Origin of the sequence: Brachybacterium aquaticum (genome assembly GCF_014204755.1) — a bacterium.
Lineage (GTDB): Bacteria > Actinomycetota > Actinomycetes > Actinomycetales > Dermabacteraceae > Brachybacterium > Brachybacterium aquaticum.
The window spans coordinates 456,898-513,880 of sequence record NZ_JACHLZ010000001.1 but is presented as its reverse complement, the minus strand read 5'-3'; the positions used below and the strand labels follow the sequence as shown (position 1 = coordinate 513,880).

The following is a 56,983-nucleotide window of genomic DNA, read 5'->3' as shown; positions in this document are numbered from 1 at the left end:
CGGAGACCAGACCCAGGTCACGGTTCTCCTGGACCTGCGCGGCCTTGGCCTCGTACTTCGCGATGATCTCCGCCTTGCTGGGCGGGGTCACCACGTCGGACAGCGCGAAGGACGCGCCCGAGCGGGTGGACCACGAGAAGCCGTAGGCCTTCAGCGCGTCCAGGGACGCGGCCACCTGGCCCTTGTCGTAGCGCTCGGCGAGGGCGTTGACGATCACGCCCAGGCGCTTCTTGCCGACCTGGCCCTGCACGAACGGGAAGTCCTCCGGCAGGGTCTCGTTGAAGTACACCGCGCCCAGCGTGGTGTGCAGGATGACCGGGTCGCCCTCGGTCCAGCCCTCGGGGGCCTCCCAGTCGCTCGGCGGGACGATCTCCTCCGCCTCGAAGCGGATGTCCACCGAGGCGTTCAGGTGCAGCTCGCCCCGGTCATAGGCCATGATCGCCTCGGCCACGGAGGAGAAGGCGCGACCCACGCCGGGGACGTCCTCGCGCACCGTGGTGATGTGGTACAGACCGATGATCATGTCCTGGGCGGGCATGGTCACGGGACGGCCGTCGGAGGGCTTGAGGATGTTGTTCGAGGACAGCATCAGGATGCGGGCCTCGGCCTGCGCCTCCGCGGACAGCGGCAGGTGCACGGCCATCTGGTCACCGTCGAAGTCGGCGTTGAAGGCGGCGCACACCAGCGGGTGCAGGTGGATGGCCTTGCCCTCGACCAGCTGCGGCTCGAAGGCCTGGATGCCCAGGCGGTGCAGGGTCGGCGCACGGTTCAGCAGCACCGGGTGCTCGGTGATGACCTCCTCGAGCACGTCCCAGACCTCGGGGCGGGCGCGCTCGACCATGCGCTTGGCGGCCTTGACGTTCTGGGCGTGGCTGAGCTCGACCAGGCGCTTCATGACGAAGGGCTTGAACAGTTCCAGCGCCATGCCCTTGGGCAGACCGCACTGGTGCAGCTTGAGCTGCGGGCCGTTCACGATCACGGAGCGGGCGGAGTAGTCCACGCGCTTGCCCAGCAGGTTCTGGCGGAAGCGGCCCTGCTTGCCCTTGAGCATGTCGGAGAGCGACTTCAGCGGGCGGTTGCCCGGACCGGTGACCGGACGACCGCGGCGGCCGTTGTCGAACAGCGAGTCCACCGACTCCTGCAGCATGCGCTTCTCGTTGTTCACGATGATCTCGGGCGCACCGAGATCCAGCAGCCGCTTGAGGCGGTTGTTGCGGTTGATCACGCGGCGGTACAGGTCGTTGAGGTCGGAGGTCGCGAAGCGGCCGCCGTCCAGCTGCACCATCGGGCGCAGGTCCGGGGGGATCACCGGGACGGCGTCCAGGACCATGCCCACCGGGGAGTTGGTGGTGGTGAGGAAGGCGGAGACGACCTTGAGGCGCTTGAGCGCACGGGCCTTCTTCTGGCCCTTGCCGGTGGCGATGATCTCGCGCAGCGAGATCGCCTCGGCCTCGAGGTCGAAGTCGGCGAGGCGACGCTGGATCGCCTCGGCGCCCATGCCGCCCTCGAAGTAGGTGCCGTAGCGCAGCTTCATGGCGCGGTAGAGCTGCTCGTCGCCCTCGAGGTCGGCGACCTTCAGGCCCTTGAAGCGCTCCCACACGCGGGTGATGCGCTCGATCTCCGCGTCGTACTTCTTGCGGATCTGGGCCTGCTCGCGCTCGGAGGAGTCGCGGACCTTGCGCTTAGCGTCGGCCTTGGCACCCTCCTCCTCGAGCTGGGCGAGATCCTTCTCCGCGGAGACGGCGCGCTGGTTGATGGCGGCGTCGCGCTCGTTCCCCAGCTCCTTGACCTCGAGGTCGAAGCGGGCCTGGAGGTCGGGCATGTCGTCGTGGCGAGCCTGCTCGTCCACGTCGGTGATCATGTAGGCCGCGAAGTAGATGATCTTCTCGAGATCCTTCGGGGCCAGGTCCAGCAGGTAGCCGAGGCGGCTCGGCACGCCCTTGAAGTACCAGATGTGGGTGACGGGAGCGGCGAGCTCCACGTGGCCCATGCGCTCACGGCGCACGGAGGACTTGGTGACCTCCACGCCGCAGCGCTCGCAGACGATGCCCTTGAAGCGGACGCGCTTGTACTTGCCGCAGTAGCACTCCCAGTCCCGGGTGGGACCGAAGATGCGCTCGCAGAACAGGCCGTCCATCTCGGGCTTCAGGGTGCGGTAGTTGATGGTCTCGGGCTTCTTGACCTCGCCGTGGGACCAGCCGCGGATGTCATCGGCGGTCGCGAGGCCGATGCGCAGCTCATCGAAGGTGTTGACGTCGAGCACAGGTGTCCTTCTCTCGATCGGAAGTCGTGGTGTCTGAGGGAACGGGGGTCGAGGGCGGGGCGGGGAGGGAGAGGGCGGACGGTCCGTGCGCTGGTGCGCGCCGTCCGCCCCTCCGGGTTCCCCCGACCGTCAGACCTCTTCGATGGAGCCGACGCCCTCGTGGGGTCGGCGGGACAGGTCGATGCCGAGCTCCTCCGCCGCGCGGAAGACCTCCTCGTCGCTCTCCTGGACCTCCTGGGCGGTGCCGTCGCTGGACAGCACCTCCACGTTCAGGCAGAGCGACTGCATCTCCTTGAGCAGCACGCGGAAGGACTCCGGGATGCCGGGCTCGGGGATGTTCTCGCCCTTGACGATCGCCTCGTAGACCTTGACACGGCCCGAGATGTCGTCGGACTTGATGGTCAGCAGCTCCTGCAGGGCGTAGGCGGCGCCGTAGGCCTCCAGGGCCCACACCTCCATCTCGCCGAAGCGCTGGCCGCCGAACTGGGCCTTACCGCCCAGCGGCTGCTGCGTGATCATCGAGTACGGACCGGTCGAGCGGGCGTGCAGCTTGTCGTCCACGAGGTGGTGGAGCTTCAGCATGTACATGTAGCCCACGGAGATCGGGTCCGGGATCGGCTCGCCGGAGCGGCCGTCGAACAGGCGCGCCTTGCCGTTCTCCTTGATCATGCGCTCACCGTCGCGGTTGGGGCGGTGGTTCTTGATCAGGCCGGTGACCTCGTCGGCGGTGAGGCCGTCGAAGACCGGGACCGCGACGGGGGTGCCGGGCTCGCCGTGCATCGCCGACTCGGGCAGGTCCGCGAAGGTCGGGTCCTCGGTGTCGAGGTCCCAGCCGGACTTGGCGACCCAGCCGAGGTGGGTCTCCATGACCTGACCGATGTTCATACGGCCGGGCACGCCCATCGGGTTCAGGATGATGTCGACCGGGGTGCCGTCCTCCAGGAACGGCATGTCCTCGACCGGCAGGATCTTGGCGATGACGCCCTTGTTGCCGTGACGGCCGGCGAGCTTGTCGCCGTCGGTGATCTTGCGCTTCTGGGCCACGTACACGCGGACCATCTCGTTGACACCGGTGGGGAGGATGTCGCCGTCCTCGTCATCGGTGAACACGCGCACACCGATGACGGTGCCGGACTCGCCGTGGGGGACGCGCAGCGAGGTGTCGCGCACCTCGCGGGCCTTCTCGCCGAAGATGGCGCGCAGCAGGCGCTCCTCCGGGGTCAGCTCGGTCTCGCCCTTCGGGGTGACCTTGCCGACCAGGATGTCGCCCGGCTCGACCTCGGCGCCGATGCGGATGATGCCGCGCTCGTCGAGATCGGCCAGCACGTCGTCGCCGACGTTCGGGATGTCCCGGGTGATCTCCTCCTTGCCCAGCTTGGTGTCGCGGGCGTCGACCTCGTGCTCCTCGATGTGGATCGAGGTGAGGACGTCGTCCTGGACCATGCGCTGGGACAGGATGATGCCGTCCTCGTAGTTGTGGCCCTCCCACGACATGAACGCGACCAGCAGGTTCTTGCCGATGGACAGCTCGCCCTGGTCGGTCGAGGGACCGTCGGCCAGGATCGAGCCCGCCTCGACGCGGTCGCCCTCGTCGAAGAGCACGCGCTGGTTGTAGGAGTTGCCGGCGTTGGAGCGCTGGAACTTCCCGATCGGGTAGGTCTGACGGGTGCCGTCGTCGGCCATCACCACGATGAGGTCGGCGGACAGCTCCTCGATGACGCCGCCCTTCTGCGCGACGACCACGTCGCCGGCGTCGACCGCGGCGCGACGCTCCATGCCGGTGCCGACCAGCGGCATCTCCGACTTGAGCAGCGGCACGGCCTGGCGCTGCATGTTCGAGCCCATGAGCGCACGGTTGGCGTCGTCGTGCTCGAGGAAGGGGATCATCGCGGTCGCGACGGAGACCATCTGACGCGCGGAAACGTCCATGTAGTCGACCTCGGAGGCGTCGACCAGGTCCGGCTCACCGCCGGAGAGGCGCACCAGCACCTGCTCCTCGGCGAAGCGGCCGTCGTCGCCGATCTTCGCGTTCGCCTGGGCGATGATGTGACGATCCTCGTCATCCGCGGTGAGGTAGACGATCTCGTCGGTGACGAGGCCGTCGGTGACCTTGCGGTACGGGGTCTCCACGAAGCCGAACGGGTTGATGCGGGCGAAGGTCGCCAGCGAGCCGATCAGACCGATGTTCGGACCCTCGGGGGTCTCGATCGGGCACATGCGGCCGTAGTGGCTCGGGTGGACGTCGCGGACCTCCATGCCCGCGCGGTCGCGGGACAGGCCGCCCGGGCCCAGCGCCGACAGGCGGCGCTTGTGGGTCAGGCCCGACAGCGGGTTGTTCTGGTCCATGAACTGGGAGAGCTGCGAGGTGCCGAAGAACTCCTTGATCGCCGCCGTGACCGGGCGGATGTTGATCAGGGTCAGCGGGGTGATCGCCTCGACGTCCTGCGTGGTCATGCGCTCGCGGACGACGCGCTCCATGCGGGAGAGGCCCGTGCGGACCTGATTCTGGATCAGCTCGCCCACCGCGCGGATGCGACGGTTGCCGAAGTGATCGATGTCGTCAGTCTCGACGCGGACCTCGCGGCCGTCGACGCTGGTGTACTCGGTGACGCCGTCGTGCAGGGCCACGATGTACTTGATCGTCGCGACGATGTCCTGCAGGCGCAGCGTCGACTCGGAGAGGCTGCCCTCGAGGCCGAGCTTCTTGCCGATCTTGTAGCGGCCGACCTTCGCGAGGTCGTAGCGCTTGTTGTTGAAGTAGAGGTTGTTCAGCATCGCCTCGCCCGCATCGCGCGTGGGCGGCTCGCCCGGGCGCTGCTTGCGGTAGATGTCGATGAGGGCCTCGTCCTGCGAGGTGATGCGGTCCTTCTCCAGGGTGGAGCGCATGGACTCGAACTCGCCGAACTCCTCGAGGATGTCGCTGTGGGACATGCCGAGGGCCTGCAGCAGGGTCGTGACCGACTGCTTGCGCTTGCGGTCGATGCGCACGCCGACCTGATCGCGCTTGTCGACCTCGAACTCGAGCCAGGCACCGCGCGAGGGGATGACCTTGGCGGAGAAGATGTGCTTGTCCGAGGTCTTGTCGATGGACTCCTCGAAGTACACACCTGGGGAGCGGACGAGCTGCGAGACGACGACGCGCTCGGTGCCGTTGATGATGAAGGTGCCCTTGTCGGTCATGAGCGGGAACTCGCCCATGAAGACCGTCTGGGTCTTGATCTCACCGGTCTCGTTGTTCATGAACTCCGCGATGACGTACAGCGGAGCCGCGTAGGTGAGGTCCTTCTCCTTGCACTCGTCGACCGTGTACTTCGGGTCGTCGAAGGTGTGATCGCGGAACGACAGCGACATGTTGCCGGCGAAGTCCTCGATCGGGGAGATCTCCTCGAGGATGTCGGCGAGACCGGAGGTCTGCGGGACGTCCTCGCGGCCGGCGGCGGCGGCCTCGGCCGCACGCTCCTGCCAGCGCTCGTTGCCGAGCAGCCAGTCGAACGAGGTGGTCTGCAGACTCAGCAGATCCGGAACCTCGAGGGGGTCCCCCAGCTTCGCGAAGGTGACGCGAGGGGAGGCGGTACGAAGTGCGATGTCGGTGGTGCGATCGGTGCTCGAGGCAGCCAAAGGGGGGTCCTTCCACAGGCCGATGACGGAATCCCAGGCGCGGCGAACACCCGTCAGGGCGGTGGAGCTTGTGGTGTCGAGATCAGGCGACGACAGAACCCACGGGAGACGCACAGCGCAAGGACCGAGCATACACAAAGCCGCGGATGGACACAAGGGCCGTGAAGCACCTCTCCATCCACGTCGGCCGCTATATGCCTGGCGCGGGAGTTCTGTCGATGCTTCCTGCCCGTCTTGCTCGACCGTCCCGGCGGTGTCGTCACACCGGGCACGCGCGGCAGGAACAGCCCGTACGCGAAAGATGATGGACCGGATCGGCGCGCGAGTCAAGCAGGCGGGGTCCGGAGCGGTGTGTCGGCGGGTCGGCGACAGGGGATGCGCGGTCGGGTGTCATGGCTGGTCGGGCTCGGATTCGGCCGACGGGGCGTGCGGCCGACGGGGACGTGCGGCCGGCGGGCTCCGCGCCGTCGCCGGCCGCACCCGTCGGCCGCTCCCCCGCGCGCCCCGCGCACCCCCGGGCAACCCACGCGCTCCGGGCGACCCGCGCGCCCCGGGCATGCGGAAGGGCCGCCCCGCATGATGCGGGACGGCCCTTCAGGGGGCAGTGCGACTGCCGTCAGCGAGTGGGGCGCGCGCCGGAGCGAGCGCCGGTGATCACTTGACGGTGACGGTCGCGCCGGCCTCCTCGAGCTTCGCCTTGGCAGCCTCGGCGTCGTCCTTCTTGACACCCTCGAGGACGGGCTTGGGAGCCTCGTCGACCAGAGCCTTGGCCTCCTTGAGGCCGAGCGAGGTCAGGCCGCGCACCTCCTTGATGACGGCGATCTTCGCGGAGCCGGCGGACTCGAGGATGACGTCGAACTCATCCTTCTCCTCCTCGGCCGGGGCGTCGCCACCGGCAGCGGCGCCACCAGCGGCGGCGACGGCCACGGGGGCAGCGGCGGTGACCTCGAAGACCTCCTCGAACTGCTTCACGAACTCGGAGAGCTCGATGAGGGACATCTCCTTGAAAGCCTCGATGAGCTCGTCGTTGCTGAGCTTCGCCATGATGGCGTTCCTTCCTGTCGTCGGGACCTTGGGTCCCTGCGGTGTAGAGCGGCGCACATGCGCCAGGTCATGCGGTCCGGATGCTCGCTGGGGAGCGTCCGGGGGACAGCGCTGAGGCTGTGGTGCGGAAGCCGTGAGCCGGTCGGCTCAGGCGGCTTCCTGCTTGGCCCGCAGCGCGTCCACGGTGCGCGCTGCCTTGGACAGCGGCGCCGCAAACACTGCGGCGGCCTTGGACATCGACGCCTTCATGGCGCCGGCGGCCTTGGCCAGCAGGACCTCGCGGGACTCGAGGTCCGCGAGCTTCTGGACGTCCTCCTTCGAGAGCAGCTTGCCCTCGAAGTAGCCGGACTTGACCACGAGGTTCTCGTGGGTCTTGGCGAAGTCACGCAGAGCCTTGGCAGGCTCCACCGGCTCGCCCTTGATGAAGGCGATAGCGGTCGGCCCGCTGAGCGTGCCGTCGAACACGTCGATGCCGGCCTCGCGGGCGGCGATCTCCGTGAGCGTGTTCTTCACCACGGCGTAGGTCGTCTCGGCACCCAGTGCACGGCGGAGCTCCTTGAGCTCGCCCACGCTGAGTCCGCGATACTCGGTGACGACGGCGGCGTCGGAGTTGCGGAACAGCTCCGCGATCTCCGCGACGGCGTCCACCTTCTCGGGATTCGCCATGGCCCTCCTTCCAGAGGTCTCTCGCCGCCTGCCTGAACCACCCCGGACACAGGAAAGGCCTCGACACGCAGGTGTCGAGGCCAGGCGCACGATGTCGCCACGAGGGCGGATCCGTGCGGATCGCTTCAGGTCACCTGCGCAGGCCGCCCCTGGAGGGGGCGCTTCGGTCGCTCTCCGGGTGGAGGGCGACGACCGGCGGTCTTCGGTACGCACAACTCTAGACCAGCCTCCGCGGCGGCGCCATGCCGCGCTCGGCGGTCTCGGTCACATCGCGGGAGATCGGTTCGAGATGCTCCCGCCCTCAGGAGGCGAAGCCGTCCTGCGGCGTCCAGCACCACCGTTTCCCGAGCGGATCGGTGAAGGAGATCGCCGTCACGCCGTGGTTCTGACTGCGCATCAGCGGGTCGAGGCGCGCGGTCTCGTCGATCGGCTTGGGGAGCCCCCATGGGGTGGCCGCGGTTCCGCTCGTCACTCAGAACCGTCCCGGCGGCAGGGTTTCTATCGTGACCGTCCGACTGAACTTGTTGCCCACTGTCGAGATCTCGACGTCATGGAAGACCGAGCCGGGACCGATCTCGTTCGAGACGAGCAGTCCCCATTCCCCGGCATCGTTCTTCGCCCACCACGACTGCACGCTCCCGGCGAGCTGACGATGCTCCCGCTCCGCCTCACGCGATGCCCGCTGATTCTCCCGACGGTCGCGGGCCGCCTCGGCCTCCTCGACCCGTTGACGCTGCTCCTCGGCACGGCGGTCCCGGTCGGATTCTCGACTCTCCGCCGCCTGCGCTGCAGCGAGAGCTTCCTGACGCGTCCTCTCGGCGGTCCGGTTCGCCTCCCCTGCACGGCGGAGAGCGAAGATGCTGAGCAGGGTCCCGATCCCCGCGGCGATGGCCGCGATCCACTCAGCCCAGCTCCCAAGGTCAAGTCCCACGAAGGTCGTGTCGCGAATCTACGTGGTGCACCTAGCAAGCACATGAACTCAGGATGGCGGGAATATGTTGGACACGGGCCGTCGACGAGAGGCGCGATCCGCCCGCATCCCCTCACCGTCGCCCCGCACCCGAGATCGGGGGACCTCGGTCCTCCGGGCCTCCGCGCGCGGCCGACGGGGCGGCTGCGCCGCCTCCTCCCCCAGCGTCCAGTACATCTCCTAACTCGCAGATCAGCAAGGGGCACGAGGTCCCGCCCGCCGTGTCGACGCCCGCTCCCACGGTCGTCACGATATGCCTCGAAAGCACCCTGACCTGCAGGTTCGCCGCCGCGAGCAGGTGCTGGACGCCGTGATCCAGTCCACTTAATGTCGGGGTGACGGGATCGACCGGTCCCGCGGACAGGACAGGGACATGAGCACCACATCGACCCCCACGGAACCCACCACCGAGGACACCGTCGCCGCCATGATCGACGAGCTCGCCCAGCGCGGACGCCACGCGCTGGCCGCCTACGCCTCGTACACCCAGGAGCAGATCCGCTCCATCGTCCACGCCATGGCCCTCGCCGGCGTCGACCAGCACATGCCGCTCGCGCGGCTCGCGGTCGAGGAGACCGGACGCGGCCTCTTCGAGGACAAGTGCACGAAGAACCTCTTCGCCACCGAGTACGTCTGGAACTCGATGAAGGACGACCGCACCGTCGGCGTCATCTCCCAGGACACCCAGCGCGGCATCACCGAGATCGCCGAGCCCGTGGGCGTCGTCGCCGGGGTCACCCCCGTCACGAACCCCACCTCGACGGTCATGTTCAAAGCGCTCATCGCCGTGATGACCCGCAACCCGATCATCTTCGCCTTCCACCCGTCGGCCCAGCGCTGCTCGGCGGAGGCCGCCCGCGTGGTGCGGGACGCGGCCGTCGCCGCCGGCGCCCCCGCCGACTGCATCCAGTGGATCGAGGAGCCGTCGCTCGGCGCGACCACCGCGCTCTTGAACCACCCGAGCGTCGCGCTGACCCTCGCAACCGGTGGCGCAGGCATGGTGCGCGCCGCGTACTCCACCGGGAAGCCGGCCCTCGGCGTCGGCCCCGGCAACGTGCCCGTATATGTCGACCGCACCGCGCCGATCGCCCGCACCGTCAACGACCTGATCCTCTCCAAGACGTTCGACAACGGCATGATCTGCGCGTCCGAGCAGGCGATCTTCCTACACCGGGACGTGCGCACCGCGGTGCTCGACGAGTTCGCCGCCCAGGGCGCGCACCTCGTCACCGCCGCCCAGAAGAAGAAGCTGCAGGAGGTCATGGTCACCGAGGCGGGCATGATCGCGCCCGGCGTGGTCGGCATGGGCGCCGCCGCCATCGCGGAGCTGGCCGGCTTCACGATCCCCGACGGGACGACGCTGCTGCTCGTCCCGATCGACGGAGTCGGCGAGCAGGACCCCTTCTCCCGCGAGAAGCTCTGCCCCGTCCTCGCGGTCGCGACCGTGAAGGACCGGGCCGAGGGCCTCGACCGCTGTGAGGAGATGCTCGAGTTCGGCGGGCTCGGCCACACCGCGGTCCTCCACGCCACCGATCCGGAGCTGGAGCGCGAGTTCGGGCTGCGGATGAGGGCCTGCCGCATCATCGTCAACTCGCCGAGCGCCCTCGGCGGCATCGGCGACGTCTACAACGGGCTCCTGCCCTCGCTGACCCTCGGCTGCGGCAGCTACGGCCACAACTCGGTCTCGCACAACGTCGGCGCCGCCGACCTGCTGAACATCAAGCGCATCGCCGAGCGGAGGAACAACATGCAGTGGTTCAAGGTCCCGCCGAAGACCTACTTCGAGCGGTACTCGATCCAGTACCTCCAGGACATGACCGACATCTCGCGGGTGTTCGTGGTGACCGACCCGGGCATGGTGCAGTTCGGCTACGTCGACATCGTGCTGGACCAGCTGCGCCGGCGCGGCGACGTGGAGTGGACCGTGTTCTCCGACGTCGAGCCGAACCCCTCCTCGACCACCGTCTTCGAGGGCGCCCAGCAGATGGAGCGCTTCCGCCCGGACTGCATCATCGCCCTCGGCGGCGGCTCGGCGATGGATGCCGCGAAGGGCATGTGGCTGTTCTACGAGCACCCCGAGGCGAGCTACTTCGGGATGAAGCAGAAGTTCATGGACATCCGCAAGCGCACCTACCGCTTCCCCACGATGGGGGCGAAGGCGCAGCTGGTGGCGGTGCCGACCACCGCCGGCACCGGCTCCGAGTGCACGCCGTTCGCGGTGATCACCGACGCCGAGACGCACGTGAAGTACCCGCTCGCGGACTACGCGCTCACGCCGTCGGTCGCGATCGTCGACGCGCAGTTCGTGGACACGGTGCCGCGGCGCACCGCCGCCGACTCCGGCATGGACGCCCTCACCCACGCGATCGAGAGCTACGTGTCGACCATGGCCAGCGACTTCAGCCGCGGCCTGTCGGTGCAGGCGCTGCAGTTGCTGCTGGCCAACCTGCGGCCCGCCGTGCTCGAGGACGACCCGATCGCCAAGGAGCGGGTGCACAACGCCTCGGCCCTCGCCGGTATGGCGTTCGCCAACGCCTTCCTGGGGATCGTGCACTCGCTGTCGCACAAGTGCGGCGCCGAGTTCGGCCTCGCCCACGGGCGCACCAACGCGATCTTCCTGCCGCACGTGATCCGGTACAACGCGAGCCGTCCGGTGAAGCGCGCGATCTTCCCGAAGTACGAGTCGTTCCGGGCCGACCGCGACCTGGCGGACCTGGCGCGGGTGGCGGGGCTTCCGGCGTCGAGCACGGAGGAGGGCGTCGAGTCGCTCATCACCGCGGTGCGCGAACTCGCCGAGGACCTCGGGATCGAGCTCAGCCTCGAGGCGAACGGCGTGACGCGGGAGCACCTGGATCGCACCATCGACGATCTCGCCTACCGGGCCTACGAGGACCAGTGCACCCCGGCGAATCCCAAGCAGCCGCTGCTCAGCGAGCTGAAGGAGATCATCGAGGCGGCCTGGAAGGGCTGAGCGCTCCGCGCCTCCGACGGAATCGCCCGCTGTGCTGACATATCTGGACGCACAGCGAGCGATTCTGCGGTGGCGAGGCGGGGGGCGCGGTGGCGGGGCGGGGCGGTGCTGGGGCGGGGCGGTTCGGGGGCGGGGCCGGGGCGGTGGCTCGCGCGGTACCGCCTCGGGTGGGGTCTCCGGGCCGCCGGGCCCCTCAGCTCGCGGCGCCGGCGTCCCGCGCTGCGGTCCAGGCCGCCACGAGCTCGCCGACGCCCCCGTGCCGCTCCGTCCTCTCCCGCCGCGTCGCGCGCTCCACCACCGCGGCCAGGGCCGCGCCGCCGCAGAAGTCCGCGAGATCCTCGGTGAGCCCGGTGCCGAAGTGCCGCAGCAGCCGTCCGAGGGTGAACACCGTCGTGCGCGCGTCGAGGGGCGCGCCGGCGGTGAACTCCTCCGGGGCCATGAAGCGGGTCGAGCCGAACATCCTGCCCATGTCGTTGGTGGAGGGGCCGCGCCGATAGGTGTCGAGGTCGATCAGGGTGAGGCGAGCGGTGGCGGGGTCCACCATGAGGCAGCCGTCGTACAGGTCGCAGGCCACCCAGCCGGCCTCCTCCAGAGTGCGATGCGCGTCGAGCAGCTGATCCAGGACCGCGAGGCGGATCGCTGGCGGGGCGGTGGCGAAGCGGCGGTAGGAGGAGTCCGGGTCGTTCCGCCGAGCGGCGGGGACGCCGACGAGCTCCCCGGAGGCGCGGTCGTAGACGAGGACCGGGCCGGTGGAGAGCTCGATCACACTGCGGAGCCGTGCGAGGGCGGGGTGGTCGACGCTGCGCGCGATCTCGACCGCGTTGCGCAGCAGGTCTACCCGGGCGGACCGGTCCAGCACGGGTAGGGGCGCTCCGGGCGGGGGCTCCTCCTCCCCCGCCGACTTCACGAAGTAGTCGCCGGAGGGCGTCCTCACCAGCCAGGACACATTCCCGGAGTCCTGCGTGCGGTGGTCGAAGCGGGCCAGCACCTCCCCGGCAGAGCTCACGAGCTCCTCGGGCGCCAGGTCGCTGCGGGTCCGGGAGAGAAGATCGGTCACCCGGACACCGTAGGCGTCGCCGAGCCCGGGCGGGTCGGCCGACGGGGAAGGCGCTCCGGCGAGTTCGACCCGGGGTTCGCTCCCCGTCGCCTCGACTGGGGAGTTGATCGACCTCCCGTACCACCCCCACGGTGATCGGCGCGGGAGAGCAGGCGACTCCAGATCTCGGCCCGCCTCGCGTCGCCGAAAGGTCCCAGGACAAAAACCAGGACCAGGACCAGGACCAGGACAGCACGATGCCCCGCCCACCGCAGGGGTGGACGGGGCATCGTAGAGAGACCTCGCAGAACGTCGATCAGGCCCTACTGCACTGCCTGATCTCCTACCGCTCGTTCCTCGCAGAACGTCGATCAGGCCCTACTGCACTGCCTGATCTCCTACCGCTCGTTCCTCGCAGAACGTCGATCAGGCCTTACTGCACTGCCTGATCTCCTACCGCTCGTTCCTCGCAGAACGTCGATCAGGCCTCGTCGGTGTCCTCGAGGAGGTTGCGGGTGCGGTTCACATCGACCGGGATGCCGGGGCCCATGGTGGTGGACACGGTGATCTTGGTGATGTAGCGGCCCTTGGACGCAGACGGCTTGAGACGCAGGATCTCGTCGAGCGCCGCGACGTAGTTCTCGACCAGCTGCTGATCGGAGAACGACACCTTGCCCACGATGTAGTGGAGGTTCGCCGCACGGTCGGTGCGGAACTCGATCTTGCCGCCCTTGATGTCGGACACGGCCTTGGCGGTGTCCATGGTGACGGTGCCGGTCTTGGGGTTCGGCATGAGGCCGCGGGGGCCGAGCACGCGGCCCAGCTTGCCGACCTTGCCCATCAGGTTCGGGGTGGCCACGGCCGCGTCGAAGTCGGTCCAGCCGCCGGCGACCTTCTCGATCAGCTCGTCGTCGCCGACCTCGTCGGCGCCGGCCTCACGGGCGGCCTCGGCCTGCGCACCGGTCGCGAAGACGATGACGCGGGCGGTCTTGCCGGTGCCGTTGGGCAGGTTGACGGTGCCGCGCACCATCTGATCCGCCTTGCGGGGATCGACGCCCAGGCGCATCGACACCTCGACGGAGGCGTCGAACTTGGCCGGGGAGCTCTTCTGGGCCAGACGCAGCGCGTCCAGCGGGGAGTAGGTGCGACCCTCTTCGATCAGCGCCGCGCCGTTCCGGTATGCCTTGCTACGGAATGCCATCGTTATCAGCCCTCCACCGTGATGCCCATGGAACGAGCGGTGCCCTCGACGATCTTCGCCGCGGCCTCGATGTCGTTCGCGTTCAGATCAGGCATCTTGGTCTCCGCGATCTCGCGGACCTGCGCCTGGGTGATCTTGCCGACCTTGTCGGTGTGCGGGGTCGCGGAGCCCTTCTGGAGGCCCGCGGCCTTCTTGATGAGCTCAGCGGCCGGCGGGGTCTTCGTGATGAAGGTGAACGAGCGATCCTCGTAGACCGTGATCTCGACCGGGATGATGTTGCCACGCTGATCGGCGGTGCGATCGTTGTAGGCCTTCACGAACTCCATCATGTTCACGCCGGCAGCGCCGAGCGCGGGACCCACGGGCGGCGCAGGGGTGGCCTGGCCGGCCTGGATCTGGAGCTTGATGATGCTCGCGATCTTCTTCTTGGGAGCCATTGCTCTTCCTTACTGTGGTGTGGTCCGGGCGGAGCTCATCATGCGCTCCTCCCACTGCCGGGCCCCTTCCGCGAACGGACGAGGCCCGAGGTGCGACGTTACCTGCACGCCGCCGCGGCGTCGACCCTGATCACGCGTGATCTCGGTCGTACTCCCCTGCTGGGGAGAGCGTCCGGCCGGGGCCGGGCGCGCCGCGAAGTCGGGGTGACTCAGATCTTGGCGACCTGGTCGAAGGCGAGCTCCACCGGGGTCTCGCGACCGAAGATCGACACCAGCACCTGCAGCTTCTGCGCCTCGGTGTGGATCTCGGAGATCGTGGCCGGCATCGTCTCGAAAGGACCGTCCATGACGGTGACGGACTCGCCGACGTGGAAGTCGGGCATCTTCTGCGCGGCCGCGGGCTTGGAGGCCGCGGCGGTGCCACTGGCGGAGCGCTTCTTCTCGGGGAGGCCGACGGACGGCTCGAGCATCGAGTAGATCTCGTCGAAGGTCAGCGGGGTCGGGTTGGTCGCGTCGCCCACGAACCCGGTCACGCCGGGGGTGTCGCGCACGACGCGCCAGGACTCGGTGGTCAGGTCCATGCGCACCAGCACGTAGCCGGGGATGCGCACGCGGCGGACGATCTTCTTCTGGCCGTTCTTGACCTCGGTCGCGTCCTCCATGGGGACCTGGACCTCGAAGATGTAGTCCTCCATGTCCTGGGTCTCGGTGCGCGTGGCGAGCTGGGTCTTCACGCGGTTCTCGTGACCGGAGTAGGAGTGGATGACGTACCACTCGCCGGGGGCGGAGCGCAGGTGCATCTTCAGCTGCAGCAGCGGGTCCTCGTCCTCGTCGTCCTCCGCCGCGGCGGTCTCCTCGACGGAGCCCTCCTCGGTGGCATCCACGAGCACGCCGTCCTCGTCGGCCGCGAGCTCCTCGCCCTCGGAGTCCTCCTCCGCAGAATCCTCGTCGGAGGCGAAGTCCTCATCCGCAGAGTCCTCGTCGGCCGCATCCTCCGCGGCGTCGGCCTCGACGTCCGCGTCCACCTCGACGTCCGCGTCCTCCGCGACGTCCTGATCCTGCTCCGTCACCTGCTCGGCGGGGGCCGAGGCGGAGAAGGAGAGGGTGTCGTCGACGTCGTCGTAGGACTCGTCGGGGGTAGAGGTCGTCTCGCTCATCGGCGGGAACCTGCCTTCCTGGCGGCGGGGAACTGAACGGTCACGGGGCGGTGCGGGGCGCGGAGCCTGCGCCTGCTCACACGTCCGGGGTGGTGAAGGCGATCCTGGACAGCCAGCTGAACGCGGCGTCGAGACCGAAGATCAGCAGGATCATGAAGGCGACGAACAGCAGGACCGTGATCGAGTAGAGGATCAGCTCCCGGCGGGTCGGGACGACGACCTTGCGCAGCTCCGCGATGACCTGGCGGATGAACAGCCCGATGGCCACGAACGGGTTCTTCGACCCGGAGCCCTTCGCGTCACCGGTGGCCGGTGTCGACGGGGCGTTCTGGCTGGAGTTCACGTCAGGGCTGTCCGATCTGATCGAGGTCATCCGCATCCGGCCGGGTTTCCCCGGCCGGACCGGCAGGGCAGACAGGGCTCGAACCTGCAACCTGCGGTTTTGGAGACCGCTGCGCTACCAATTGCGCCACTGCCCTTCACGGGGGATGCCCCGTGAGGTCTTGCATCGAGGCCCGCGGATCCGTCCTGGGACGTGTCCGATCCGGCCTGCGCGCTTTCGACCAGCGTCCAGCATACAAGCCCCCGGGACCTGGTGCGAATCGGCGGGCCCAGATCACATCCGTCGGCCCGCATCCGTCGGCCGACGGGCCCGGGCGAGCCCGGGCGCCCGGCCGCGCCGCGTCCGCGTGTCCGAGGGAGGAGCGTCCTGGCGAGGGGCCGCGCGCTCTGCCACGATAGGCGGGTGACCACCGACGACGCCCGCACCCCCGCCACCCGCTCCCGCATCTCCCAGCGCATCGGCGCGATCGAGCCCTCGGCGACCCTCGCCGTGGACGCGACCGCCAAGGCGCTCAAGGCCGCCGGCCGGCCCGTGATCGGCTTCGGCGCCGGTGAGCCCGACTTCCCCACCCCCGCGCACATCGTGGACGCCGCGGTCGAGGCCGCGAAGGATCCGAAGAACCACCGCTATTCCGCGACGCCGGGCCTGCCCGAGCTGCGCGAGGCGCTGGCCGCGTCCGTCGGCGCGACCACGGGCCTTCCGATCGCGCCGAGCCAGGTGCTGGTCACCAACGGCGGCAAGCAGGCGGTCTTCCAGGCCTTCGCCACGGTGCTCGACCCGGGCGACGAGGTGCTGCTGCCCGCCCCGTACTGGACCACCTACCCCGAGGCGATCCGCCAGACCGGCGCGAAGGAGGTGCCCGTCCTCGCCGGCGCCAACCAGGGCTACGTCCCCACGGTCGAGCAGCTCGAGGCCGCCCGCACCGAGGCCACCCGTGCCCTCGTGCTGTGCTCCCCCTCCAACCCGACCGGCGCGGTGCTCACCCCCGAGCAGGTCACCGAGATCGGCCGCTGGGCGCTCGAGCACGGCCTGTGGGTCATCACCGACGAGATCTACCAGGCCCTCACCTACGAGGACATGCCCTTCACCTCCGTGCTGAAGGCCGTCCCCGAGCTCGCCGACACCACGATCCTGCTCGGCGGGGTCGCGAAGTCCTTCGCGATGACCGGTTGGCGGGTGGGCTGGATGGTCGGTCCGGCCGACATCATCAAGGCCGCCACGAACCTCCAGTCCCACCTCACCTCGCACGTCAACAACATCGCCCAGCGCGCGGCGCTCGCGGCCCTCACGGGCCCGACGGAGCCGGTCGAGGAGATGCGCGTCGCCTTCGACCGCCGCCGCAAGCTGATCGTCGAGAAGCTCTCCGAGGTGCCCGGCTTCGTGGTCCCGAACCCGACCGGCGCGTTCTACGTGTTCCCGGACGTCTCCGGGGCGCTCGGCCGCGAGATCCGCGGGAAGAAGGTCACCACCTCCACCGAGCTCGCGACCGTGATCCTCGAGGAGGCCGAGGTCGCAGCGGTGCCGGGCGAGGCCTTCGGCGCCCCGGGCTACCTGCGCTTCTCCTACGCGCTCGGGGACGAGGACATCGTCGAGGGCATCGCCCGGGTGGCCGCGCTCCTGGCGGAATGAGCCCCTCCCCCGCCGGGCCGGGCGCGCAACACGCTGCCGCCGGGTCCGGCGCGCCCGCCGCGCCGGAGGCGACGTCGGGCCGGGACCTGCGCCTGCTGCCCAAGGCGCATCTGCACCTGCACTTCACGGGGTCCATGCGCCCGGAGACGCTGTGGGCGCTCGCGGAAGAGCGGCGGATGCGCCTGCCCCGCTCGCTCACGGACGACGTCGCCCTGCAGGTCGAGCCGACCCGGCGCGGCTGGTTCCGCTTCCAGCGGCAGTACGACACGGCCCGCGCCGTGGTCGACTCCGAGGCGGCGATGCGGCGGATCCTCCACGAGGCGGTGGAGGACGACGCGGCCGAGGGCTCGGGCCGGCTCGAGCTGCAGGTGGATCCCACCAGCTACGCCCCGTTCTTGGGCGGGCTGACCCCAGCGATCGAGATCGTGCTGGACCAGGCGCGGCGCTCGGAGGCGGAGACCGGGGTGAGCGTCGGCATCGTCATCGCCGCCTCCCGCACCCGGCATCCGATGGATGCGCGGACCCTCGCCCGTCTCGCGGCGCTGCATGCCGGGGTGGTGGTCGGCTTCGGGCTGTCCAACGACGAGCGGCGCGGGGTCACCGGCGAGTTCGCCGGCGCGTTCCGGATCGCCCGCTCGGCGGGGCTGCTGTCCGTCCCCCACGGCGGGGAGCTGCTGGGCCCCTCCCACGTGCGGGACGTCGTCGAGTCGCTGCACCCGGACCGGCTCGGTCACGGGGTGCGCGCCGCCGAGGACCCGGAGCTGCTGGCCCGGGTGGTGGACGCCGGGATCGGCTTCGAGCTGTGCCCGGCCTCGAACGCGTCCCTCGGCGTGGTCGAGCGGGCCGAGGACGTGCCGCTCGCGCGGATGCTCGCCGCGGGGGCGCAGATCGCGCTCGGGGCCGACGACCCGCTGCTCTTCGGCAGCCGGCTGCTCGACCAGTACGAGACCGCGCGCCGGATGGGCCTTGACGACCGGGCGCTGGCCGGTCTCGCGGCGTCCTCCATCCGCCTGTCCGCGGCGCCGAAGGACGTGCGCCGCCGGCTGCTGGCGGGGGTGGAGGACTGGCTCAGCGGTCCTGTCCCGCACCCTCCGACGGCAGGGCCAGGAAGAACTGCGGGGCGCTGAAGCCGGCCTCGGCGAACGCGGCGGCGATCTGCTCGGCGACCTGCGCGGCGGCGTCCGCCTCGACCAGGGCGATGGTGGAGCCGCCGAAGCCGCCGCCGGTCATGCGGGCGCCGTGGGCGCCGGCCGCGCGGGCGGTGTCCACCGCGAGGTCGAGCTGCGGGACCGTGACCTCGTAGTCGCCTCGCAGCGAGTCGTGGGAGGCGTTCAGCAGCGCGCCGATCTCGGAGACGTGGGCGCGGACGGTGCCGGAGGCGAGCAGCGCGTCGACGTCGCGGACCCGCTGGATCTCGGTGATGACGTGGCGGGCGCGACGGCGCACCACCTCGTCGTCGATCCGGCCCAGCAGCTCGTCCAGCTGCGACGGGTCGGCGTCGCGCAGGGTCGGCACGCCGAGCGCCTCGGCGGCGCGCTCGCTGTCCGCACGGCGGGCGGTGTACTCGCCGTCCACGTGGGAGTGCTCGGCGCGGGTGTCGGTGATCAGCAGCGCGAGGCCCTGGGAGGCGAGGTCCCACGGCACCGCGCGGGTGGAGAAGTCGCGACAGTCCAGGAACAGGGCGTGGCCCTCGCGGGAGAGGACCGAGGCGGACTGGTCCAGGCCCCCGGTGGAGGCGCCGGCGAAGTCGGTCTCGGCGGTGATCGCGGCGCGCACCCGGTCCAGCGGCGTGGTGCCGAGGGTCAGCAGCGCCTCGATCGCCTCGGCGGCGGCGCACTCGAGCGCGGCGGAGGAGGACAGGCCAGCGCCGAGCGGCACCTGCCCGTCGATCATGATGTCCATGCCCTGGGTGACGGCGCCGGAGATGAAGGGGCGCAGCGCCCACAGGACGCCGGCGACGTAGGCGGGCCAGCCCTCGACGGCGCCGGGCTCGAGCGCGGAGGCATCGAGGTCCAGCACGAGGTCGTCCTGGGCGGAGCGCAGGCGCAGCCGGGAGGTGGGGGTGCGGGCCGCGGCCGCGAAGCAGCGGTGCGAGATCGCCATGGGCAGGCAGAGCCCGTCCTGGTAGTCCACGTGCTCGCCGATGATGTTGACCCGGCCGGGCGCGGACCACACCCCGTCGGGCGCGTACCCGAAGGACTCCTCGAACAGCTGGGCGGCGCGCTCGGCGGCCGCGGAGCGCTCCGGAGCGGCGGAGAGCAGCGGGGTGGTGTCGGCGGCAGGGGTCATCGGGGCGGTCCTTCCGGAACGGGTGGCCGGGCGCGGCACGGGGTCGCGATGCTCGGCGAGGCGACGCAGAGTCTAACCGTCGATCCGACAAGAGGGTCCAGCGGGGACCACGGGATGGTCCCCGCGCCCCTCCCTCAGGGCCGGACGGCCCGTCCTCAGGGCCTTACGGCCAGGCAGGCGGCCGACGGGGCCGGGATCGGCTCCCCCGCGACCTCCAGCTCGTCGCCGCGGCGGAGCAGCACGTCGATCCGGTCACCCTCCTGTGACGCGACGAGCACGAGGTCGCCGAGCGGGGTGCCGTCGAGCTGGGTGAAGTGGCGGGGATGCGCGCCGACCTCGACCTCGGAGACCAGCAGGGGCCGCATCGGGGTCAGCGACAGCAGGGAGATGGTGTCCGGTCCGCGGTTGGCGACCAGGAGCACGGACTCGTCGGCCGAGAGCTCGAGGTGGCTGACAGCGTTCTCGCCGTCCCGGCCGCTGGCGGGGACCATGGAGCGCACGCTCCAGCGGCGCGGCGCCGCGGGCATCACCGCGGGGGCGGAGCGGCTGGTGGTCTCCTCGGCGACGCGGACGGCGGTGGCGACCATGCCGGAGAGCTCGCAGGAGATGTGCAGCTGCTCGGACTCGTGGTCGGCGGCGAGGTGGCGGGGGCCGGTGCCGCGGCTGAACACGATCTCGCCGTCGAGGTCGATCATCCCGCCGACGCCCTGGCGGTACAGCAGCACCCGGTCCAGGCCCAGGTCCGGGACGGCGAGCGCCTCCGCGCCGGGCAGGGCGACGATCTGGTGCGGGTGGGGGTCCCTGGCGGCGGCGCCCTCGAACAGCTCGTGGTGGTCGTCCACGTCGATCTGCTCGGCGGGCAGCCCGTCCTCGTCCAGGCGCAGCGTCGCCACGGAGCCGGAGCCGTACTGGGCGACCAGCAGCGTGCCGGGGTCGCGGCCGTAGGCGAGGTGGCAGCCTCCGGAGCCGGTGATCTCGAGGTCGGCGACGACGTCGGCCGACGAGCCGTCGGGGGCGACGCGGAGGGTGACCACCCGCGTGGGGTCGGTCTCGAGCACGGCGTGCAGGAGCGCGCCGTCCGGGCTCCACAGCACGAACGACGGGTCGGGCAGGTCCGCCGTGGCGAGGCGCTCCACTGCGAGGCCGTCGCCGGAGGGAGCGAGGCGCAGCAGCTCGATCCCGGGGCCGCGTCCGGAGCCGCTGCGGGAGTAGCCGCCGACGGCGAGCAGTGCGGGATCGGTCATGGGGTCTCCTCGTCCGTGGGTCGCCGCCGAGGACCGTCCTCGAGGTCCGGCGGCGGCTCGAGGTCATCGAGCAGGGACGGATCCTCGAACATGGCCGGGGACAGCGCTGTCATCTCACCGGTCATCGTAGACGCCTCGATGACCGGAGCGCCGTGACGTCGCCGCATCGAGCGCGAGCCGAGGGAGAGTCGGCGACGGCGCAGGGTGGTGAACGGCGAGGAGATCGCCGGGGTGTAGGCGATGCCGCTGCGGCGGAAGTAGGGCATGATCCGCGCGGCGAGCAACTGGCCGAGCACGACGCCGGCCGCGATCGACACCGCGACCTCGCCCGCGCCGAGCAGCTCGGCGACGCCGACCTGGAGGTCGTCCCCGAGGCCCAGCAGGCCGCGGTAGATGCGGCTGCCCGGCACCAGCGGGATCACCCCGGCCATGACGAAGACGAGGGAGGGGGCGCGGACCCGGTCGGCGAGCGCGGTGGCAATCAGGCCCGAGGCGAAGGCGGAGACGCCCACGGCCACGGGCCGGTCCAGGCCCACCCCGGCCAGGAGGTGGGCGACCAGGCCCGAGCCCGCGGCGACCAGGGACGCGGTGAGCAGCAGCCGGGCCGGGGTCTGGGTGCCGACCCCGTAGCCGAGCCCCATCCCGAGGCCGGAGATGATCACGACGACCACGGTGGTGAGGGTCAGCGGCATCGCGGCGGTGACGGAGATGTCCGCCCCGATCGCGACGGCGAGCATCAGCCCGGCCCGCACCCCGGCGACGATGCCGACGGTGAGCATGAGCGTCTCGAGGATCCGCCCGGCGGCGGTGACGTACCAGCCGGTGACCGCGTCCTGCACGGCGCTGATGGAGCTCAACCCCGCCAGCTGCACGATGATGCAGGAGACCACCACGATGGAGGAGTTCACCGACGGGTCGATGAGGGCGACGAGCACGGCGACGCCGACGGCGACGAAACCGCCGAGGAATTGGCTGTAGAACAGGGGGATGTTCCAGCGGGCCAGCAGCTCGCCGGCGGCGATCAGCAGTCCGGCGGCGAGGGTCGCGGCGAGCACCACCAGACTGCCGGCGCCGAAGCCGAGCGCGGCCGCCCCGCCCATCACCGCGAAGCCCGCGACCACGAGCGCGAGGCGGTACAGCGGCGGGCGCTGCGGGATCGCGGAGGCGCGGCGACGGGCCTCGTCCAGCGACAGCTCACCGGCGAGGTACTGGTGGGAGATGTCCTCGAAGGCGGCGAGACGGTCGAAGTCCTGCACGCGGGCGCTCGCGGAGCGGACCCTGGTGAAGGGCATCGCGGACTCGTCGGCGAGGTAGGAGATCGTGACCTCGTTGAAGGTGACCTGCACCGAGACGTTGCGCAGACCCGAGGAGCTGGTCACACGCAGCACGGTGGCGGTGACCTCGGACGCGGCGGCGCCGTTGGTGAGCAGGCCCTCCCCGATCCTCATCGCGAGGTCGAACACGGCATGGAGCCGGGCGGAGTCGGTGGGCACGGACCGATCGTGCCACACCCGCAGGGACCACTGGGAACCGGGACGGCAGAGCGGAACCGGGAAGGCGGGGCGGAACCGAGGGGCCCGTGCCGCCCCTCCGCGTCAGAGGTTCGGGGAGGTGGACAGCACGCCGATGGCGATCGAGAGCAGCAGCAGGAACGCGACGTCGAGCCCTCGGGAGCGGACCGCGAGCGCGCCCACCACCCGCACCGGCAGGAAGGCCCGTGCGGCGGCGAGGACCAGCAGCAGCGCGGCCAGGAGCCGGCCGGCGAGCGGGGCGGAGTGCAGCACCCCGATCGGCACGATCACGGCGAGGGCGAGCAGGGCGAGGGTCAGCACCGCCTGCCGTCGCAGGGCGGCGCCGAGGCTGTGGGGATCCCTGGGCTCGCGCACCCCGACATCGTACGGGCCCCGTCCCGGGCTACCCTGGCAGGGGCCGGCAGAGCCGTCGGCCATCGCGATCACTGGAGGAGACCCCTCGATGACCAGCCCCGGTACGACATCGCACAGCACCCGCCGCGAGCACGACCTGCTCGGCGACCGCGATGTCCCCGCCGACGCCTACTACGGCATCCAGACCCTGCGCGCGCAGGAGAACTTCCACATCACCGGTGTGCCGCTGCAGCACTTCCCCCGCATGATCGAGGCGCTGGCCCTGGTCAAGCAGGCCGCGGCCCGGGCGAACAACCGCCTGGGCGCGCTCGACGACGAGCGCGCGGCCGCGATCGAGCAGGCCTGCCAGGAGATCGTGGGCGGCGCGCTCCACGAGCACTTCGTGGTGGACATGATCCAGGGCGGCGCCGGCACGAGCACGAACATGAACGCCAACGAGGTGATCGCCAACCGTGCGCTGGAGATCCTCGGCCACGCCAAGGGCGAGTACGAGCACCTCCACCCCAACAACCACGTCAACCTCGGCCAGTCCACCAACGACGTGTACCCCACCGCGGTGCGGCTGACGATGCTGCTGTCCTTCCCGGCGCTCGCCGAGGCGATGGACCACCTGATCACCACGCTGCGCGCGAAGCGCGAGGAGTTCTCCTCGATCCTGAAGATGGGCCGCACCCAGATGCAGGACGCGGTGCCGATGACGGTGGGCCAGGAGTTCCACGGCTGGGCGACCACCATCGAGGAGGACGTCCAGCGCCTCACCCGCACCGCGACCCTGTTCCAGGAGATCAATCTCGGCGCGACCGCGATCGGCACCGGCATCACCTCCGATCCCCGCTACGCGAAGATGGCCACCGCCGATCTCGCGGAGCTGACGGGGATCGACTTCGTGGTCGCCGCGGACCTGGTGGAGGCGACCAGCGACACCGGTGCCTTCGTCACCTTCTCCGGGATCCTCAAGCGCATCGCGGTGAAGATCTCCAAGATCTGCAACGACCTGCGCCTGCTGAGCTCGGGGCCGCGCGCCGGCTTCCACGAGCTGAACCTGCCGGCCGTGCAGCCGGGCTCCTCGATCATGCCCGGCAAGGTGAACCCGGTGATCCCCGAGGTCGTCAACCAGGTCGCCTACGAGGTGATCGGCAACGACCTCACGGTGACCTTCGCGGCGGAGGGCGGGCAGCTGCAGCTGAACGCCTTCGAGCCGGTGATCTGCTTCAACATCCTGGAGTCCACCCGGATCATGACCCGGGCGATGAACACCCTGGCCGACCGCTGCATCGCGGGGATCACGGTGAACGAGGACGTGCTGGAGGGCTACCTGCGCTCCTCGATCGGGATCGTCACGGCGCTCGTGCCGGTGATCGGCTACGCCGCGGCGACCGAGGTGGCCGAGACGGCGCTGGAGACCGGCCGCCCGGTCGCGGACCTCGTGCTCGAGCGGGGGCTGCTGGACGAGAAGCGCCTGGCGACCCTCCTCTCCCCCGAGTCGATGACCCGCCCGGTGCGCCCCACCGCGACCGGCACCATCCCGGTGGTCGATCCGTCGGCCGACGGCGCTGGGACAGGCATCGGGACCGGCGTCGCCCGCGACTCGGGCGAGGTCGCCCCGCCCGTGCAGGAGAAGCAGGACTTCTGAGCCCGCTCCCCCGGGACACGACGACGCCCCTGCGGCCACCTGTGCGGTGGCGGCAGGGGCGTCGCGTGTGAGGGCTGCTCGCGCGGCCCGCCGGCCGGGGCTCTCAGGCGGCCGACGGGATCACTCGTCGGCCGCCTCCTGCTTGCCGCGCATGACGAGCTTCGGGTCCGGGGTGCCCACGATCTCGTGGTCCTTGTCCTCGTACTCGAACTGGGAGAGGAAGTAGCGCATCGCGTTCAGGCGGGCGCGCTTCTTGTCGTTGGAGCGGATGATCGTCCACGGCGCGTACTTCTTGTCCGTGCGGCGGAACATCTCCTCCTTCGCCTCGGTGTAGGCCTCCCAGCGGTCCAGGGACTCCAGGTCCATCGGGGAGAGCTTCCAGCGGCGCACCGGGTCGAGCTGGCGGATCGCGAAGCGGGTGCGCTGCTCCTTCTGGGAGACGGAGAACCAGAACTTGGTGACGTGGATGCCGGAGTCCACGAGCATGCGCTCGAAGTAGGGCACCTGGTTCATGAAGGTCTCGTACTGCTCCGGGGTCGCGAAGCCCATGACCCGCTCGACGCCGGCGCGGTTGTACCAGGAGCGGTCGAAGAGCACCATCTCGCCCTCGGTGGGCAGGTGCTGGATGTAGCGCTGGAAGTACCACTGGCCGCGCTCGCGGTCGCTGGGCTTGTTCAGCGCGACGGTGCGGGCGGTGCGGGGGTTGAGGTGCTCGGTGAAGCGCTTGATGGTGCCGCCCTTGCCGGCCGCGTCGCGCCCCTCGAAGATGATGATCGCCTTCTGATCGTTGTCCTCGAGCCAGTACTGGAACTTCAGCAGCTCCACCTGCAGCTGGTACTTCTGCAGCTCGTACTCGTCCCGGTCCATGCGGGTGTCGTACGGGTACCCCTCCTGCCAGGTGTAGACGGGGTTGCCCTGGGGATCGATGAGGTCAGGGTCGGGGGTGTGCCCGTCCTGGACCGAATACCCCTCCTCGCGCAGGTGCTCGATGTACTCGCGCAGGGACTGGTTGTCAGGGATCTTCACGGCCGCTCCTTGGACACACGCTGATGTATGGCACCAACTCTAGAGGTCCCGGGTGTACCCGAGGTGAACTCCGGTCCGTCCGGGGACCGACCGGTAGCGCCGCGGAGGCGCGTCGGCCGGTCCCGGGAAGGACCGTGCAGTGGTGCAGGTCAGTGCGCGAAGTGGCGGGTGCCGGTGAGGTACATGGTCACTCCGGCCGCACGGCAGGCCTCGATGACCTCCTCGTCGCGGATGGACCCGCCGGGCTGGACGATGGCGCGCACGCCGGCGTCGAGCAGGATCCGGGCGCCGTCGGCGAAGGGGAAGAACGCGTCCGACGCGGCGACCGCGCCACGGGCGCGCTCGGGGGCCTCCCCGCCCTCGGCGTGCTCGCCGAGCGAGTTGGCGCGGGAGACGGCCAGGCGGCAGGAGTCCAGGCGGTTGACCTGGCCCATGCCGATGCCGACGGCAGCGCCGTCCTTGGCCAGCAGGATGGCGTTGGACTTCACCGCGCGCACGGAGCGCCAGGCGAACTCGAGCTCGGCGAGGGTGGCCTCGTCGGCCGGCTCGCCCGCGGCGAGGGTCCAGCCGGCCGGGGAGTCGCCGTCGGCGTCGATGGCGTCGACGTCCTGGATGAGCATGCCGCCCCAGATCTCGCGCATCTCGATGTCGCGGGTGTACTCCCCCGCGATCTGCAGGATCCGCAGGTTCTTCTTGGTGCGCAGCACCTCGAGGGCGTCGTCCTCGTAGCCGGGGGCGAGGATCACCTCGGTGAACACGGGCTTGACCTGCTGGGCCATCGCGAGGGTGACGGTGCGGTTGGTGGCGATGACGCCGCCGTAGGCGGAGACGGGGTCGGTGCCGTGGGCGCGGGCGTGGGCGAGCGCGATGTCCTCCCCCTCGCCGGCGACCGCGATGCCGCAGGGGTTGTTGTGCTTGACCACGGCGACCGCGGGCAGGGCGTGGTCGTAGGCGGCGCGCACGGCGGCGTCGGCGTCGACGTAGTTGTTGTAGCTCATGGCCTTGCCGCCGAGCTGCTCGGCGCCGGCGATGCCGGGGGCGTCGGGGTCGGTGACGGCCAGGCGCGCCCGCTGGTGGGGGTTCTCGCCGTAGCGGAGGGTGGCGGTGATTCCCATCGTGGCGGCGTCCTCGTCGGACAGGTCCAGGATGGTGGGCGCCGCGCCGTCGTGCTCGGCCTCGAGCAGCTCCTCCACGGCCTCCTCGTCGCCGAGCTGGCCGAGCATCCAGTCGCTGATCGCCTCGTCGTACTCGGCGGTGCGGGTGAAGGCGATGGTCGCCAGCTCCTGCCGCTCGGCGAGGGTGAAGCCGCCCTTGCCGGCCGCGTCGGCGGCGATCGGGTAGCCCTCGGGGTCCACGACCACGGCGACGGAGGCGAAGTTCTTCGCGGCGCCGCGCACCATGGTGGGGCCGCCCACGTCGATCTTCTCGATGATCTCGTCGAAGGTGCCGCCGGCGGCGACGGTCTCGGCGAAGGGGTAGAGGTTCACGACCACGAGGTCGAAGGGCGCGATGCCGTGGCTCGCGAGCTGGTCGCGGTGGGACTCCAGGCGCTGGTCGGCGAGGATGCCGCCGTGGATGCGCGGGTGGAGGGTCTTGACGCGGCCGTCGAGCATCTCGGGGAAGTCGGTGACGGACTCGACCTCGGTGACCGGGATCCCGGCCTCGCGGATCGTGCTGCCGGTGGAGCCGGTGGAGACGATCTCCACGCCGTTGTCGGCGAGGGCGCGGGCGAGGTCGACGATGCCGGTCTTGTCGAAGACGGAGAGGAGGGCTCGGTGGAGGGGACGGCGTTCTGCGGTGGTCACGTGGCGTGCTCCTGATCGGTTCCGATGGTGCGGATCTGCTGTGGCGGGCACCCAGGCGGACGATGCCCACTCCGTCACTCCCCGGTGGTCGCCCACCTTCGCCAGTCGTGTGCCTCCACTGTAGCCGCGCCCCGGGGCCGCGGCACCCGTCAGGAGCGGGAGGTGAGACGGCGCACGACGTCGACCAGCAGCGGCTGCTCGGCGAGCTTGATCCGCTCGTGCAGCGTCTCCTCGGTGTCGCCGTCCAGGACCTCGACGGGGACCTGGGCGAGGATCCGCCCGGTGTCCACGCCCGCGTCGACGTCGATGACGGTGGCACCGGTGATCTTCACGCCGTGCGCGAGGGCATCGCGCACCCCGTGCGCGCCGGGGAAGGAGGGCAGCAGGGCGGGGTGGGTGTTGACGATCCGGCCGCCGAAGGCGTCCAGCAGCGGCGCGCCGATGAGCTTCATGAAACCGGCGAGCACCACCAGCTCGGGCTCGAAGCGGCCGACGGCATCTGCGAGCGCCCGGTCCCAGGAGGCGCGGTCGGGGTGGTCGGCCAGGGACACGACCTCGGTGGGGATCCCTGCCTTCCGGGCGTGGTCGAGGCCGGGGGCCTCGCGGTCGGCGAGCACGCCGACGACCTCGTAGGGGGCGTCGGGCTCGGAGGCGGCGGCCAGCAGGGCGGCGAGGTTGGAGCCGGTGCCGGAGATCAGGACGACGACGGGGGTGCGGTTCACCCGGTCAGGGTAGTCGGCGCGAGCGCGCACCCGACGCGAACGGGCACAATGGTCCCGATGAACAGCGATCCCGGCAACCGCCAGCGCGACGACGCCCCGCCCGGCCGGCGCCAGCGCCGCCTCGTGGGCGCACTGACGCTCACCCTGCTCGCCTCCTGGCTGCTGATGCTCTCGCCGCTGCCCTACTCCCTGCTGGCGGGCCTGACGGGACTCGCGGCGCTGGTGCTGCTGATCCCGCTGATCGTCCAGGCCGTCAAGGACCGCCGCTGGTCGATGGTGGTGATCGGCGCGCTGATGGGCATCCCCGCGACGCTGATGATCGTCGCCGGCGCCGTGCTGAGCGGGCTGTTCTACGGCCCGCTGCACGAGCTGGAGCAATGCCGCGCCACCGCGATCACCGAGCAGGCCCGGGTGAAGTGCGAGGCCGAGGCACAGGGCTCGATGGTGGACTGGGTCAGCGGCCTTCTGGGCGGCTGACGGAGTCCTCGTCGACCTCGTGATCGTCGTCGCGGACGGCTGAGTCCTCGACGTCCTCGACGAGCGGCTCCCCGGCCGACGGTGCTGCCGCAGGGTCCTCCGCGATCGTCCACACGTCCGCGTCCTCGGGGTCCCGCTCCACGGCAGGCGCGACGGGCTCCTCGACCACCGCGTCGTCCTCGTCCCCCGCGTCGTCCTCGTCCGCCGCGATCTCCTCCGACCACTCGGGACCGCCCACGACGGTCCCTTCGAGGACCGTCGCGTCCTCGTCGTGGTCGGCGGACAGGACCTCGTCGGCCGGCTCCTCGTCGGCCGAGGCGCTCGCCGCCGAGGCGCTCAGCTCCTCCTTCGCGCCGGTCCTCTCCCCCGCGTCGCCGCTCCGCTCGGTGCGCTCGGCAGCCTCGACCCGCTCCCGCAGGCCCGCGACGGCGCCCTGCACCCAGGGGATGAGCCCGGTGGCGAACACGCCGGCGACGAGCGCGGTGGCGCCGACCACCACGCTCAGCAACGGCAGCAGGAGGGTGCCCATCTGGGGGCCGAGGTGGACGAGCCGGCCCTCGCCGATCCCGCCGGTGGCGAGCCCCGCCAGCAGCAGCACGGCGACGACCACGGTGACGGGGTAGCCGATCCAGGCGGTGAGGCGGTCGCGCAGGTCGAGGTCGGCGACGTCCCGCATCAGCGCGTAGGCGCCGACGCCGACGGCGACGGCGGGCACAAGGATCAGCAGCCAGGCCCAGGGGGAGAACTCGCCGGGCTGGGGCAGCGCGCCGAGGATCGGCAGGGCGGGCAGCACGCCGGTGGCGGAGCCGTCCAGGGAGATGCCGGTGGAGGTGCCCACGCCCACGGTCCCGCCGAGCAGCACGACCATCGCCCACACCGCCAGCAGCGGCAGCAGGGCCAGGTGCAGCAGGGTGAGCACGATGCCGCCGACCACGCCGGGGTCGAGCTGGTCGAACAGCGCCGACTGGGCGGGCAGGGTGAGGGCGAGCATCACGACCAGCAGCGCCATGCCGGCACCGGCCAGCCCCAGCACCGCGATCAGGGCGGAGCGGGCGATGTCGCCGTAGGGGGCGGGCAGCAGCTCGAGCACGCGCACGCCGGGGACGTCGGCCGTGGGCTCGCGGCGCAGGGACCACAGGATCCCGAGCAGCCCGCCGAGCACGGCGACCATCGCACCGGAGACGACCGCGGAGGTGACCACGGGGGACGCGTCGTTGCTGCGCCCGATCGCGGCGAGCACCGCCACCCCGATCGGGTACATCGCGCCGTAGGCGCCGAGGGCCGCGCCCGCATCGCGCAGCGCCCCGACCCGCAGCGCCCCGTCCTCGCGCACCAGGTGCAGGCGTCGGCCGGCGCGGCGCATGGCCAGGGCGGACATCACGACCAGCAGCAGCTGCAGGCCGAGCGGCGTGAGGGTCACGGCCCCGTCGATCACGCCGGTGCTCAGCACGATCCCGCCGCCGTGCCCGAGGACCAGCAGGTTCAGGGCGATGAGGATCGCGTCCAGCGCGGTGGCGGTCGAGGCGGTGCCGGCGACCTGGGCCGCAAGCGCGGGCACCACGACGACGGCGAGCGCGACGCCGAGCGTGCCGAGCGCGGCGAGCACCCCGCGCGCCAGGGGCGTGGCGATGCTGTCGACGTCGTTGCTCACGCACTGCTCCTCGGGTGGGGAAGATCGGGGGACGGTCCGGCGCGGGGCCCGGCGGTCCGGTCCCCCGAGGTCGGGCCGCCGGACCATGGTCGCACCTTAGGCTGGACCGACCGGGCATCTGCGGACGGGACGCGGGTCACGGCGGCGAGAGGGAGGGGTGCCGCATAATGGCCCGGATGTCCGCTCCCTCCCGCTCCCGCTCCGCCGTGTCCTCCGCTCCCTCGGAGGCGGTGACGCCGCACGTGCGCACGGTGCGGATCGAGGAGCCGGTGGACCTGCTCGGACACATTCCCGCCGACGTCTCCGCGGCCTGGCTGCGCCACGGTCAGGGCATGGTCGCCCTCGGGCGCGCCTGGGAGGTGCGCACCGATGGTCCGGGGCGCTTCGCCGACGCGAGCGCCGCCTTCCGCGCCCTCGCCGCCCGTGCCCGCATCGACGACGAGGTGCGGGTGCGCACGAGCGGCCTGGTGGCGCTGGGCACCTTCTCCTACGCCGACGACTCCCCGCGCGCCTCGACGCTGATGGTCCCCTCGGCGCTGCTGGGCGTGCACGACGGCGAGGCGTTCCTCACCGTGGTCGGGATCGACGAGGACCCGGCGCTGCCCATCTCGTGGCGGGACCTGTTCCCCTCCTCCCCCGTCGGCGGCGCGGCCGAGGCGCAGCTGGAGCTCGAGCCGGACCACACCCCGGACGAGTACCAGGCGCTGGTGCAGGAGGCGGTCGCCGAGATCCGCGCGGGCGCGGCGGAGAAGGTGGTGCTCTCGGAGCGGACCACGGTCACCGCCCCCGCACCCCTGTCCCCGGCGCTGCTGCTGACGCGCCTGGCCCGCAGCTACCCGAGCACCTGGGTGTACCACCTCGAGGACGTGGTGGGCGCGAGCCCGGAGATGCTCGCCCAGACCGAGGACGGCCGCGTGTTCTCCCGTGTGCTGGCCGGGTCGCGTCCGGTCGCCGACGACGGAGAGCTGGACGAGGCGGATCGCCGCGCCTTCCGCGCCGACGCCAAGGAGCGCTCCGAGCACGCCTTCGCGGTGGACTCGGTGGTGGAGCGCCTCGCCGATCTCGCCGCCGAGCTGGAGGTCTCCCCCGAGCCGTTCGTGCTGCGCCTGCCGGGCCTGGAGCACCTCGCCTCCGACATCTCCGCCCGTCTGAAGGGCGGTGCGACGAGCCTCGACGTCGCCTCGCGGCTGCATCCGTCGGCCGCCGTGTCCGGCACCCCGCGCGAGGCGGCGAACGAGATCATCGCCCGGCTCGAGCCCCGCGACCGCGGCGGCTACGCCTCCCCCGTGGGGTGGATGGACGCCGACGGCGACGGGCAGTGGGCGATCGCCCTGCGGATGGCGCACCTGACCGGCGAGCGCACCGCGGTGATGCAGGCCGGCGGCGGGCTCGTCGCGGCCTCGGACCCGGTCTCCGAGCACACCGAGGCGCTCGCGAAGTGCCGCCCCATGCTGCGCACCCTGCGCGGCGGCACCTGAGGGACGGGCCCTCAGGCGCCTGCGTCAGAGGTCCCAGCTCACTCGGGACGGGTGCCGAGCGTGATCTCGATCTGCTGGGTCGAGCCGCCGCGCACCACCTCGAGGGTGTGCGTGGAGCCGACCTCCATGCCGCGCACCATGCCGGTCAGCGCGCCGGCGCCGCCGACGGGGGTGTCGTCGATGCCGGTGATGAGGTCGCCCTCGGCGAGGCCGGCGTCGGCGGCGGGGCTGCTCGGCTCGACGGCGAGGACCTGCGCGCCGCGGTAGCCGGTCGAGCCGTCCGAGGCGGTGCCGTCGGTGGTGGTCACGCCGAGGAAGGCGTGCTCGGCGCTGCCGTTCTCGATGAGCTGCTGGGCGATCATCGTGGCGGTGTTCGCGGGGATCGCGAAGCCGAGCCCGATGGAGCCTGCCTGGCCCGATTCGTTGGGGATCGAGGCGATGGCGGTGTTGATGCCGATCACCTGACCGGCAGCGTCCACGAGCGCGCCGCCGGAGTTGCCGGGGTTGATGGCGGCATCGGTCTGGATCGCGGAGGTGTAGGTGGTGTCGGACCCGTCGGACGACTCGCCGGAGGCGGAGACGGGACGGTCCACGGCCGAGACGATGCCGGTGGTGACCGTGTTCTCCAGTCCGAGCGGGGTGCCGAGCGCCATCACGGGCTGGCCGACGGTGACGGTGGTGGAGTCCGCGAAGGTGGCGGGCTGGAGGTCGTCCGGCGGGGTGGTCAGTCGGATCACGGCGATGTCGGTGGAGGGGTCGGTGCCCACCACGCTCGCCTCGTAGCTGAGGCCGTCGGAGGTGGTGACCTGGACGGTCTGCGCGCCGGAGACGACGTGGTTGTTGGTGAGGATGTTGCCGGCCTCGTCCATGACCACGCCCGTGCCCTGACTGGTGCCGGAGCCGGTGGAGACGAGGATCGACACCGAGCTCGGCGAGACGTTCTCCGCGATCGTCGCCCAGTCCGGGGTGTCCGAGGTGATCGCGGAGGCGGGCGCGGCGGAGCCCGAGTCGGAGCTCTGCGCGCTCGAGGCGGTCTGCGGCTCCTGGAGCTGGTCGTAGGCGACGACGCCGCCGAGGGTGAGGCCGCTGGAGAGCATCATGCCCGCGAGCACCATCACCGCGGTCCCGCCCCAGCCCGGTCCGCGGCGGGTGCGGGGCTCGGTGGCGGCGGCGGTGCCGTAGGCGGACTCCGGGCCGTGAGCGGACTCGGCGCCGTAGGCCGAGCCGGTGCCGTAGCCGGGATCCGTCCCGTAGGCAGGATCCGTCCCGTAGGCAGGGTCCGTCCCGTAGACCGGCGCGGTACCGTACCAGCCGGTCTGCGCCTGAGCGGCGGGCTGCGCCTGCTGCCCGGTGCCGGGCAGGGAGCCGTTGGCGGGCGCCGAAGCGTTCACGGACGCGGCACTGTTGGTGGGGCCGGCGCTGTTGGTGGGGCCGGCGCTGTGGGTGGGGGCGGCGGTGTTCGCCGACGGTCCGGCGGGGGTCGTGCCGTACCAGCCTTGCTGCGTGCTCAGCTGCTCCGTGCTCAGCTGCTCAGCGCTCAGCTGCTCGGTGGGGGCGTCCTGCGCCGGGAGCGCCGGGGACTGCTGCGGGTCGGGACCAATGCCGTAGGGCTGCCGGCCCTGCGGCTGCGGCGCGTGCTGCTCGTTCATGGCGGTATGTCACCACCCCTGCTCAAGAGAAGTTCGTGATCCTGCTGTGCGTGGCCTGTGCGACCAGCACCCGGAGCCCGCCGGCGGGCTCGGCGAGCGCGGCGGGGAGGTCCTCGGGGGACAGGACGCGTGCGTCGGCGCCGAGCGCGGCGGCGGCCGCGGCGATGTCCGCACCGTGCGGGGTGGTGAAGAAGCGGCGCAGCAGTGCGGGCGCGGCGGCGGCGTGCTCGAGCCCGGAGAAGATCCGGCCCCCGCCGTCGTCGACCACGACCACGTCGAGGTCCGGCCGCTCCTCCTCGGGGCCGATGAGCAGACCGGTGAGATCGTGGAGGGCGGTGAGGTCCCCGACCAGCAGTCGCACCCGCCCCACGGGCGGGGGTGCGTCATCGCCGCGGGTCCCGCCGGCGCCGGGGGTCCCGTCGGCCGACGGGCGCTGCGCGCCGAGCGCGATGCCGCCGGCGAGCGCGGTCGTGCCGTCGATCCCGGCGAGGCCGCGGTTGGCGATCACGCGGGCGTCGGTGGGGCCGGCGAGCTGCTCGAGGTCGCGCACGAGGCTCGAGGAGCCGAGCACGAGCGTGTCCCCCGCCTGCCCCGCCTCCCACACCGCGAGCGCCGCACGCTGCTGCCAGGCGAGCTCGGCGGGGGCGGCGTCGGCCGCGGCGGCGCGCCAGGCGGCGAGCCGCTCCTCGCGCCGGGCGGTGGTGTCGGGGGAGCTGAGGTCTGCGACAGGAACGTCACCAGGGGCCCCCTCCTCGACCCCGCGCGCGGCCGGGACGACGAGTCGGGCGCGGCGGGCGACGTCCGGCCAGTCCAGCTGGGTGTCCACGACGATCACCTCGACGTCGGCGGCACCGAGCAGCGCACCCACCACGGGACGGGAGAGCGTGGGGTGGCCGAGCACGATCGCGCGGTCCGGACGCAGCGGGTGCTCCGGATCGGCCATGACCCGGGCGAGCAGCGCGGGGTAGCCGGGCACGAGGGTCTCCCCCGCCCGGGCGCCGGAGCTGGGCTCGGCCAGGAGCGGCAGGCGGTGCCGGGCGGCGAGCTCCGCGGCGGCGGGGCCCGCGCCGTCGCCCGCGACGACCACGGTCCGGTCCCCGACGGGGACGGGCTGCGGGTCCGGGGCGGGAGCGGGGATCCGGCGGCTGACGAGGAGCCGGGGGCGCTCGCCGCCCTCCTCCGTCGCCGAGCCCGGCCGGGGCACGAGCGGGTCGCGGAAGGAGACGTTCAGGTGCACGGGGCCGGGGTGCTCCCCGGTCGCGGCGGCCCACGCGCGCGCGGCGGTGGAGACGGCGGTGCGCAGCTCGACCTCGGTGGCACCGGTCGCGGTCGGGGCAGGCAGGTCCACGGCGAAGCGGGTCAGGGAGCCGAACATGCCGGTCTGGCGGGTGGTCTGGTTCGCGCCGACCTCGCGGAGCTCGGCGGGCCGGTCCGCGGTGAGCACCAGCAGCGGGATCCGCGAGTGGTGCGCCTCCATCACGGCGGCGTGCAGGTGGGCGGTCGCGGTGCCGGAGGTGGTCACGACCGCCGCGGGATGCGCGGGGTCGTGCCGGGACAGTCCGAGCGCGGTGAACGCGGCGGCGCGCTCGTCGATGCGCACGTGGGCGCGCAGGCGAGGGGCGGGCCCGTCGGCCGCGATGTCGGTGACCGCTCCCCCGTCGGCCGCCCCCTTCCCAGCCGATCCCCCGTCGGCCGCGCGCGCGAGGGCGTCGAGCGCGTAGACGAGCGGCGCCGAGCGGGAGCCGGGCGCGAGCACGACCTCGCGCAGCCCGAGCGCGGCGAGCGCTCCCCACATCGCCGTCGACTGGTCCACAGCCCCGGAGCCGCTGGGCACTGGGGCGCTCAGCGCGAGGAGCGGCAGGACGGCGGGCGCGAGAACGGCGTGGGCGGAAGGAGCGGCGTGATCAACGGGGTCGGGCACCCCGACAGCGTAGTGCGGACCCGCCGGAACCACCCCGCCGCACGCTCACAGCTGCGCGGCGCAGGCGGCAAGGCGCTCCTCCCAGCGGGCGGTGAGCTCGGCGCCTGCGGCGTGACGGGCGAGCAGCTCCTCGTCGGGCACGGGCCGCTGCGCAGGAATGGTCCCGCCCTCGGCGCGCAGCGGGGCGGCGACCAGGTCGCCGGTGAGCAGCGTCGCGGTCGCGAGACCGCAGGCGTGGGGCAGCTCGGGCAGGGCGGCGGCGAGCGCGAGCCCGGCCGACAATCCCACGCTGCTCTCGAGCGCGGAGGACACCACGACCGGCAGCCCGGCCTGGTCGGCGAGCTCGAGGCAGCGCCGCACCCCGCCGAGCGGCTGCACCTTCATCACCAGCAGGTCCGCCGCCTCCGCGCGGGCGACGCGGAGGGGATCCTCGGCGCGCCGCACGGACTCGTCGGCCGCGATGGGGATGTCGAGCCAGCGCCGCAGCGCCGCGAGGTCCTCGAGCGCGGCGCAGGGCTGCTCGGCGTACTCGAGCCCGCCCGCGGCGCGGTCCAGGACCGGCAGCGCCTCGAGCGCCTCGTCGAGGGTCCAGGCGGCGTTGGCGTCCACGCGGATCCGCGCGTCCGGACCCATGGCGTCGCGCACGGCCTCGAGCCGCTCCGCGTCGGCGTCGAGGGTGGAGCCGGGGTCGGCGACCTTCACCTTGGCGGTGCGGGCGCCGCCCACCCCCGCGAGGCGGTGGGCGAGAGGCGCGGGGACGACGGGGATCGTGGCGTTGACCTCGATCAGCTCGCGCCGTGCGGCGGGCCGCGGGGCGGTCGCGTCCTCGAGGGCGGCGCGCAGCCAGGCCGCGGACTCGGGCGCGTCGTAGTCCCAGAAGGGCGAGAACTCGGCCCAGCCGGTCGGGCCGTGCAGCAGCATGCCGTCGCGCTCGGTGATCCGGCGGAACCTCGTGGTCATGGGGATCGTCCACACGGCCGCGCGATCGATGCCGCGCTCGAGCAGGGGGGTGGGTATGCGCATCCCTCGAGGCTAGCGCGCCCGCCGGAGCGCTCCTCGCGCCGCTGCGCGGACTACCCTCGTCATCATGACCACCGCGCCCGACCCGCTGCCCCGTCAGGTCTCCGACACCTTCGATCCGCTGCGCTGGCGGGCGGTGCCCGCCGCCGAGCACGGCGGGGAGGAGTTCACCGACATCACCTATCACCGGGCGGTGGAGCGGATCGAGTCGGCCGACGGGGAGCTGACCGCGCGGGACCTGCCCACGGTCCGCATCGCGTTCGACCGGCCCGAGGTGCGCAACGCCTTCCGCCCCCGAACGGTCGACGAGCTGTACCGGGCGCTGGACCATGCCCGGCTCGACAGCGGGGTGGGCGTGATCCTCCTGACCGGCAACGGCCCCTCCCCCAAGGACGGCGGCCACTCCTTCTGCTCCGGCGGCGACCAGCGCATCCGCGGCCGCTCCGGCTACGAGTACGACGACGCCGAAGAGCTCCAGGACACCGCGAGCGTGCGACAGCGCTCCGCCGGGCGCCTGCACATCCTCGAGGTGCAGCGCCTCATGCGCACCATGGGCAAGGTCGTGATCGCGCTGGTCAACGGCTGGGCCGCCGGTGGCGGGCACTCCCTGCACGTGGTCGCGGACCTCACGATCGCCTCCCGCGAGCACGCCCGCTTCAAGCAGACCGACGCGAACGTGGGCTCCTTCGACGGCGGCTACGGCTCCGCGTACCTCGCCAAGCAGGTGGGTCAGAAGCGGGCGCGGGAGATCTTCTTCCTCGCCGAGGAGTACTCCGCCCAGGACGCCTACGACTGGGGCGCGGTCAACCGAGTCGTGGACCACGCGCGGATCGAGGAAGAGGCGCTCGCGATGGCCGCGACCATCGCCACCAAGTCCCCGCAGGCGATCCGGATGCTGAAGTTCGCCTTCAACCTCGCCGACGACGGGCTCATGGGCCAGCAGGTCTTCGCCGGAGAGGCGACGCGCCTGGCATACATGACCGACGAGGCCGCCGAGGGCCGCGACGCCTTCCTCGAGAAGCGCGACCCCGACTGGTCCGCGTTCCCCCACCCGCAGTGAGCACGCAGAGCGACGGCACGGCCCCCAAGATTCCCTCCGAGGAGGGGCTTCCCTGGCTGCACCCGGACCCCTACGACGCCTCGGCCGCCTCGCTCGCCGCGCACTCCCACGCCGTCGGCGAGATGATGGCGGGCCGGGCCCGCCTGTGGCTGGGCCCCTTCGACCCGCCCGCCTCCCTGCCCGCCGGGCTCCAGGACACCGCGCTCGTGGTCCCGACCTCCGGCTCGACCGGCACGGCCAAGGCCGTCGCCCAGCCGCTGGCCTCGCTCGTCGCCTCCCAGGATGCGACGGCGGCGCTCTTCGCGGCCGACGGGACCGCCCCGGGCACGGGCGGCCACGGCTTCTGGCTGCCCCTCCTGCCGCCCACGCACATCGCCGGGATCCAGGTCCTCGCCCGCGCCCATCGCACCGCGCAGGTGCTGGGCCTGCCCGCCCCCGCTCTGCCCGATCCGCTGCCGGACCTGCGCGGCCACTTCGATTCCGCCGCATTCGTCGAACTCGCCGAGCCCGCCCTCGCCCAGGCGGAGCAGGCCGGTCTGCCGGCGCTCACCTCGCTCGTGCCCACGCAGCTGACCCGCATCGTCACCGGCGCCACCGGGGCCGACGCCCGCGCCCGCGCGGTGCTGCGCCGCTTCGCCGCGGTGCTCGTGGGCGGCGCGGCCACCTCCCCGGACGTCCTCGCCCGGGCGCGGGGCCAGCGCATCGCGGTGCGCACCACCTACGGCTCGTCTGAGACCGCGGGCGGCTGCGTCTACGACCGCACGCCCCTGCCCGGGGTGCGCCTGCGGATCGAGGACCCCGATGCGAGCGGGGCCGGACGGCTCCTCATCGCCTCGCCCACCCTCGCGCTCGGCTATCTCACGGCCGACGGGGGCGTGGACGACTCGGCGTTCTCGACGGTCGGCGCCCCCGAGCGCGAGCTGCGCACCTCGGACCTCGCCGAGCTCGACGAGGACGGCGCCCTGCGGATCCTCGGCCGGGCCGACGACGTCATCATCACCGGCGGTCGCAAGGTCCTCCCCCAGGACGTGGAGCGCGCGATCGACCGCTCCCTCATGCTGCGCGGCATGATCCGCTCGGCCGTGGTGGTGGGGGTCGCCGATCCCGAATGGGGTCAGCGTCTCGAGGCGCTCGTGACCCTCGAGCCGGGCAGCGGCCCGGCCGTCGGCCCCGAGGAGGCCACGGCGCTGGTCCGCTCGGCGCTGCGGACCACCGAGGTGCCCGCGCATCAGATCCCCAAGCGTGTGCACGTCGTCGAGGAGCTGCCGCTGCGCGGGATCGGCAAGATCGACCGCGCCGCCGCCCGCGAGCTCGCCGAGCGCCTGACCGCCGGACCGTGGTGACCACCTCCACGTGAGGCGTGCCCCGGCCGGGGCCGTCGGCGCGCCGCTGCGGCGTATCCTCGATGAGGCCGTCGACCGGCGGCCGCGATGTCCTCGAGGAGCATGATGGCCAGCTGGTCCCAGTGGGTGCAGGGCGCCCGTCCCCGCACCCTTCCGGCGGCCCTCGCCCCGGTTGCCGCCGGCACCGGCGCGGCGGTGTGGCAGCTGGAGAGCCTCACCGGCGCGGTCGACTGGGGACTGGTGATCCCGCGGGCGCTGCTGGCGCTCGGCGTCTCCTTCTCCCTCCAGGTCGGCGTGAACTACGCCAACGACTACTCCGACGGGATCCGCGGCACCGACGACGACCGCGTGGGCCCCTTCCGCCTCACCGGCTCCGGCGCCGCCTCACCCGCCACCGTCAAGCGCGCCGCGATCGCGTCCCTCGCCCTCGGCGGATTGTTCGGCCTGGTCCTCATCGCCGTCGCCCAGATGTGGTGGGCGCTCGTGATCGGCGCCGCCGCGATCGCCGCGGCGTGGTTCTACACCGGCGGGAAGAAGCCCTACGGCTACCTGGGCCTCGGCGAGGTGTTCGTCTTCCTGTTCTTCGGGCTCGTCGCGGTCAACGGCACCGCCTACGCGATCACCAAGCAGCCCACCTGGGTGGCGCTGCTCGGCTCGATCGCGATCGGCCTGCTCGCCGTCGCGCTCATGCTCACCAACAACCTGCGCGACATCCCCACCGACGAGATCGCCGGCAAGAGGACCCTCGCCGTCCGCCTCGGACAGCGCGGCACGCGGTGGCTGTACACCGCCACGGTGCTGGCGCCCTTCGTGCTCATGGTCCCGGTGATCATCGAGCACCGGCCCGCGGCGCTGGTGCTGCTGGCGCTGCCGCTCGCGATCCCCCCCGTGCGCGCGGTCCTCGGCGACGCGCGCGGCCGGGACCTGATCCCGGTGCTCGGCGCGACCGGTCGCCTGGAGCTGGTCTACTCGCTCCTGCTGCTCATCGGTCTGATCCTCTGACCGACCCGTCGGCCTCGACGGCGCCGTCGGCGCGCTGCTCGTCGACGGTCGCGTCCGTCTCGGGGTCGCCGAGCTCGGGCAGGTCGGCCGGTCCTGCGGCGGCGTCGTCCTCGTCGGCCGACGACTGCGCCGGCTTCCCGTTCCCCGCGCCGTCCCCGTCGTCCGCGAAGAGCGAGTCCTCGTACTCGGCGTCCTCGTCGACCACGGGGCCGCGCTTGGCGACGCGGCGCTCGTGCGCGTCCTTCCAGCGCATCGCCGCGGCATCGCGCAGACGGTCCAGGAACAGGATCGAGATCAGCATCGCGATCAGCGCCGCGAGCACGCCCGCGAGCATCACGCCGATGTCCAGCAGGGTGAGCAGCCACCAGATGGCGATCCACAGGCCCAGGCGGACGACGGCGTAGAGCAGGAACGGACGCATGGAGCCAGAGTATGCCGCGCGCCCGGGAGGACCCTGGTGCGGACGGCCGACGGGGGCGAGGATCACGCCGCACCGCGCGCGCGACGCCCCCCTGGTCACGGCCCCGTCACGGCCTTCCCCTCCGCCCATCCCCTGCCCAGCCTGGGCCCCTACACTTGCTCCATGGCCCGCGGCATCCTCGCAGTTCTCTCGATCGCCCTGACGGTCTTCGCACTCGCCGACTGCGTGCAGACCAAGGACGACAAGGTCCGCGGCGTGCCGAAATGGGCATGGATCGTCCTGATCGTGCTCCTGCCCTGGGTCGGGCCGATCACCTGGCTGTTCGTGGGCAAGGACCGCTCCTGGGGTGCCGGCGGCGGGCAGCCGCGGCGCAAGGGACCGATCGCCCCCGACGAGGACCCCGACTTCCTGCGCAAGCTCGACGAGGACATCCGTCGCGAGCGCCGCGAGCGCGAGCGGGGACAGCAGTCCCCCGGCTCGGCCGACGGCAGCGCCCCGGAGGACCGCCGCGGGAACCCCGGCGAGGCGGACGGCGGTGAGGCGGACCGCGGTGACGCCACCGGCGACGGGGATCCCACGACCGGCCGCGACGACCGCAGCCTCTGAGCCGCAGCTCCGCAACCCAGCACCTCCGCACACCTGACCAGCGGGCCCCGGCACCACAGGCCGCCACCGCACGGCAGGCCACTGCGCAGAACCGCAGGCCACTCCCGCCGCAGCGGGCCGCCACGCACAGCAGAACGGGAGTTGTGTACGAATCCCTTCCACTTTCGTGGAAGCTTCTCGTACACGACTCCCGTTGCGCGTCTGCGGTGGGCCGGACGGAGCTCCGGGCCCGGGACTCCTCAGTGCCCGGGACTCCTCAGGGCCGCTGGCTCAGCCGAGTCCGGAGTAGGAGTGCAGGCCGTTGATGACCGTGTTGACGATCGTGTAGTTGAAGACCACGGCCACGAAGCCGGCCAGGGCCAGACCCGCGGCGCGGCTGCCGCGGAAGCGGGCGGTGGCGCGGGCGTGGAGGTAGGCGGCGTAGACGATCCAGATGATGAAGGTCCACACCTCCTTGGGGTCCCAGCCCCAGAAGCGGCCCCAGGCCTCGCGGGCCCAGATCGCACCGAAGATGAGCGTGAAGGTCCAGCACACGAAGGCGACGGAGTGGATGCGGAAGCTCAGCGCCTCGAGCACGGTCGAGGAGGGCAGGCGGTCCAGCACATGGCCGAAGCGGCCCCAGTGCTCGGGGAACTCCTCCTCGGCGGCGCGCTCGGCGAGCACGCGCTCGTGACGGGCCTGGAGCAGCTGGAGGCTCGCCACGACCGCGCCGAGGATCGACAGGGCGGTGGCGAGGATGGCCACGCCGATGTGGATGTAGATCCAGTGGGAGTTCTGCAGGCTCGGGGTCAGCTCGGCCGCAGGCACGATCCACAGCGTCTGGGCGAGCAGCAGCACGAGCAGCACGGGGCCGACCACGAAGGTGCCCAGCGCCCGCAGCTCGGTGCGCTTGATGCTGAACACCAGGAAGACGACCATCACCACGGCGGTGGAGGTGGTGGCGAACTCGTACATGTTCGCCCACGGCACGCGCTGGGTGGCGAGCGCGCGGGTGACCACGCCGATCACGTGCAGGACCGTCGCGGCGGAGGCGAGGATGTAGGCGTAGCGCTGGGCGGTCATGGTGCCCGACGCGGCGCTGCCGGTCGTGCTGCCGCGTGCTGCCCCGTCGGCCGTCTCGCGCAGGTCCGACCCGGCCCCGTCGGCCGCGAGGACCGACCCGGAGCCGCCCGCGCCGCCGGCGCCGACAGGGACAGCCTCGGGCACGCGCGCGCCCGCCGGGGCGGAGAGCTCGGCCCGATCGCGACGGGCCAGGCGCTCGTCGCCGCGGCGCTGGGAGGAGGAGGCGAGATCGGCGCCGAAGCCGATCAGGGCCAGGACGTAGAGCACGATCGTCACCACGAGGGCGAGGTTCGAGATCTCCGCCAGCTGCTGGTTGATCACTGGGCACTTCCTTCGGGGGTGTTCTCGTCCGCGGCGTCGGCCGCGGCACGGTCCGGGCGCGTGCGCCGGGACCCATCCTGCGCCCCGGAGAGCCGGGACGCCAGAGCCTTCACATCGTCCGCGAGGGCGGGGTCGTCGCTGCGGGCAAGACCGGCGACCTCGATCTCAGCACCGTTCGCGGTGGGGCGCACCCGCACCCACACGCGCCGGCGGGGCACGAACAGCGACAGGATCAGACCGCCCACGGCGACCAGGGCGCTGACCAGGATGCCGCGCTCGAAGGGGTTGTGGGCGACGTCGAAGGCGGCGTAGCGCCGCAGCCCGTCGAAGCTGACGGTGGTGCCGTCGGCGAGCGTGTACTCCTGACCAGGGTAGAGCCGGATCAGCACCGGGTTCCCGTCCTCGCCCGCGACGGCGGTGAGGGAGGAGATGTCGACCTCGTAGGCGTTCTGCGGGATCCCGGAGTCCAGGCCGAGGTCGCCCTGGTAGACGGTCAGGGCCAGCTGCGGGTCCAGCGCATCGGGGTAGAGCGAGCGCGGACCCTGGTCGTCGATGGTGCCGGTGGGCAGGAAGAAGCCGACCACCGCGAGCTGCTCGGGGCGGGCGTCGGGCGCCTTCAGCACCACCTGCGAGGTGTAGTTCGTGTCGCCCATCGGCACGGTGATCAGCGGCCCCTCGGCCACGACCGTGCCCTCGGGGTCGGTGACCGTGATCTCGGGGGCGTAGCCGTTGCCGAGCAGGTACATCGAGGCGCCGTCGACGTGCAGGGGCTTGTTGACCTGGACGGTGCGGGTCTCCTGCTCCTGCCCCGGGGTGGTGATCTGGACGTCGGCCTCGAAGGAGCGCGGCTCGCCGAGGTTCCCGGCCTCCTCCGGGCCCACGTAGGTGGCGCGGAAGTCCTCGAGGGTGAAGCGGAAGTCGGGCAGGTCGCTCTCGTCGAACCATGCCCCGGACTCGAAGGAGTCGTACTGGGTGAGCGAGTTGGAGAAGCCGCCGCCCTCGACGACCGTGATCTGGCCGCGGTAGCTGGTCAGGGTGCCGCCCGCGATGCACACCAGCACTCCCACCAGCGCGATGTGGAAGGCGAGGTTCCCGGTCTCGCGCAGCAGCCCGCGCTCGGCGCTGACGGAGCGGGAGCCGTTCTCCTCGCGCACCTCGGTGCGGTAGCGGGAGCGGCGCAGGGCGCGGTGGGCGGTCTCGAGCAGCGCGTCCGCGTCGGCGCCCGCGACCTCGAGGCGGGTGTGCCCGGTGAAGCGGGAGAGCCGCGCGGGGGTGCGGGGCGGCTTCGCGCGCAGCTGCTTCAGGTGCACGAGCACGCGCGGGACGATGCAGCCGATCAGGGAGATGAACAGCAGCAGGTAGATCGCGGAGAACCACGGCGAGGAGAAGACCTCGAACATGCCCAGCGCATCCAGGAACTCGCCCCAGCGCCCGTTCTCCTCGAGGAACTGGTCGGTCAGCGCCGGGTTCACGCTGCGCTGCGGGTACAGCGAGCCGGGGATCGCGGCGACGGCGAGCAGCATCAGCAGGATCAGCGCGGTCTGCATGCTGGTCAGCTGGCGCCACAGGAACAGCAGCGTGCCGCGCAGGCCGAGGGACGGCACGGAGACGGGCTCGTCGTTCAGCTCGCGCTTGGAGGACCAGGACCCGGTCGCCGCCTCGGGCGCGGGGGCCTCGGGGGCGTCGTTCTCAGGCACGTCGGTGCCGGGGGACTTCTGCACGTTCATCACACCACCGGCTCGAAGGTCGCGATCAGGCCCTGCAGCTCGCTCATCCACGCCGACCACACCCCGGTCATGAGCAGCACGCCGATGGCGATCAGCAGCGCCCCGGAGAGCAGGCCGATGGTGCGGCGGTGCTTCGCGAGCTTCTTGGACACCCCGAGCGCGCGCTGGAAGAGCAGCGCGAACAGCACGAAGGGAATGCCGAGGCCGAGGGAGTACGCGAGCGCCAGGATGCCGCCGCGCACGGCCGCGCCGTCCCCGCCGCCGTCCAGGGACAGCGCCACGATCGCCGCGTAGGTCGGGCCGATGCAGGGGGTCCAGCTCAGCCCGAAGATCAGTCCCATCAGCGGCGCACCGAGCAGTCCGGCGTCCGGCTTCTTCGAGGAGACCGGACGGGTGGCGGACAGCCCCGGGAAGACGCCCATGAACAGCAGGCCCATGAGGATCACGATCGCGCCGGCGACGCGGTTGATCCACACCGAGTACTCCTGCAGCAGGTAGCCGAGCGCACCGGCGAAGCCGCCGAGCACCATGAACACGATCGCGAACCCGGCCACGAACAGCAGGGACCCGGCGAGCATCCGGCCGGTCGCGGGGCGCGCACCCTTCGCCCGTCGGCCCGTGCCTCCCCTGCCCGCAGCCGGGGCGGGGCCCACGCCCTGACCGGCCAGGCCCGAGACGTACCCGAGATAGCCGGGCACCACGGGCAGCACGCAGGGCGAGAGGAAGGCGACCAGTCCTGCGGCGGCCGCGACGGCGATCGCCAGGAGCAGCGAGCCGGACAGCGCGGTCGCCTGGAAGGCGGCCCCGATATCGCCGAGGTTCATTCGGCGACCACCGCGTCGATCATGGCGCGCAGCACCGAGGGGTCCGCGGCGCCGGAGATGCGGGCGGCGACCCGGCCCTCCTTGTCCAGCACGAGGGTGGAGGGGACGGCGTTGGGGGCGACCTGGCCGCGCAGGGCGTACATGATCTGCGCGTCGGTGTCGGGCACCGAGGGATAGGTGATGCCGTAGTTCTCCTCGAACGCCTTCGCGGGCCCGGCGGTGTCGCGCACGTTCACGCCGAGGAAGGACACGCCCTGGTCGGCGTACTCCTCGTGGATCGCCTGCAGGTCCGGGGCCTCCTTGCGGCACGGCGGGCAGGAGGCGTACCAGACGTTGAGCACCATGACCTCGCCGCGGGTGGTGGCCAGGTCGACCGGCTCGTCGTCGAAGGTGGTGCCGATGAACTCGATCGCGGCGTCGCGGTCGGCGGCGGGGATCTCCACGGAGACGCCGTCGCCGGAGACATAGCCGGCATCGCCCGAGGCGTAGCGGTCGGTGGTGTCGGTGCCGCAGGCGGCCAGCAGCAGCGCGAGCGGCACTCCCCCGGCGGCGGCGAGCACGCCGCGGCGGCTGGGGGCGGAATCCTGCATGGTCCTGCGCGTGCTCACGTGAGCTTCCCTCCGGTGGCATCGACGGCGCCCTCGTAGAGCGCGGCGGCCGGCTCGGCGTAGCCGACGTCGGTCAGGTGCGGGCCGACGAAGCGCAGGCTCGTCACCGAGCACAGCCCGCACTGCCGGCGCCTGGGGTCGTGGAACAGGGGCTTGCCTTCGGCGCTTCGGCGGGTCACCCAGATCGGCAGCTGGTGCAGCACCAGCACGGCCTCGCGGCCCTCCGCGGCGGCGCGGGCGTCGTGCACGGCGGCGACGACGCGGGCGACCTGTTCGCGGTAGGGCTCGCCCCAGGAGGGGCGGAAGGGGTTGAGGAACCAGCGCCAGTTGCGCGGATCGGTGAGCTTCGCGTCGCCATGGCCCATGCGCTGGCCCTCGAAGCGGTTGCCCGACTCGATGAGGCGCTGGTCGGAGGTGACCTCGAGGTCGTGGGCGGCGGCGATCGGGGCGGCGGTCTGCTGGGCGCGCAGCAGCGGGGAGGCGCGCACCAGGGCGATGTCGGCGCCGGCGAGGTGCTCGCCGACCTTCTGCGCCATCTGCTCCCCGCGCGCGCTCAGGCGGTACCCGGGCAGGCGTCCGTACAGGATGCGCTCCGGGTTGTGCACCTCGCCGTGACGGACGAGGTGGACCGTGGTGCTGGTCATGGCAGGGATCCTCTTTCGCTCTCGCACGCCCGCGCATTAGCCCCGGCGCCGTGGCGCCGCGGGCCCGCAGCGAGCCGCCTCACGGTACCAACCCAAGCTTCGGATCAACGGGGAGCGGCTGCCTCCGCGTGAGGTGCCGGACATCCGATGGTGACGGGGGCGTCCTCGCCGAGCGTCTTGCCGAGGATCCGGCCGAGCTCGAGCAGGTCGTCGTGGCCGATCACGTCCAGCAGCTGCTCGCGCACGGAGCGCACGTGGGTGGGGGCGGCCTTCTCCAGCAGCGCCTGCCCGGCGGCGGTCAGCTGGGCCTGGCGCCCGCGCCCGTCGGCCGCGCAGCGAATCCGCTCGACCAGACCCCGCTTCTCCATGCGGGAGATGGTGTGGGTCAGGCGGGAGCGGGAGTGGACGACCTTGTCGGCCAGCTCGGACATGCGCAGGAAGCCGCCCTCGGCCTCTGCCAGGCGCACCAGGATCTCGTACTCGCCGAGGGCCAGGTCGATCTCGGGATCGGACTGCAGCGCCTCGCTGAAGCGGTCGTTCAGCATGGTCGTCGCGTACAGGAAGATCCGCCACGCCTCCTGCTCGCGGCCGGTGAGCCACAGCTCCTCCGGGGTGGAGGCCCGGTCGTCGTCGGGTGCGGCCGGGCTGTTCGCCGGGGCGTCCACCGTCGCCTCGGCACTTGACTTCGTGTCGTGCATCACGTTTTCCTCTTTCGGGGGGTCTGCTCCTTGCCATCCTCCCCCAGATTGGTTTAGATTTCAACCAAGACCTCGGCGGCCGGGAGACCGGCACCGCAGACCACCGGAAGCACCTCGACAAGGAGATTCTCCATGAACGACCTCACCCCCGGCACCTGGACCCTCGACGCCTCCCACACCTCCGCGTCCTTCACCGTGCGTCACGCCGGCATCTCCAAGGCCCGCGGCCAGTTCACCGATGTCGACGGCGAACTCATCGTCGGCGAGGGCGGCCAGGATCTCGCCTTCAACGCGACCCTGAAGACCGAGTCGGTCAACACCGCCAACGCCGACCGCGACGGCCACCTCAAGAGCGCCGACTTCTTCGACGTCGAGACCTTCCCGACCATCACCTTCCGCTCCACCGAGGTCAAGGGCGACAAGCTCATCGGCGACCTCACCATCCGCGACATCACCAAGCCGGTCGAGCTGGACTTCACCTACGAGGGCGCTGCGACCGACCCCTTCGGCACCTACCGCGCGGGCTTCACCGGCGAGACCAAGATCTCCCGCAAGGAGTTCGGCCTGACCTGGAACGCCGCCCTCGAGGCCGGTGGCGTGCTCGTCTCCGACGACGTCAAGATCTCCATCGAGGCCGAGTTCGTCGCGCCGACCGCCGCCTGATCTCCTGCTTCTCCCCTCGCGGCGCACGCGCCGCACGGGTCCGACGGGCCGTCCGCTTCCAGCGGGCGGCCCGTCCGCGTTCCCGTCGGCCGACGTTCCCGTCGGCCGCACCCCTCCGCGATCGATAAGGTCTGCCCCATGAGCACGCAGCACATCCCCTCCCCCGCGGACCCCGACGCCCGGGTCCTCTACCTCACCCGCACCGGGTGCCACCTGTGCGACGAGGCGCTGCCGGTGGTGCGGGCCGAGGCGGACCGCGTCGGCTCCACGGTCGAGGTGCGCGACATCGACGCCGACGAGCGCCTGCGCGCGGACTGGGACACCGACGTGCCGGTGATCATCGTGGACGGCAAGGTCCACGCGAAAAACCGCGTGGACGCCGCCGCGTTGCGCGCCGCGCTCGCGAAGCGCCCGTGGTGGCGCCGACTCACCGGCCGCGCCTGAGGCCCACGCGCAGCCGCCCTTCCGCACCCCCGGGCACGGCCCGGAGATGACGCCCGGACATGACGGAGCCCCGATCGCGATGCGATCGGGGCCCCGGAGGTCAGCGGGCCGGTGCCATCGGGGGACGGGGGCCCGCGCCGCTCACTTCTTGTTGCGGCGCTGGTGACGCGTCTTGCGAAGCAGCTTGCGGTGCTTCTTCTTGGACATGCGCTTGCGTCGCTTCTTGACGACAGAACCCATAGGTAGCCTCTGTTCTGCAGGACATGCCTGCGGTGTGATGCTGCGGATCGGAGATGCGCGGCCGGTCAGCGGATTCGGCAGGATCAGCCGGATTCCCCGAGCTCGAGCCGACGCCACGGTCGACCAGCCATTCTACACCGTTCCCCCGAATGCTTCCGGCGGCCGCAGTGTGTTCTCAGCCTCGGGCGAGGGCCTCAGCCGCGCGCGAGCGCGAGGTCGCTCGCGGCCTGCCGCGCGTCGAGCAGTGTCGCGTCCACCGGCAGGACCACCAGCTCGTGGGCGACCTCCCGCACCCGGGCGGTGAGCACCCGCCTCGCGCGCCGGCGGTGCCAGGCGCCGGTGAGCGCGGCGATGGTGCCGCCGGCCAGGGCGATCAGGAGCCCCGCGGCGATGCCGAGCACGATCATCGCGGTGGGCAGCGGGATCGGGATCCACAGCTCCTCGATCATCGGCATGGGCGGCGGCGGGATGCCGAGGAAGGCCAGCAGCGCGTTCAGCGCCAGCCATCCCAGGCCCACCACCCACACCAGCACCGCGAGCCACTGCAGCACGTCCAGCGCCCGCCACCACCAGGAGGTGGTGCCCGCGCGCAGATCCGCGCCCGCGACGGCCTGGTCCAGGGTGTCCGGCAGCTGCTCCTCCTCGGAGCGAGCGGCGGCGCGGACGGCGGCCCGCCACGGATCCCCTCCCCCGGCCGAGGCGGTGTCGGCGAAGCGGCGCACGCCGCTGGAGGCGCGGGCGGCAGCGGCCGCGTCGGGCTCGGGCAGGGAGGTGCGCTCGAGGCCCTCGCCGTCGCGGGCCTGGCCGATGCCGAGCCGGCCCAGCGGGTCGGGGCGCATCCGGCGCAGCCAGCGCAGGGGCGGCCAGCCCACGCGTCCGGCGGCGCGGTGGCGGTAGGAGGCGCCGACGGCGCGGGAGACCGGCTCGACGCGCGCGGCGGTGGAGAGGTCCTCGACCAGGGCGTCGATCGCGGCGGGCGTGGAGCGCTCGGCCATCCCGGAGGGGTCGGCGGCGGCCTGGAGCTGCTCGGCGGCGCGGCGCACGTCGGCGCGGTGGCGGGAGGCGATGGCCTCGCGGCCGTGGGCGATGCCGAGCAGGTGCTCGCGCAGCTCCTCGATCCCCTCGCCGGTCGCGGCGGAGACCCCGAGCACGGGGGCGCTCTCGAGTCCGTCGGTGCGGGCGAGAGAGGCGAGGGAGGCGACCACGGCGTCCTTCTCCGCGGGGCGGATCCGGTCGATCTGGTTCAGGACCAGCACGGTGACGGCGTCGTGGCCGGCGTAGGGGCGCACGAACTCCTGGTGCATGAGCGCGTCGGCGTACTTCTGGGGGTCGGTGACCCACACGAGCACGTCGACCATGCCGGTCATCCGCTCGGCGACGGCGCGGTGGGCCTGCTCGACGGAGTCGAAGTCCGGCAGGTCCAGCAGCACCACGCCCGGGGTGCCCTCCTGTTCGGAGCGCTTGGCGCGGCGGCCCTTCGCGGGGCGGGCGGCGGCGCGAGCGAGCTCGGCATCGGTGCCGTCGAGGTGGTGGCGGTCCTCGACCTCGAGCCAGTCCAGCAGCGCGTCGCTGCCGGCGTCCCCGACCACCACGGCCAGCGGCGCGGAGGTGGTGGGGCGGCGCACGGCGGCGCGGGCGATCTCGGTGCCGACCAGGGCGTTCAGCAGGGAGGACTTGCCGGAGCCGGTCGCGCCGAACAGGCCGATGACGGTGTGCTCGGCGGAGAGGGCGCGGCGGCGGTCGATCCGCTCGAGCACGTCGCGGGCGTCCTCGACGGGGGCGGGCGCGGCGACGTCCTCGAGGGCGTCGGCCGCGCGGTCCAGCGCCTCGATCCGCTCGATCAGCGGCGCGGTGCGGGTGGAGGAGCGGGAGAGCAGCGGGCTCATGCGTCCTCCTCCGGCCGCGCGACCGGCTCCGCCGGCGCGGGCGGCTCCGCCGGCGCGGTCGGCTCCGCGGTCACGTCGGGCCCGGCGGCCGACGCGGGCGCCGCCCCGTCCTCCCGGATCTCGCGCGCGAGCTGCGCGAGCGCGTCGGCGTCGGAGCGCAGGTCCTCCGCCGAGCCCTCGCCGCCGAGGGCGTCGAGCCGCTCGAGGAAGGGGGCGGAGCGCCCGGCGACCAGGGCGTCCAGGCGCCCGGTGAGGGACTCGCGGGCGGCCTTGGCCATGCGGCGCACGGCGTCGTCGCCGAACACGGCCTCGAGCAGGCGCTGACCCACCACGGCCGTCGCGGCGCCCGCGCCGACCTCGAGCCCGGTGGGGATGAAGGCGGTGGAGGCGAAGACGACGACCATGAGCGCGACGCCCACGGCGTTCACGCCGAGGGACATCAGGCGGGCCTTGGTGCGGCGGTCGGCGCCCTCGGCGCGGACGAGCTCGAGCACGTCGCCCTGCCAGGCGCGCACCGCGGCCTGGACCTCCTCGGCGTAGCCGTCGGGGATACGGGAGAGGTCGTGGCCCTCGGCGAGCGAGCGGCCGGCGGCGGAGGCGCGCCAGGCGGCGTCGGCCCGCTCGGCGCCGCGGGCGGTCTCGTCGATCACCACGTGCACGAGGCCGGTGCCGAGGGCCTGCTCGGCGGCGACGGCGGGAGCGGGGCGGCCGCTGAGCATCTGGCCGAGCCGGTCGCGGGCGCGGGTGACCATCGACTCGACGCCGCGGAAGAACTCGCCGGTGCCGACCACGTCCTGCCAGCGGGCGAGCACCTCGCCGCGCAGCAGGGAGCCGTCGCCGAGGGCCTCGTCGATCCGCTCGCGGGAGCCGGAGAACGCGGCGACCGCCTCGTCCCGCAGGCGCTGCCGCTCGGCGTCCTGCACGGCGGCGTGCTCGGCGATCTGCCCTGCCGACGCCGCCAGGCCGTCCACGGCCCCGGCGAGGGTGCGGCGGGCGATGCGGCGCCGGCCCTCCCCGTCGGCCGCGAGGGCGGTGAAGTGGTCCTGCAGCTCGGTGATCACGGCCGGGGGCAGCATGCCCTCGTCGTCCAGGGTCGTCTCGGGCACGAGGAACAGGTGCTCGACCTCGATGCCCTGCCGCTCGAGCATGCCGCGCAGGTCCTCGGCGAGCTCCTCGGCGACACCGGGACGGTCGGGGATGCGGTTCATGACCACGTCGACGGTGACGTCGCGCTCCGCGGCGGTGCGCAGCACCTCCCACGGGACGGCGTCGGCGTAGCGGTTGGCGGTGGTGACGAACAGCCACAGGTCCGCGGCGCGCAGCAGCTGCCGAGCGAGCTCGCGGTTGCCGGCGGCGACGGAGTCGATGTCGGGCGCGTCCAGCAGCGCCAGGCCCTGCGGGATCCGCGTCTCGGCGTGCAGCTCGAGGGAGGTGGCGGGGTCGATGTCGCCGGTGGTGTCCTTCGCGCCGGGCGCCTCGGGGTCGCGGGCCTCACCGGCGTGCACCCGGGCGAGGCCGGGCAGGATGCGGGAGCCGGTGAACCAGGGCTCGTCCGCGGGATGGTGCAGCAGCACGGGGCGGCGAGTGGTGGGCCGGATCGCGCCGGAGCGGCTGACGGGTGCGCCCACCAGGGCGTTGACCAGCGTGGACTTGCCGGCACCGGTGGAGCCGCCGATCACCACGAGCAGCGGGGCGTCCAGCGACTCGAGCCGCGGCGTGACGTGGTCGGCGAGCTGGGACAGGGCGGCGCGACCCTCGGCGCGGGCCTGCTCGGCCCCGTCGACGGGCAGCGGCAGGGTCAGCTCGCGCAGGTGCTCGGCGAAGGTGTCGAGCACCTGGGTGGTCGAACTCGTCATGGTTCCCCCCGTGAGTGGTCGGGTGCGGCGGCCGGACGGGCCGTCAGGGCGTCATTGTGGCAGGCCGCGGGACGGCGCACGGCACGACCGTGCCGGACGTGACGGACCGCGCGGTCACGAGGCGCGCTCCGATCCCTCAGTCCAGGAACGGATCCAGCCCCCATTCGGGGAAGGCGGCGCGGCGCGCGGCCTGCACGGCGCGGTCGAGGTCGTCCTCGGGATCGAATCCCTGCTCCCAGTCCCTCACCTCGAGCGGACGGTCGTCGCCGAAGTGCCGCAGCCACGGCTCCGGGGTCAGGCCGTGCTGCTCGCGCGCGGTCGCGGCGGCGGCGAGGAAGCCGTCCGGCAGCTCGGCGGCGGGATCGATCGGCGCGCCGGTCGCGACGGCGAGCAGGTGGGTCCAGGAGCGCGGGACCACGTCGATCACGGCGTACCCGCCGCCGCCGAGGGCGAGCCAGCGGCCCTCGCAGACCTCGTCGGCCAGCTCCCGCATCAGCATCATCACCGCGCGCTGCGCCTCGAGGGTGACCGAGAAGTCCGCGAGCGGATCGGAGCGGTGGGTGTCGGCGCCGTGCTGGGTGACCAGGAGCGTCGGCCGCACCGCGCGGACCAGCGCGGGGACCGTGGCGCGGATGGCGCGCACCCACCCGTCGGCCGTGGTGCGCGGGGGCAGCGGCACGTTGATCGCGCAGCCCTGCGCGCCGGCGCCGCCGGAGTCCTGGACGAAGCCGGTGCCGGGGAAGAGCCGCTCCCCCGTCTCGTGGACGCTGAGGGTGATCGCGCGCGGCTCGTCCCACAGGGCCCGCTCCACGCCGTCGCCGTGGTGGACGTCCACGTCGATGTACATCACCCGCTCCGCGCCGAGGTCCAGGGCCCGGCGCACGGCGAGCGCGGCGTCGTTGTAGACGCAGAACCCGGAGGCGGAGCCGGGCTTGGCGTGGTGCATGCCGCCGGCGAAGTTCACGGCCCGGCGCACCTGCCCGGCCAGGATCGCGTCGACCGCGGCGAGGGAGCCGCCGGCGATGCGGGCGGAGGCGGTGTGCATGCCGGGGAAGGGCGGCACGTCGTCCCCGCCGATCCCGAAGACGATCAGCTCGTCGAGGTCCTCGGCGGTCAGCCCTTCCATCCCCACCGACGCGCGACGCACGGCGCTCACGAACTCGGGCTCGTGGACGGTGGTGAGCTCCTCGTCGGCCGCGACCGGCGCCGGGAGGATCCTCACGCCGTCGCGCTCCAGCAGCCCGGCGCCGCGGGCCAGCTCGTGGGTGAGGGTCAGGCGCACCGGCGTCATCGGGTGGTAGGGCCCGAAGTCGTACTCGGTGAGCGCCTCGTCCCACACGATCCCGGTCGCGTCGGCGGGGCCGACGGTGGCAGCGCCGACGGGCGCGGCGCCGACGGGCGCGGAGTCGGCCGACGCCCCCTCGGGGCCGACGGCGGGATCCGGGAAGGGCGCGGCTTCGGACATGGAGCGAGCGTACCGACCGGTGTCGCCCGGCGGCGGGAGTTGCGCGCGCTCACGGTCGATGGCGACGCCCGCATCGACCGTGAGCGCGCACAGGTCCGGGAGCTCGGTCGTAGACTGCCGCGGACGCGACCGCCGGTCGCCGCGACGTGAAGGACCACGATGACCGAACGGGGGATCCGCCCCACACCCAGGCGCGCCTCCGCGTACGCGCTGCGGGCCCGCAGGCCGGGCTGGCGCGATCATGCCTGGTCGCTGACCAAGGCGACCCCGGCGCGGCTCGCGCTGGGGGTGTTCACGCTGCTGATCGGCGTGTTCACGGCGCTGCTGTCCCTGCCTGCGGCGACCGTGTCCGGGGAGCGCACTCCCCTGGTCGACGCCCTGTTCACCGCGGTCTCCGCGATCTGCGTGACGGGGCTGACCACTGTGGACACCGGCACCCACTGGTCGATGTTCGGGCTGACCGTGATCATGGTCGCGATGAAGCTCGGCGGGCTCGGACTCATGACCGTCGCCTCGCTGTTGAGCCTGTCGGTGATGCACCGCCTCGGCCTCGCCCAGCGGGTGATCACGGCGCAGGAGACCCGGGCGGAGCGCCTCGCCGAGGTGGGCGGGGTGCTGCGCACCATCGTGGTGACCTCGACAGCCTTCGAAGCCGTGACCTTCGTGGCGCTGACCCCGTACATGGTCGTCACCGAGCACGGCACCGGGATGTCGCTGTTCCTGGGCCTGTTCTACGCGATCAGCGCCTTCAACAACGCCGGCTTCGTGCCCGAGGCCGCCGGGACCGCTCAGTACCTCGGGGACCCCTTCTTCACGATCCCGGTGGGGCTCGCGGTGCTGGTCGGCTCGCTCGGCTTCCCGGTGATCCTGGTGATCGTCAAGAAGCTGCGCACCCCGCGCCGCTGGAGCCTGCACGCCAGGCTCACCCTCACCACCACCGCGCTCCTGCTGGTGGTGGGCTTCGTGGGCTTCGCGCTCATGGAGTGGTCCAACCCCAACACGCTGGGCCGTCACGACACCGGCACGAAGCTGCTGGCCGCCGCGTTCGCCGCGATCATGCCCCGCTCGGGCGGGTTCTCGACCCTGGACGTGGGCCAGCTGACCGCCGAGTCGCGACTGCTCACGGACCTGCTGATGTTCATCGGCGGCGGGTCCGGATCCACCGCGGGCGGCATCCGGGTGACCACCTTCGCGCTGCTGATGCTGTCGATCTGGGCGGAGGTGCGCGGCAACCCGGACGTGGAGGTGTTCGGCCGGCGCATCCCCCAGGAGACGATCCGCCAGGCCATCGGCGTGCTGGTCATGTCCGCGTCGATGGTGTTCCTGGCGACCTTCCTGCTGCTGCGGATGACCCCGTTCAGCCTGGACCAGACCCTGTTCGAGGCGCTGTCCGCCTTCGGCACGGTGGGCCTGTCCACGGGGATCACGCCGCTGCTGCCCCCGGAGGCGAAGGTCGTGCTGATCGCCTGCATGTACATCGGCCGACTGGGCCCGATGACCCTCGGCGCCGCCCTCGCCGTCCGCTCCCGGGTGCGGATGATCCAGTACCCGGAGGAGCGCCCGATCGTCGGCTGACGCCTAGACTGTGCCCGTTTTCCCCCGCGCCCGGCGCGGACCCGTCATCGAAGGAGCCGACATGCCCCGCACCGCCCGCGACGAGGGAGTGCTCGTGATCGGCCTGGGGCGCTTCGGCACCTCGATCGCGCTGACCCTCGAGAAGCTCGGCACCCAGGTGCTCGGGATCGACACCGACCCCGACCTGGTCCAGAAGTACTCCGGCCAGCTCACCCACGTGGTGCGGGCGGACGCCACCCAGCCCGAGGTGCTCGAGCAGATCGGTGCCGGGGAGTTCTCGCTCGCCGTGGTGGGCGTGGGCACCTCGATCGAGTCCAGCGTCCTGATCGCCGCGAACCTCGTGGACCTCGGCAAGCCCGTGATCTGGGCGAAGGCGATCTCCTCCGCCCACGGCCGGATCCTGCAGCGCATCGGCGCGCATCACGTCGTCTACCCGGAGGCCGACGCCGGCAAGCGCGTCGCGCACCTGGTCAACGGGCGACTCATGGACTTCATCGAGTTCGACGACGACTTCGCGATCGTGAAGATGCGCCCGCCGCGCGAGGTGCAGGGCATGACGCTGGCGCAGTCCGACATCCGCCAGCGCTACGGCGTGACCGTGGTGGGCGTGAAGTCGCCCGGCAAGGACTTCACCTATGCGGTGCCGGAGACGATGGTCGCCTCACACGACCTGCTGATCGTCTCCGGCCACACCGCACAGATCGAGAAGTTCTCGCAGCGGGCCTGAGCCGGGGGTCTCACCTCTGGTTCAGTTCTTGGTCATCGCGCGCGAGGCGTCGTGCGCGGCGGCCATCGCCGCGGCGACGCCGGCCCGCACGCCCTCGCGCTCGAGCGCCGCGAGGCCCTGGACGGTGGTGCCGCCAGGGCTCGAGACGCCGTTCTTGGCGACGGCCGGGTGCACCCCGGACTCCATGAGCATCGTCGCCCCGCCGCGCACGGTCTGCTGGACGAGGGCGGTGGCGAGGTCGCGCTTCAGGCCCTGGCGCACGGCCTCGTCGGTCATCGCCTCGATGATCGCGAAGACGAAGGCGGGCATGGAGCCGGCGGCGCCGATGAAGGCGTGGACCTGGTCCTCGGTGATGTCCCGGGCAACGCCCGCGGTCGCGAACAGGGCGTGGGCGAGCACGTGGGCGTCGTCGTCGACGGCGCTGCCGCGCATGAGGCCGACGGCCCCCTCCCCCACCGAGATCGGTGTGTTCGGCATCGCGCGCATGACCGCTCGGCCCTCGGGCAGCGCCTCCTCCATCTGGGCCAGGGTGATCCCCGCGGCGAGCGAGATGATCAGTGCGTCCTCGCGCAGGTCGCCGCCGATCTCGGCGAGCAGGTCGAGGATCTGGTAGGGCTTCACGCCGAGCACGACCACGTCCGCATCCTCGATCGCCTCCGCGCGGCTCTCCGCGGCGGTGGCGCCGAGCTCCTCGGCGGCGCGGCGGCTGCTCTCGGGGCTCGAGTTCGCGATGCGCAGCTGCTCCCCGGGCACGCCGGAGCGCAGGAAGGTCTTCACGACCGGCCCGCCCATGTTCCCCGCGCCGATCACGGCCACGTGGAGGGCGGAGAGGTCGGGGGCGTCGTTCTGGGAGGCGCTCTCGGTGCTGGTCTGCATGCCCCTCAGGGTACGACCGGCGCGCGATCCTCAGGACCCAGGCTCAGCGCCCCCAGTGCGGGGGCACGTCGCCGGCGAGGCGGGCATCGTTGGATTCGTCGGCCCCGGGCTCGGGCGCGTCCTCGGCGAGTCGGTCGGGGAGGATCGGCCGACGGGGCTCCTCGTCCGCGCCGGCTCCTGCCGGCGCCTCGGCCGGGTCGTCCCAGGGGATGGGCTTCCCGGTGACCGACGAGATCACCACGCGGCGCTGCGGTCGCGCGCCTCGCCCGCCGGCCCCGGTCGTCCCGCCGGTCCCGGACGTCCCGCCGGTCCCGGACGTCCCGTCGGTTCCGGACGTCCCGTCGGTCACTGCCGCTCCTGGTAGCGGCGGATCGCGCTGGAGACGGAGACGTCCAGCAGCACCGAGCGCTGCTCGAAGCCGAGGAAGCTGCGCACCTCGGTGGCCAGGTGCTCCTCGAGGCGGGCGCGGCCGTCGGAGCAGATGTACTCGACCACCGCGTCGAAGTCCTCGCTGGAATAGAAGGACAGCGGGTGCCCGGCCGGGATCTGCGGGCGCGGCAGGCGGTGGCGGATGGTGCCGACGCCGGACGGCGAGTCGGAGCGCTCCTCGGCCTGGACCAGGCGCAGTGCCCGGTCCACGGCGCGGCGGATCCGCTCGGCCTCGCCGTCGGGGTCGATGAACAGGGCCCAGGACCACACGCGCTCGGTCGCCCAGCCGGCGGCCTCGAGCCGCTCCGCGCGCAGGCGGTCGCGCTCGCGCTGGCTGGGGGTGTCGACGTAGCGGGAGCCGTCGGTGTCC

The 56,983-nt window shown here is 72.4% G+C and carries 50 protein-coding genes, 1 tRNA gene and 1 riboswitch (2 of these 52 running past the window's edge); of the genes, 14 read left to right on the top strand and 37 right to left on the bottom strand.

The genetic code is table 11. From position 1 onward, the window contains the following. The 6 genes from HNR70_RS02205 to HNR70_RS02180 form a co-directional block, all read right to left on the bottom strand. Positions 1-2,263, bottom strand: the 5' portion of a protein-coding gene (locus HNR70_RS02205; RefSeq protein WP_184324219.1) for a DNA-directed RNA polymerase subunit beta'. Its footprint begins 1,628 nt before the window's first position; 2,263 of the gene's 3,891 nt are visible here — the first part of the coding sequence; the start codon lies at positions 2,261-2,263; its stop codon lies off the left edge, out of view. A 129-nt stretch (positions 2,264-2,392) separates the two neighbouring features. Continuing rightward, on the bottom strand, positions 2,393-5,881 hold the full coding sequence (rpoB, locus tag HNR70_RS02200; RefSeq protein ID WP_184324218.1) for a DNA-directed RNA polymerase subunit beta: 3,489 nt from the start codon (positions 5,879-5,881) through the stop codon (positions 2,393-2,395). A 654-nt stretch (positions 5,882-6,535) separates the two neighbouring features. After that, positions 6,536-6,925, bottom strand: a complete 390-nt coding sequence (gene rplL, locus HNR70_RS02195) for a 50S ribosomal protein L7/L12 (protein ID WP_184324217.1) — start codon at positions 6,923-6,925, stop codon at positions 6,536-6,538. Positions 6,926-7,072: 147 nt separating this feature from the next. Continuing rightward, positions 7,073-7,591, bottom strand: coding sequence for a 50S ribosomal protein L10 (gene rplJ, locus HNR70_RS02190; protein WP_184324216.1), 519 nt, complete (start codon positions 7,589-7,591; stop codon positions 7,073-7,075). A 301-nt stretch (positions 7,592-7,892) separates the two neighbouring features. Beyond that, positions 7,893-8,063: a hypothetical protein gene (locus HNR70_RS02185; protein ID WP_184324215.1), complete on the bottom strand. Its 171-nt coding sequence runs from the start codon at positions 8,061-8,063 to the stop codon at positions 7,893-7,895. Beyond that, positions 8,064-8,225: a hypothetical protein gene (locus HNR70_RS02180; RefSeq protein WP_184324214.1), complete on the bottom strand. Its 162-nt coding sequence runs from the start codon at positions 8,223-8,225 to the stop codon at positions 8,064-8,066. 709 nt (positions 8,226-8,934) lie between these two features. On the opposite strand from HNR70_RS02180, the gene adhE reads away from it, so the two are divergent. Further along, entirely contained in the window at positions 8,935-11,532 is a 2,598-nt protein-coding gene (gene adhE, locus HNR70_RS02175; RefSeq protein ID WP_184324213.1) for a bifunctional acetaldehyde-CoA/alcohol dehydrogenase, read from the top strand. Positions 11,533-11,725: 193 nt separating this feature from the next. On the opposite strand, the gene HNR70_RS02170 is transcribed toward adhE, so the two are convergent. The 6 genes from HNR70_RS02170 to HNR70_RS02145 all read right to left on the bottom strand — a co-directional run bounded on the left by HNR70_RS02170 (position 11,726) and on the right by HNR70_RS02145 (position 15,842). Further along, the gene (locus tag HNR70_RS02170) at positions 11,726-12,589 is read right to left on the bottom strand and encodes a protein kinase family protein (RefSeq protein WP_184324212.1); all 864 of its coding nucleotides are present in this window, start codon (positions 12,587-12,589) and stop codon (positions 11,726-11,728) included. Positions 12,590-13,049: 460 nt separating this feature from the next. Next, positions 13,050-13,769, bottom strand: a complete 720-nt coding sequence (rplA, locus tag HNR70_RS02165) for a 50S ribosomal protein L1 (protein WP_184324211.1) — start codon at positions 13,767-13,769, stop codon at positions 13,050-13,052. A gap of 5 nt (positions 13,770-13,774) precedes the next feature. Continuing rightward, positions 13,775-14,206, bottom strand: coding sequence for a 50S ribosomal protein L11 (rplK, locus tag HNR70_RS02160; RefSeq protein WP_184324210.1), 432 nt, complete (start codon positions 14,204-14,206; stop codon positions 13,775-13,777). 209 nt (positions 14,207-14,415) lie between these two features. After that, positions 14,416-15,363 carry a transcription termination/antitermination protein NusG gene (nusG, locus tag HNR70_RS02155; protein ID WP_184324209.1) on the bottom strand — a complete coding sequence of 316 codons (948 nt, stop codon included), beginning with the start codon at positions 15,361-15,363 and terminating at the stop codon, positions 14,416-14,418. Positions 15,364-15,439: 76 nt separating this feature from the next. After that, positions 15,440-15,706 (bottom strand): preprotein translocase subunit SecE, encoded by a 267-nt coding sequence (gene secE, locus HNR70_RS02150; protein WP_184324208.1) that lies wholly within the window; start codon positions 15,704-15,706, stop codon positions 15,440-15,442. 63 nt (positions 15,707-15,769) lie between these two features. Further along, a tRNA-Trp gene (locus tag HNR70_RS02145) sits at positions 15,770-15,842 on the bottom strand. A gap of 266 nt (positions 15,843-16,108) precedes the next feature. On the opposite strand from HNR70_RS02145, the gene HNR70_RS02140 reads away from it, so the two are divergent. Then, the gene (locus HNR70_RS02140; RefSeq protein WP_184324207.1) at positions 16,109-17,335 is read left to right on the top strand and encodes a pyridoxal phosphate-dependent aminotransferase; all 1,227 of its coding nucleotides are present in this window, start codon (positions 16,109-16,111) and stop codon (positions 17,333-17,335) included. Then, a complete protein-coding gene (locus HNR70_RS02135) occupies positions 17,332-18,462 on the top strand; it encodes an adenosine deaminase (RefSeq protein WP_184324206.1) in 1,131 nt (376 codons plus the stop codon). Before HNR70_RS02140 ends, HNR70_RS02135 begins: the two co-directional genes overlap by 4 nt. Here HNR70_RS02135 and galK read toward each other — a convergent pair. The 4 genes from galK to HNR70_RS02115 all read right to left on the bottom strand — a co-directional run bounded on the left by galK (position 18,404) and on the right by HNR70_RS02115 (position 22,754). Then, a complete protein-coding gene (gene galK / locus HNR70_RS02130) occupies positions 18,404-19,624 on the bottom strand; it encodes a galactokinase (RefSeq protein ID WP_184324205.1) in 1,221 nt (406 codons plus the stop codon). The two genes, HNR70_RS02135 and galK, sit on opposite strands and share 59 nt — an antisense overlap. Before the next feature lie 155 nt (positions 19,625-19,779). Next, entirely contained in the window at positions 19,780-20,868 is a 1,089-nt protein-coding gene (locus HNR70_RS02125; protein ID WP_184324204.1) for a lactonase family protein, read from the bottom strand. Then, the gene (locus HNR70_RS02120) at positions 20,865-22,361 is read right to left on the bottom strand and encodes a threonine/serine exporter family protein (protein WP_184324203.1); all 1,497 of its coding nucleotides are present in this window, start codon (positions 22,359-22,361) and stop codon (positions 20,865-20,867) included. The genes HNR70_RS02125 and HNR70_RS02120 overlap by 4 nt, the downstream gene beginning before the upstream one ends. Positions 22,362-22,463: 102 nt before the next feature. Continuing rightward, entirely contained in the window at positions 22,464-22,754 is a 291-nt protein-coding gene (locus tag HNR70_RS02115; RefSeq protein WP_184324202.1) for a DUF3017 domain-containing protein, read from the bottom strand. A gap of 88 nt (positions 22,755-22,842) precedes the next feature. Here HNR70_RS02115 and HNR70_RS02110 point away from each other — a divergent pair, with 88 nt between their 5' ends. Beyond that, entirely contained in the window at positions 22,843-24,387 is a 1,545-nt protein-coding gene (locus HNR70_RS02110; RefSeq protein ID WP_184324201.1) for an aspartate ammonia-lyase, read from the top strand. Between the two features lie 120 nt (positions 24,388-24,507). Here HNR70_RS02110 and ppk2 read toward each other — a convergent pair whose 3' ends face one another. The 3 genes from ppk2 to purN form a co-directional block, all read right to left on the bottom strand. After that, entirely contained in the window at positions 24,508-25,413 is a 906-nt protein-coding gene (gene ppk2, locus HNR70_RS02105; RefSeq protein ID WP_184324200.1) for a polyphosphate kinase 2, read from the bottom strand. Positions 25,414-25,562: 149 nt separating this feature from the next. Next, positions 25,563-27,218, bottom strand: a complete 1,656-nt coding sequence (gene purH / locus HNR70_RS02100; RefSeq protein WP_184324199.1) for a bifunctional phosphoribosylaminoimidazolecarboxamide formyltransferase/IMP cyclohydrolase — start codon at positions 27,216-27,218, stop codon at positions 25,563-25,565. Positions 27,219-27,260: 42 nt separating this feature from the next. Continuing rightward, positions 27,261-27,333: riboswitch (ZMP/ZTP riboswitch) on the bottom strand. 34 nt (positions 27,334-27,367) lie between these two features. After that, entirely contained in the window at positions 27,368-27,940 is a 573-nt protein-coding gene (gene purN / locus HNR70_RS02095; protein ID WP_184324198.1) for a phosphoribosylglycinamide formyltransferase, read from the bottom strand. Positions 27,941-27,997: 57 nt separating this feature from the next. Here purN and HNR70_RS02090 point away from each other — a divergent pair, with 57 nt between their 5' ends. Beyond that, the gene (locus tag HNR70_RS02090; protein WP_246375124.1) at positions 27,998-28,417 is read left to right on the top strand and encodes a hypothetical protein; all 420 of its coding nucleotides are present in this window, start codon (positions 27,998-28,000) and stop codon (positions 28,415-28,417) included. Here HNR70_RS02090 and HNR70_RS02085 read toward each other — a convergent pair. Then, on the bottom strand, positions 28,395-30,068 hold the full coding sequence (locus tag HNR70_RS02085) for a cell division protein PerM (protein WP_184324196.1): 1,674 nt from the start codon (positions 30,066-30,068) through the stop codon (positions 28,395-28,397). The two genes, HNR70_RS02090 and HNR70_RS02085, sit on opposite strands and share 23 nt — an antisense overlap. A gap of 176 nt (positions 30,069-30,244) precedes the next feature. Here HNR70_RS02085 and HNR70_RS02080 point away from each other — a divergent pair, with 176 nt between their 5' ends. Further along, complete coding sequence (locus HNR70_RS02080; RefSeq protein WP_246375123.1) at positions 30,245-31,546, top strand: isochorismate synthase; 1,302 nt, start codon at positions 30,245-30,247, stop codon at positions 31,544-31,546. A 38-nt stretch (positions 31,547-31,584) separates the two neighbouring features. Here HNR70_RS02080 and HNR70_RS02075 read toward each other — a convergent pair whose 3' ends face one another. Genes HNR70_RS02075 through HNR70_RS02065 form a run of 3 tightly spaced genes read right to left on the bottom strand, consistent with a single transcriptional unit; the run spans position 31,585 to position 36,139 of the window. Beyond that, complete coding sequence (locus HNR70_RS02075; protein ID WP_184324194.1) at positions 31,585-33,195, bottom strand: S1C family serine protease; 1,611 nt, start codon at positions 33,193-33,195, stop codon at positions 31,585-31,587. Between the two features lie 22 nt (positions 33,196-33,217). Further along, positions 33,218-35,116: a 2-succinyl-5-enolpyruvyl-6-hydroxy-3-cyclohexene-1-carboxylic-acid synthase gene (menD, locus tag HNR70_RS02070; RefSeq protein WP_312857543.1), complete on the bottom strand. Its 1,899-nt coding sequence runs from the start codon at positions 35,114-35,116 to the stop codon at positions 33,218-33,220. A 45-nt stretch (positions 35,117-35,161) separates the two neighbouring features. Further along, on the bottom strand, positions 35,162-36,139 hold the full coding sequence (locus HNR70_RS02065) for an o-succinylbenzoate synthase (RefSeq protein ID WP_184324193.1): 978 nt from the start codon (positions 36,137-36,139) through the stop codon (positions 35,162-35,164). 64 nt (positions 36,140-36,203) lie between these two features. On the opposite strand from HNR70_RS02065, the gene HNR70_RS02060 reads away from it, so the two are divergent. The 3 genes from HNR70_RS02060 (at position 36,204) to HNR70_RS02050 (ending at position 39,541) form a co-directional block, all read left to right on the top strand. Continuing rightward, a complete protein-coding gene (locus tag HNR70_RS02060; protein WP_184324192.1) occupies positions 36,204-37,196 on the top strand; it encodes a 1,4-dihydroxy-2-naphthoyl-CoA synthase in 993 nt (330 codons plus the stop codon). Then, positions 37,193-38,539, top strand: a complete 1,347-nt coding sequence (locus tag HNR70_RS02055) for an AMP-binding protein (RefSeq protein WP_312857542.1) — start codon at positions 37,193-37,195, stop codon at positions 38,537-38,539. Before HNR70_RS02060 ends, HNR70_RS02055 begins: the two co-directional genes overlap by 4 nt. A 105-nt stretch (positions 38,540-38,644) precedes the next feature. After that, entirely contained in the window at positions 38,645-39,541 is an 897-nt protein-coding gene (locus HNR70_RS02050) for a 1,4-dihydroxy-2-naphthoate polyprenyltransferase (protein ID WP_184324191.1), read from the top strand. Here HNR70_RS02050 and HNR70_RS02045 read toward each other — a convergent pair. Continuing rightward, positions 39,522-39,962, bottom strand: coding sequence for a DUF4229 domain-containing protein (locus HNR70_RS02045; RefSeq protein ID WP_184324190.1), 441 nt, complete (start codon positions 39,960-39,962; stop codon positions 39,522-39,524). The genes HNR70_RS02050 and HNR70_RS02045 overlap by 20 nt on opposite strands. A 162-nt stretch (positions 39,963-40,124) precedes the next feature. Here HNR70_RS02045 and HNR70_RS02040 point away from each other — a divergent pair, with 162 nt between their 5' ends. Next, positions 40,125-40,568 carry a PLD nuclease N-terminal domain-containing protein gene (locus HNR70_RS02040; protein WP_184324189.1) on the top strand — a complete coding sequence of 148 codons (444 nt, stop codon included), beginning with the start codon at positions 40,125-40,127 and terminating at the stop codon, positions 40,566-40,568. 270 nt (positions 40,569-40,838) lie between these two features. Here the strand turns inward: HNR70_RS02040 and ccsB are convergent, their stop codons facing one another. The 6 genes from ccsB to HNR70_RS02010 all read right to left on the bottom strand — a co-directional run bounded on the left by ccsB (position 40,839) and on the right by HNR70_RS02010 (position 46,452). After that, the gene (gene ccsB, locus HNR70_RS02035) at positions 40,839-41,951 is read right to left on the bottom strand and encodes a c-type cytochrome biogenesis protein CcsB (protein WP_184324188.1); all 1,113 of its coding nucleotides are present in this window, start codon (positions 41,949-41,951) and stop codon (positions 40,839-40,841) included. Continuing rightward, positions 41,948-43,678 carry a cytochrome c biogenesis protein ResB gene (gene resB / locus HNR70_RS02030; RefSeq protein ID WP_184324187.1) on the bottom strand — a complete coding sequence of 577 codons (1,731 nt, stop codon included), beginning with the start codon at positions 43,676-43,678 and terminating at the stop codon, positions 41,948-41,950. The genes ccsB and resB overlap by 4 nt, the downstream gene beginning before the upstream one ends. Next, positions 43,678-44,502 (bottom strand): cytochrome c biogenesis CcdA family protein, encoded by an 825-nt coding sequence (locus HNR70_RS02025; protein ID WP_184324186.1) that lies wholly within the window; start codon positions 44,500-44,502, stop codon positions 43,678-43,680. The genes resB and HNR70_RS02025 overlap by 1 nt, the downstream gene beginning before the upstream one ends. Beyond that, the gene (locus HNR70_RS02020) at positions 44,499-45,092 is read right to left on the bottom strand and encodes a TlpA family protein disulfide reductase (protein ID WP_184326496.1); all 594 of its coding nucleotides are present in this window, start codon (positions 45,090-45,092) and stop codon (positions 44,499-44,501) included. The genes HNR70_RS02025 and HNR70_RS02020 overlap by 4 nt, the downstream gene beginning before the upstream one ends. Before the next feature lie 14 nt (positions 45,093-45,106). Beyond that, on the bottom strand, positions 45,107-45,754 hold the full coding sequence (locus tag HNR70_RS02015; RefSeq protein ID WP_184324185.1) for a histidine phosphatase family protein: 648 nt from the start codon (positions 45,752-45,754) through the stop codon (positions 45,107-45,109). Between the two features lie 104 nt (positions 45,755-45,858). Continuing rightward, positions 45,859-46,452 carry a MarR family winged helix-turn-helix transcriptional regulator gene (locus HNR70_RS02010; RefSeq protein ID WP_184324184.1) on the bottom strand — a complete coding sequence of 198 codons (594 nt, stop codon included), beginning with the start codon at positions 46,450-46,452 and terminating at the stop codon, positions 45,859-45,861. 132 nt (positions 46,453-46,584) lie between these two features. On the opposite strand from HNR70_RS02010, the gene HNR70_RS02005 reads away from it, so the two are divergent. Then, entirely contained in the window at positions 46,585-47,115 is a 531-nt protein-coding gene (locus tag HNR70_RS02005; protein WP_184324183.1) for a YceI family protein, read from the top strand. 138 nt (positions 47,116-47,253) lie between these two features. Continuing rightward, positions 47,254-47,559, top strand: coding sequence for a glutaredoxin family protein (locus HNR70_RS02000; RefSeq protein ID WP_184324182.1), 306 nt, complete (start codon positions 47,254-47,256; stop codon positions 47,557-47,559). A 141-nt stretch (positions 47,560-47,700) separates the two neighbouring features. Here HNR70_RS02000 and HNR70_RS01995 read toward each other — a convergent pair whose 3' ends face one another. The 4 genes from HNR70_RS01995 to HNR70_RS01980 form a co-directional block, all read right to left on the bottom strand. Continuing rightward, positions 47,701-47,799: a 30S ribosomal protein bS22 gene (locus tag HNR70_RS01995; RefSeq protein WP_019174583.1), complete on the bottom strand. Its 99-nt coding sequence runs from the start codon at positions 47,797-47,799 to the stop codon at positions 47,701-47,703. A 194-nt stretch (positions 47,800-47,993) separates the two neighbouring features. After that, a complete protein-coding gene (locus HNR70_RS01990) occupies positions 47,994-49,685 on the bottom strand; it encodes a GTPase family protein (RefSeq protein ID WP_184324181.1) in 1,692 nt (563 codons plus the stop codon). Beyond that, a complete protein-coding gene (locus HNR70_RS01985; RefSeq protein ID WP_184324180.1) occupies positions 49,682-51,541 on the bottom strand; it encodes a dynamin family protein in 1,860 nt (619 codons plus the stop codon). The genes HNR70_RS01990 and HNR70_RS01985 overlap by 4 nt, the downstream gene beginning before the upstream one ends. Positions 51,542-51,677: 136 nt before the next feature. After that, positions 51,678-53,006 carry an acetoin utilization protein AcuC gene (locus HNR70_RS01980; RefSeq protein WP_184324179.1) on the bottom strand — a complete coding sequence of 443 codons (1,329 nt, stop codon included), beginning with the start codon at positions 53,004-53,006 and terminating at the stop codon, positions 51,678-51,680. Between the two features lie 159 nt (positions 53,007-53,165). On the opposite strand from HNR70_RS01980, the gene HNR70_RS01975 reads away from it, so the two are divergent. After that, positions 53,166-54,581: a TrkH family potassium uptake protein gene (locus HNR70_RS01975; protein WP_184324178.1), complete on the top strand. Its 1,416-nt coding sequence runs from the start codon at positions 53,166-53,168 to the stop codon at positions 54,579-54,581. Positions 54,582-54,642: 61 nt separating this feature from the next. Then, complete coding sequence (locus HNR70_RS01970) at positions 54,643-55,308, top strand: potassium channel family protein (protein WP_184324177.1); 666 nt, start codon at positions 54,643-54,645, stop codon at positions 55,306-55,308. Positions 55,309-55,329: 21 nt separating this feature from the next. On the opposite strand, the gene proC is transcribed toward HNR70_RS01970, so the two are convergent. The 3 genes in view from proC to HNR70_RS01955 are tightly spaced (at most 43 nt apart) and all read right to left on the bottom strand, a layout consistent with a single transcriptional unit that may run on beyond the window. Continuing rightward, the gene (gene proC, locus HNR70_RS01965; protein ID WP_184324176.1) at positions 55,330-56,184 is read right to left on the bottom strand and encodes a pyrroline-5-carboxylate reductase; all 855 of its coding nucleotides are present in this window, start codon (positions 56,182-56,184) and stop codon (positions 55,330-55,332) included. 43 nt (positions 56,185-56,227) lie between these two features. Next, the gene (locus HNR70_RS01960) at positions 56,228-56,533 is read right to left on the bottom strand and encodes a hypothetical protein (protein WP_246375122.1); all 306 of its coding nucleotides are present in this window, start codon (positions 56,531-56,533) and stop codon (positions 56,228-56,230) included. Beyond that, on the bottom strand, positions 56,530-56,983 hold the 3' end of the coding sequence (locus HNR70_RS01955; RefSeq protein ID WP_184324175.1) for a PDDEXK-like endonuclease domain-containing protein. The gene runs 4,223 nt beyond the window's last position; the window shows 454 of its 4,677 coding nt (coding positions 4,224-4,677); its start codon lies off the right edge, out of view — the gene reads right to left on this strand; its stop codon occupies positions 56,530-56,532. Before HNR70_RS01955 ends, HNR70_RS01960 begins: the two co-directional genes overlap by 4 nt.

Coding starts and splice junctions, on each gene's coding strand:
- rplL (WP_184324217.1), bottom strand. CDS start 6,925: ATGGCGAAGCTCAGCAACGACGAGCTCATCGAGGCTTTCAAGGAGATG.
- rplJ (WP_184324216.1), bottom strand. CDS start 7,591: ATGGCGAATCCCGAGAAGGTGGACGCCGTCGCGGAGATCGCGGAGCTG.
- adhE (WP_184324213.1), top strand. CDS start 8,935: ATGAGCACCACATCGACCCCCACGGAACCCACCACCGAGGACACCGTC.
- rplA (WP_184324211.1), bottom strand. CDS start 13,769: ATGGCATTCCGTAGCAAGGCATACCGGAACGGCGCGGCGCTGATCGAA.
- rplK (WP_184324210.1), bottom strand. CDS start 14,206: ATGGCTCCCAAGAAGAAGATCGCGAGCATCATCAAGCTCCAGATCCAG.
- nusG (WP_184324209.1), bottom strand. CDS start 15,363: ATGAGCGAGACGACCTCTACCCCCGACGAGTCCTACGACGACGTCGAC.
- HNR70_RS02135 (WP_184324206.1), top strand. CDS start 17,332: ATGAGCCCCTCCCCCGCCGGGCCGGGCGCGCAACACGCTGCCGCCGGG.
- galK (WP_184324205.1), bottom strand. CDS start 19,624: ATGACCCCTGCCGCCGACACCACCCCGCTGCTCTCCGCCGCTCCGGAG.
- HNR70_RS02125 (WP_184324204.1), bottom strand. CDS start 20,868: ATGACCGATCCCGCACTGCTCGCCGTCGGCGGCTACTCCCGCAGCGGC.
- HNR70_RS02110 (WP_184324201.1), top strand. CDS start 22,843: ATGACCAGCCCCGGTACGACATCGCACAGCACCCGCCGCGAGCACGAC.
- HNR70_RS02090 (WP_246375124.1), top strand. CDS start 27,998: ATGAACAGCGATCCCGGCAACCGCCAGCGCGACGACGCCCCGCCCGGC.
- HNR70_RS02080 (WP_246375123.1), top strand. CDS start 30,245: ATGTCCGCTCCCTCCCGCTCCCGCTCCGCCGTGTCCTCCGCTCCCTCG.
- HNR70_RS02075 (WP_184324194.1), bottom strand. CDS start 33,195: ATGAACGAGCAGCACGCGCCGCAGCCGCAGGGCCGGCAGCCCTACGGC.
- HNR70_RS02065 (WP_184324193.1), bottom strand. CDS start 36,139: ATGCGCATACCCACCCCCCTGCTCGAGCGCGGCATCGATCGCGCGGCC.
- HNR70_RS02060 (WP_184324192.1), top strand. CDS start 36,204: ATGACCACCGCGCCCGACCCGCTGCCCCGTCAGGTCTCCGACACCTTC.
- HNR70_RS02050 (WP_184324191.1), top strand. CDS start 38,645: ATGGCCAGCTGGTCCCAGTGGGTGCAGGGCGCCCGTCCCCGCACCCTT.
- HNR70_RS02045 (WP_184324190.1), bottom strand. CDS start 39,962: ATGCGTCCGTTCCTGCTCTACGCCGTCGTCCGCCTGGGCCTGTGGATC.
- HNR70_RS02040 (WP_184324189.1), top strand. CDS start 40,125: ATGGCCCGCGGCATCCTCGCAGTTCTCTCGATCGCCCTGACGGTCTTC.
- resB (WP_184324187.1), bottom strand. CDS start 43,678: ATGAACGTGCAGAAGTCCCCCGGCACCGACGTGCCTGAGAACGACGCC.
- HNR70_RS02025 (WP_184324186.1), bottom strand. CDS start 44,502: ATGAACCTCGGCGATATCGGGGCCGCCTTCCAGGCGACCGCGCTGTCC.
- HNR70_RS02020 (WP_184326496.1), bottom strand. CDS start 45,092: ATGCAGGATTCCGCCCCCAGCCGCCGCGGCGTGCTCGCCGCCGCCGGG.
- HNR70_RS02015 (WP_184324185.1), bottom strand. CDS start 45,754: ATGACCAGCACCACGGTCCACCTCGTCCGTCACGGCGAGGTGCACAAC.
- HNR70_RS02010 (WP_184324184.1), bottom strand. CDS start 46,452: ATGCACGACACGAAGTCAAGTGCCGAGGCGACGGTGGACGCCCCGGCG.
- HNR70_RS02005 (WP_184324183.1), top strand. CDS start 46,585: ATGAACGACCTCACCCCCGGCACCTGGACCCTCGACGCCTCCCACACC.
- HNR70_RS02000 (WP_184324182.1), top strand. CDS start 47,254: ATGAGCACGCAGCACATCCCCTCCCCCGCGGACCCCGACGCCCGGGTC.
- HNR70_RS01995 (WP_019174583.1), bottom strand. CDS start 47,799: ATGGGTTCTGTCGTCAAGAAGCGACGCAAGCGCATGTCCAAGAAGAAG.
- HNR70_RS01990 (WP_184324181.1), bottom strand. CDS start 49,685: ATGAGCCCGCTGCTCTCCCGCTCCTCCACCCGCACCGCGCCGCTGATC.
- HNR70_RS01985 (WP_184324180.1), bottom strand. CDS start 51,541: ATGACGAGTTCGACCACCCAGGTGCTCGACACCTTCGCCGAGCACCTG.
- HNR70_RS01980 (WP_184324179.1), bottom strand. CDS start 53,006: ATGTCCGAAGCCGCGCCCTTCCCGGATCCCGCCGTCGGCCCCGAGGGG.
- HNR70_RS01975 (WP_184324178.1), top strand. CDS start 53,166: ATGACCGAACGGGGGATCCGCCCCACACCCAGGCGCGCCTCCGCGTAC.
- HNR70_RS01970 (WP_184324177.1), top strand. CDS start 54,643: ATGCCCCGCACCGCCCGCGACGAGGGAGTGCTCGTGATCGGCCTGGGG.
- proC (WP_184324176.1), bottom strand. CDS start 56,184: ATGCAGACCAGCACCGAGAGCGCCTCCCAGAACGACGCCCCCGACCTC.